Genomic DNA, 55,839 nt, shown 5'->3' with positions numbered 1-55,839 from the left:
AAAGTGGGCTGACACTTCGCCGCCTGACAGCTGCGGCGTCTTCATCGATGCAGCAGTTCGTCCAGGTTGGAGCCGTTCTGCGACTTTTGCTAACCAATTATTGTGAAAGCTGACGGACCGCACCTGCGGAGGGAAAATTGACTGCTCAACATCAACAATGGGTCGCACTCAGCGTCGAGATCTCGTTGTCGCCTGCGCTTTTTACGCTCTTCGCTAGCTGCTGGCGCAGCCAGGCCATTGCGGGATCGTGGTGGGTCCGTTCGTGCCAGACCAGAATCTTCGTAAAGCCGGCTACCGGCAAGGGGGGCTCCTGAAGATGCAGACCTTTCTGACCTTTTACCAAGCGGGCGGGAAGTAGTGCACAGGCGTTGGATGTGCGCACCAGATCGAGGACCAGACCAAAGTTGGGGGCCGTCATGATGACCCGCCTCGTGCGGTTTAGGGCCGCCAAGGCATGATCGGTCGCACCCTGGAACCGAGTGCCGTCGTGCGACATCAGGGCGTGGTCCAAGGCACAGAACGTATCGAGGTCCATAGCCTGCTCCGCTGCCGGATGATCACGGCGCAGGACGCAGGTATAGTGTTCCTCGAACAGGTGGCGCGCACGCAGGTTCTCGGGCGCCATCTGCGGGGTGACGAGCGCGAGGTCGGTCTTGCCCTGCTCCATGTCGAGCGCCAGCGTCTCCATCGCAACGTGCCGGATTGCAATCCGGATGCCTGGCGCGCTCGTGCGCAAGGCGCTCAGGAATGGGAGAAGTACGACCTGCTGTGCGTAATCGGTCGCGGCGATGCCGATGGTCCGCTCCGCCGTCGCGGGATCGAAGGCATCGGGTTGCAGCAAGGCCTCGATTTCGCCGAGCGCGCGCCGAAGCGGTTCCGCGAGAGCTTCGGCTCGAGGTGTGGGCAGAACCCCGCGCTGGGCGCGAACGAACAGCGGATCATCGAACGTCTCGCGAAGCCGGTTGAGCATGCCGCTTACGGCCGGTTGGGTCAGGCCAAGCCGCTCGCTCGCTCGCGTAACGGAGCGGGTGTCCAGAAGGGCATTGAAGGCCTTCAGGAGATTGAGGTCGGTGTTCTTGATATCAATCTTCATGATGCCAGGGATATTGAGATGTGATTTCAGCTATATCAAGCGCCCGCCTATATCCTGCGCTCAGGTTTTCCCACTCATGCAGGAGTACGATATGGGCGAAATCCAGTGGCCCGCGGGCTATGTCCCGGGTTTCAGCGACAATTTCTGTTCGAACGAGGTTATCGTCCGGGATCTTGCGGTTGCCGACATCTGGCCTTTCCTGGTCGAGGCCGCGCGTTGGCCTGGCTATTACGCCAACAGTTCGGACATCGCGATCCATGGGGACAAGGGGCCCGCACTCGAACTGGGCGACCGCTTCTTTTTCAAGACCTTCGGATTCCCGGTCGATGCCGAAGTGGTGGAATGCGTGCCGCCTGTTGAAGGCCAGGCTGCGCGCATCGCCTGGCACGGGTGGTCGGGTGATGACGAACATCGGCTCGACGTGCACCATGCCTGGCTAATCGAGGAGCTTTCCGGGCAACGCCTGCGTATTCTCACGCAGGAAACGCAGAACGGCGCACCGGCAAAGGAGCTTGCCCTTGCGCGCCCCAATCCGATGATCAACGGCCATCAGGATTGGCTTGATGGGCTGGTTGCCGCTGCGCGCGGCGCAGCGGCTTGAAAGTTCGACTGAGGCTGGGAGGTTGACCTGCCTGGCCTCAGTCGATCACCGGACCATTTTGGGGGCCGGGATAGCGGCGCAGCCAATAGGCGTATTGGTCGGGCAACACGCTTCCCGCTGCGGACAGCCCGAGTTCTCGGGCCACGCGGAACGGGTAATGCGGATTGGCGAGAAACGCGCGTGCGGCGAAGACGACGTCCATCTGCTGTTCGGCAATGGCCTTCTCCGCGTCCTGCGCAATGTCCATGCCCCAGGCCGTGCCAACGGCAAGCCCGGTCTCGTCGCGCACGCGCTTGGCGATCGGTGCCATGAAGGCCGGGGCCCAGGGCACGTTGGCCTCAATCGTCGAGAAGCCCATGCTGACGCTCAGGAAGTCGAGCCCTTCGTTCTTGAAGGTCTTCGCGAGGCCAATCGCCTCTGCAAGCGTCTCTTCGTCGCGTCCATCGAATTCGATGACGCCGAAACGTGCGGTGAGCGGCAGGTTCTCGGGCCAGACTTCGCGCACGGCCTGCAAGGTCTCGATCAGGAAGCGGCTGCGCGCCGCGACGTCGCCACCATAGGCATCGGTCCGCGTGTTTGCGTGGACCGAGAAGAAACTTTGCGCGAGGTACCCATGGGCAAAGTGCAGTTCGAGCCACTTGAAGCCGGCGTCGCGCGCGCGGATCGCAGCCGCAACGAAATCCCGCTTCACGCGCGCGATATCGTCCAGCGTCATTTCGGTCGGCACCTTTGGCAGCCCGCCGCCGAAGACCAGGGCCGAAGGCGAGATCGTCTGCCAGCCACCGGGCTGGTCGTTGGGGATGTGGTCGTCGCCTTCCCAGGGCTTGTTGGCACTGGCCTTGCGTCCGGCATGGCCGATCTGGATGCCGGGCACGGCTCCGCCCGCGGCAATGGCATGGGCGATACGGGCCATGCCCTCGACCTGGCCATCTTCCCACAGGCCCGTGCATCCCGGCGTGATACGCCCTTCGGGCGAGACGGCGGTTGCCTCCACGATGACGAGGCCCGCACCGCCGCGCGCGATGTCGGCGTAGTGGGGAAGGTGCCATTCGCTGACGTAGCCGTCGCGCGCGCTGTACTGGCACATCGGCGGCACGCCGATGCGGTTGCGAAGGGTCACGTCCTTGAGTGTGAAGGGGGTGAAAAGTGCGGGCATCGTATCCTCTTTCGTGGAACTTGGATCAGGCGAGCCCGATCACGGGCTTGCCGCTGAAATCGCGGTTGCGCAGCGCTTCGAGCAGGCGCGGCAGGTCCTCGAAGGTGCCGGGGACAAGGGGCTCGGGCGCAAGGGTCTTCGCTGCGACCTGCGCGAACAAATCTTCGCCCGCCGAGGTCTGGATCGACCAGTCGGCGGTATCGCCATGCTGGTGAAGGGCGCCGAGCGCGACTTCGTGTAGCGAAAGCGCACGGCCAAAGGCTGGACTGGGCCAGTCCGGCACGCGGCCCTGGATGCACACGAGATGGCCGTTGGCCTTCAGGCCAGGATGAAGCCGCGCGGCATGTTCAGGGCCGAGAGCATCGATAACCGCCGTGAAGCGCGGCGATCCGATTTCAGCTTCCTGCGTGAGTGGCCCGGCGATCCAGTCCACGGCACCAAGCCCGGCCAGTCGCTCGCGGTGGCGGATGTTGCACATGACGCTGACGCGCCACCCCGCCTGCACGGCCAGTTGGACGAGATAATTGCCCACCGCGCCGCCCGCTCCGCTGACCAGCATTCGCTGGTTGCCGCCGGGGGGCAGCTTCGCGAGCACGCGCCAGGCGGTCAGCGCCGGGCAGGGCATGCTGGCGGCAAGGGCTAGGTCGAGCGCGTCGGGGACACGCATGAGCGCGTATGCCCCGACGGGGGTGTACTGCGCGAAGCTACCGTGCGAGTGCAGGCTCTGGTGGTAGGCCACGCGGCTTCCCAGCCAGGCCGGATCGACATCCGGTCCGATCTTCACCACCGTCCCGGCGCCGTCGACACCGGGCACATGGCCAGGTTGCCATCCGAGGCCGCCGAGGACCTTCCAGTCTACCGGATTGAGGCCGATTGCCGCGTTGCGCACGATGACCTCGCCCGGGCCGGGCCGTGGCATGGGCCGTGTCGCCTGGACCAGGGCGAGCGGGTCCTCGCCCGCTACCCAGGTCCAGGCGCGGTAGGTTTCGGGAAGAGCCTCAGGCATAGGCTCCGGCCGAATAGGTCAGCTCGTAGCTGTGGCTGTAGACCTCGAGGATGTTGCCGAAGGGATCCTCGCAATAGACCATGCGGTAGGGCTTCTCGCCGGGGAAATATTCGCGCACGGGCATGCGCTGCTTGCCGCCGGCGGCCACGATCCTGGCGGCCATGCCCTCCACGTCCGGGTCCTGGATGCAGAAGTGGAACACGCTCGTCTTCCAGTACTCGAAATTGTTTTCCGGCCGCTCTGCATTGCGGAACTGGAAGATCTCGACGCCGACACGGTCGCCGGTCGAAAGGTGGGCGATGCGGAAGGAACCCCAGCCAGCGCCGAACACGTCGGTGCACATGACACCGATGGCGCTCTCGTCTTCCTCGATCGTGGTGGGCGGCATGATGAGGTACCAGCCCATGACTTCGGTGTAGAACTTCACGGCTTCGTCGAGGTCGGTGACCGACAGGCCGATATGCGAGAAGCTGCGGGGGTAGGGGGCCATTGGTGTTCTCCTGATCTGTTGTCAGGATCTTGAGGTGCTTACCTCATAATGAGAAGTGCCTTAAGCTTATCATTGTGATAAGAATTCATTATGATGAACCCGCAATGGATCACCAGCTTCGTCCGCGTCGTGGAGACCGGAAGCTTCACCCGGGCCGCCGATGCCCTGAACCTGACGCAAGCCGCCGTCAGCCAGCACATGGCGCGCCTGGAAGCGCAGGCGGGCCAGCTCGTGATACGTCGCCCTCGCGCTCTCGAACTGACGCCGGCCGGACATGCGATGCTCGCCTATGCGCGTGAGGTCGAGCAGGCGGACTTGCGCCTGCGATCGCGACTGTCGGACGGCGAGCGCATGGAAGGGGAGATCAGCCTGATTACGCCCGGCAGTGTCGGCCTGTTGCTCCATCCCCTGCTTCTCGACATCCAGGAACGGGAACCGGCGTTGAGCATCCGCCATCGCTTCGCACCCGATGCCGAGATCGTCCAGTCGGTGCTGGATGCCCGGTTCGAGGTTGGTCTGTCGACGACGCGCCCCGACGATGCGCGGCTGAGCGTTACGCCTTTCCTGCACGAACCCCTGGAACTGATTGTGCCCGCGGACAGCGAGGTGAACGCCTGGGGCGATCTCGAGCGCCTGGGCTTCATCGACCACCCCGATGGAATGGCCATGGCCAAGCGGCTTTTGTCGCTACGTTTTCCTGGTAATCCCGGTCTCTCTCGCCTGCCTATCCGAGGCTTCACGAACCAGATTGCCCTCATTCTGGAACCGGTTGCCCGTGGGCTCGGTTTCACGGTCCTGCCGCGTTACGCCCGGCAGGCGTTTCGCAATCCCGAGCAGATCCTGGTGGCGGGAAATGGTCCGCCCGTGGTCGATACCCTGTGGCTTCTCCATCGTAGCGAATGGCCCCTGACGGCCCGAATGCGCAAGGTTCTCTCGAACCTGCGCACTTCCCTTCAGGAACCTATGGCCCAATAAACTTTGGGGCCGCTTTCTGGACGATAGCTCGCGAACAGCGGACCGACCGCACTTGGGCATCGAAAATTGGCAGCTGAGTGTCTGAGGAGGGTCGTTATTGATGCGCACGCGCAGCGCTCAGCGTAACGATTACGTCGGCGAGGGTGCGGCGCAGGGCTTCTAGCTCTTCCAGATTTTGTCCGCGTGTCATAATCTCCGGCACTCCCAGAGCCTTTCCGCGCAGGGCTTTTCCGCTCGCTGTAAGGGAAACCCGCAAGCGGCGTTCATCTTCCTTGTCTCGCTGGCGTACCAGATGGCCCAGCGTTTCCATGCGCTTGAGCAGCGGCGTCAGTGTTCCCGTATCCAGATGCAGGCGCTTGCCAATGGCGCCCACGCTCTGCCCATCTGCTTCCCACAGGACAAGCATGACGAGGTATTGCGAGTAAGTGAGGTTCAATTTCGCAAGCACCGGGGCGTAAAGCCGCCCGATCAGGTTGCTGGCCGCGTAGAACTGAAAACACAGCTGGCGATCGAGGCGCAGCGGATCATCGTTCGGGGCAGGGTCTTGCACGGACGTTCGCATCGCCCGCGACGATAGCGCATGGGCTCGCACTGTCATAGCTTCGGCTATTTATATCGTGTACAATTTAATTTGACGCAATGGAACTCGATGGATGGCTGTCCCGTTTCCCCACCAAGAGCGAGGGTCGGCATCGGGTCGATCCTGCCGGCAAGGAGGCAATCCATGCGTCAGCTGTCCGACGGCTTCTGGAACTTTCGCGGGTCTTTCAAGATCGCGGGCGTTCTCGATGTCGGTACGCAGATGTCGCTTGTGCGCAGGGCCAATGGCCGTTTCCTTGTCCTCGACTCCTATGACCTAGCGCCTGAGGACCGTGCCGAGTTGCTGGGGCTCACCGACAATGGTGCAGCGATCGACGCAATTCTCAACGTCCATCCCTTCCACACCCTGCATTGCGAGGCGGTCCACAAGCTGTTTCCCGAGGCGCGGCTGGTGGGGACGCGGCGGCACCGCGAACAGGCCCCGCACCTGCGCTGGCAGGGCGGGGTCATCGAGGATGCCGCCACGCAGGCTGAGTTCGCCGATGACCTGGCCTTCTCGGTGCCCGAGGGGGTCGATCTGGTGACGCAGGACCCGTCGGTCCACGCTGGCTCGGTGCTGGTGCGCCACCTGCGCAGCGGCATCGTCCATGTCGACGACACGCTCAGCGTCCTCGAGGCGCCGGGCGTGCTGGGGAAGGTCCTGCCCCAGGGGCGGCTGCGCTTTCACCCGATGCTGGGCAAGGCCCTGCAGCCCCGGGCGGGCGCGGCGGATGTTTTCGCGCGCTGGGCGCGGCAGATCGCCGGGGAATGGTCGGGCACACCCTATGTGTGCGCGGCCCACTCGGCGGTGCGCGAACTCCCGGAGACAGGTTGGCACGAAGAGGTGCTGCACGCCCTCGAGGCCGCCGAAAAGACCCTCGCCAAGCATCGCGCCCGTCACGGCTGAACCCGCGGGCGCCCATCCCTCCAGACACGAGAGAAACGCCATGAGCGAACAACGCATCAAGACCGTCAATCCCCTCACCGAAGAGGTGCTGGATACCTACGCCTACATGAGCGACGCGCAGGCGACCAAGGTCGTCGAGGCGAGTCACGCGGCTTTCCTCGACTGGCGCCTGCAGAGCCTTGAAGCCCGCGCCGAGGTGATCCGCGCCATCGGCAAGGCCCTGCGCGAACGCAAGGAAGAGCTGGCCACGCTGATGACCCGCGAGACCGGCAAGCTGATCGGCGACAGCCGCGACGAGGTCGACTTGTGCGCGGCGATCTGCGACTACAGCGCGGACGAAGGCCCCAAGGCGCTGGCCGACGAGGAGCGCGAGGTCGACGGCGCAACGGCCATCGTCACCCATTCCCCCATCGGCGTCGTCTATGGGATCCAGCCCTGGAACTTCCCGGCCTACCAGGCGGTGCGCTATTCGATCGCCAGCCTGATGGCGGGCAACGGCGTTCTCCTCAAGCACGCCGAAAACTGCACCGGCAGCGGTCTTCTGCTGCGCGAAATCTACGAGCAGGCGGGCCTGCCCGAAGGGCTCTTCGGTGTCCTGTGCATCACGCATGAGCAGTCCGACGCGATCATCGAGAATGACCTGGTGCGCGGCGTGACGATGACCGGCAGCGACAAGGCCGGGCGCCACATCGCGGCCAAGGCGGGAGAGCAGGTCAAGAAGACCGTGCTCGAACTGGGCTCGAACGATGCCTATCTCGTGCTCGACGATGCCGACCTCGATCTCGCGGTCGACACCTGCGTCCAGGGCCGCCTCTACAACAACGGCCAGACCTGTGTGAATGCCAAGCGCTTTATCGTCACCGAGAAGAACTACGACGCCTTCGTGGAGCGGTACGCCGAGAATTTCGGCGCCATCGCGCTTGGCGATCCGACCGACGAGAATACGCAGCTTGGCCCCCTCGTCAGCCGCAGCCAGCGCGACCAGCTGCACGAACAGGTCACCGGGAGCGTGGAAAAGGGCGCGCGCCTCGTCGTCGGCGGCGAAGTGCCCGAGCGCAAGGGCTGGTTCTATCCCGCCACCGTGCTCGCCGACGTCGCCCCGGGCCAGCCCGCCTACGAGGACGAGCTGTTTGGCCCTGCCGCCGCGATCATCAAGGCCAAGGACGATGGCGAGGCCATGCGCATCGCCAATTCCAGCCGCTACGGCCTTGGCGGGGGTATCTTCAGCCGCGATGTCGAGCGCGCCCGCGAACTGGCGAGGACCCACTTCGACACCGGCATGGTGTTCATCAACACCTTCGACATCGCCACGCCCAACCTGCCCTTCGGCGGGGTGAAGAACTCGGGCTATGGCCGCGAGCACGGGCCCGAGGGTCTCAAGGAGTTCGTCAACATCAAGTCGATCAAGATCGCCCGCTGAGATGGGTGAGACGCTGCGCTGCGACGTCGCGGTGATCGGGGCCGGCACGGCCGGCCTCGCAGCCGAACGCGCCGCGCGCGCCAATGGCGCCTCGACCCTGCTGATCGATCCGGCCTTCAACGGCACGACCTGCGCCACTGTCGGCTGCATGCCCTCCAAACTCCTCATCGCTGCGGCCCATCGGGCCCGCGCGGTGAGGACGGCAGGCCCCTTCGGCATCGATGTCGGCGACATCTCGATCGACGGTCCCGCCGTCCTGCAACGGGTGCGTGACGAGCGCGACCGCTTCGCCCGCCTGACGCGCCAGTCCTTCGAGGACCTGCCCCCCGGCATTGCCATCAAGGCCCGTGCGCGATTTACCGCGCCGGGCCGCCTGGCGCTCGACGACGGGCGCGAGGTCGAGGCCGACCGGGTCGTCATTGCAACCGGCTCGAGCCCCGTCCTGCCTCCCGCCTTCGCAGGGCTGGGCGACAGCGTGCGGACCAGCGACACCATCTTCGAGATGAATGACCTGCCGCGCCGCCTCGCGGTGGTCGGATCGGGCGCCATCGGTCTCGAACTGGCCCAGGCCTTCGCGCACCTGGGCGTCGAAACCACGCTGTTCGACCGGGCGCAGCGCATGGGCGGCCTGCGCTGCGCCCGGGTGCACGAACGCCTGCACGCGATCATCGCAGCGGATCTTGACCTCAAGCTCGGAGTCGAGGTTACACCGCACGCCGAGGAGAACGGCGCGCGGATCGAATGGTCCGATGGTGAAGGCGACGTCGGCGAAGCGCATTTCGATCTCGTGCTCGCAGCGCTGGGCCGGTCCCCGCAGCTGGGCGACCTCGATCTCGATGCAGCGGGGATAGCCTGCGATGAAAAGGGCATTCCATTGCATGACCGGCGCACCATGCGCTGCGGCGACAGCGCGGTTTTCCTGGCAGGCGATGTCGCTGCCGACTTGCCCCTGCTGCACGAGGCCTCGCACGACGGTGCCATCGCCGGGCGCAACGCGGCGGCCTTCCCTGCACCGGTCGCGGCAGAGCGCCATGTCCCTTTCAGCATGATCTTCACAGAGCCCACCGTGGCGACGATCGGCGCGGCCCAAGGCGAGGGGGCTGTCACCGGCACCACCGACTTCGACGATCAGGGCCGCGCCCGTGTCGAGGGCCGCAACGCCGGACTGCTCACCCTCCACGCCGCTGCGCCCGACGGCCGCCTGATCGGGGCCGACATGGTTGCACCCGCAGGCGAGCACCTCGCACACATGCTGGCCTGGGCAATTCAGCAGGGCCGCACGGCGAGCGAACTGCTCTCGATGCCCTTCTACCACCCCACCATCGAGGAAGGCCTGAAGAACGCGCTGCGCACGATCTGCCAGGCCACCCCCATCGATCTTCCCCAAGACCAGGATGCCGGCACCCCGCCTGGCGCTTGATTGAAAAAGGACATTTCCGCAAATGACCCGTTCCGCTCTTTTCCAACCGCTCCGCCTGGGTGCGCTCGAATTGCCCAACCGCGTGCTGATGGCACCGCTCACCCGCAACCGCGCACATGCCGACGGCACTCCCGATGCCCTTGCCGCGACTTACTACCGTCAGCGTGCCTCGGCTGGCCTGATCGTCTCCGAAGCCACCCAGATTTCGGCCATGGGCAAGGGATACAAGGATACCCCGGGCATCTATACCCCGGCGCATGTCGAAGGCTGGAAACCGATCATCGAGGCGGTCCACGCCGCAGGTGGGCGCATCTTCTGCCAGCTGTGGCACGTGGGCCGCATCAGCCACGTGTCGCTGCTGCCCGGCGGTGTACAGCCCGTTTCCTCCAGCGCGGTGCGCGCGAAGGCGCAGACCTTCACCGAGAACGGCTTCGAGGACACCAGCGAGCCCGTTGCGCTCGACAAGGACGGGATCGCGCAAACGCTCGACGACTACGAACAGGCCGCAAGGTACGCGCGCGAGGCGGGTTTCGACGGCGTCGAGGTCCACTCGGCGAACGGCTACCTGCTCGACCAGTTCCTGCAGGACGGGGTCAACCGCCGCGAGGACGAATACGGCGGCTCCGTCGACAACCGCCTGCGCCTGCTTCGCGAGGTCCTCGCACGTGTCGGCGCGCATTTCCCGCGTGATCGCACGGGCGTGAGGCTCTCCCCGCTCGGTCAGGCAAACGATATGTCCGATGGTGATCCCGAGGCGACTTTCACCGCGGCCTACAAGCTGCTCGCGGGCTACGATCTCGCTTACCTCCACGTCATCGAGCAATTCTTCGGGCAGGACAGCAGTGAAGAAGACGCGGCTCTCCTCAAGCGCCTACGTGGCCTTTATCCGGGTACCTATATCGGCAACGGTGGCTATGACGGTTCACGCGCGGCGGATGCGATCGCGGACGGCGGCGCGGATGCCATCGCTTTCGGTCGTCCTTTCATCGCCAATCCCGATCTCCCCGAGAGGTTGCGCATTGAGGCCGGGCTCAACGAACCGGACCAGGATACCTTCTACGGGGGCGGCACCAAAGGATATACCGACTATCCTTTCCTAGCACCGGACCATTGAGCAAAGCGGAGTAGCGCCCGGTACTGAACAGGCAGCAAAGCATCAGGCTCAACGGCCTTAACGAGAGACGACTGCTCGAACGCGATCGCCAGCTTTGATGGCGCTGAGAGGGCCGAGGCGACCGTCAGCGCTACTCGTTCGCCCGGAAGGCACCAGGAAGTGTGCTATCGGTCTGCTCCTGTGGGCAGAACTCGAAATTTGAGAGACCGGAATGGGGCGGACATGGAAGAGGCGGCGGAGGATTTCTGACACGATAAGACGCGCGCGATCTTGCTCTCGGACGTCAATCAGCGCGCCATATCGAGTTCTGCGAGTCACAAATTCACGATATTCTCAGATATTCCACTTGAATTCACATCATTCCTACTTGTGAATACAGAGCTTCACAGCGGGAAGATCGGCCATGAAATTCGGCGACTATCTGAAGCAGAAGCGTGCTGAACGCGGGTGGACCCAACCCGAGGCGGCGTCGCATGTGAAGATCGAGCAGAGTTATCTCTCAAAACTGGAGAACGGTAAATCGATCCCATCGGGCGACATTTATCAACGACTGGCCCAAGTTTATGGCATCAATCCGACCGACATGGTCGGCGTACTATTTCCAGCTGAGCTCGACCGGCTGCGGGACATCGATACGCTGCGTGACTTGCTGCTTGAACGCTCCCGCCGCGACGTCGAAACGCCGCGCCGCCTGTTGATTGCCGGGCTGGCCGCTCTTGTGCTGGGTGGAGGTTTTGTCGGCTTTTCCATGACTGAGCCCGCGCGCTCGATGCTCGAATACACCTATAGATCGCAGGGCGTGATCGCTGCCGACGCGCCCCCGGATAGCGAAATCGCGCCCGGCACGCCTGAAGCTGATGAACAGACCAAGTTTCTGACCCAGATGCGAGGGCCAATGTTCACCGAAAAAGTGCCCGATGGCAAACGCGTCTGGTTGTTGGTCGGCAGCAATGAAATTCACCAACCGCCCCGCAATCGCTGGGCGCTGATCCCCGGCTTTGCACTGATTGTCGGCGGCCTGGGCTGCTTCTTCGTTGCCTGGCGATGGCGCTGACCATCTGACTTTTCACACCCTGAATATTCCGCGCGACGCACCTGTCGCCACCCTTTGACGTGCTCTGAAAACAGGGAGACCTTCAATGAAGACCCTACTCCTCGCTGCGGCGGCATGGATCGCGCATAGCCTGAGCGGATCAGCCGCAATGCCTGCCACACGCCTGCCGCTCACACCCGCCGTTTCCGGCTATGATGCGCTCGATACGCGTATAGAGGAATTGATGGCGCGAAACGACGTCAAGGGGATGGCTATCGCGATCATCGAGGGCAATGAAATCCCCCACATCCGCGCTTTCGGCTACGCCAATGTCGAAAATCAGCGCCCGCTGAAGACCGATACGATCATGTACGCCGCATCAATCACCAAGGCGGCCTTTGCCTATATGGTTCTGCAACTGGTGGATGAAGGCAGGATCGACCTGGATCGACCGATCCGCGAATATCTCGCCAGACCGCTGCCCGAGTACAGCGCCGGAGAGAGGGACTGGTCGTCATTGGAAGGCGACGATGCCTGGCGGCTGCTCACCCCGCGCATGCTGCTGACCCACAGCTCAGGCCTTGCCAACCTGCGCTGGTTCGAGCCTGACAATGACATGTCGTTCCATTTCACGCCAGGCACTGCCTATGCCTATTCTGGCGAGGGCTTCTATCTGCTCCAGTTTGTGCTCGAGGAAGGACTTGGCCTCGATGTGAAGGAGGAGATGCAACGGCGCATCTATGATCGCTTCGGCATGGCCAACACCAGCATGCAGTGGCGCGATGATTTCGCCGACCACCTCGCCGACGGCTACAAGTTCGACGGAAGCTTTGTGCCGCACGATCATCGTGACAACGTCAGCGCGTCAGGATCGATGGATTCCACCATCGCCGATCAGGCGCGAATGTGGCGCGGCATGATGATGGGCGAAGGCCTCTCGGCCGAACTGCGCGCCGAATGGACGCGGCCTGAAGTGCCGATTCACACAAAGTCCAAATTCCCGACCATCGAGGTGCTAGGCACCTACGATCCGCGTGGACCACAGGTGCATCTTGCCGGCGGTCTCGGGGTCGATACCTGGAAGGGACCGTCGGGTCGGTTCTTCGCCAAGGGCGGCCATAATGACTGGACTGGCAACATCGTCCAGTGCGACGAGCTCAACAAGCGCTGTGTTGTTCTGCTAGGCAATGATGTGCGTGCCGAACTCATCTACCCCGCAATCGTGACCATGGTGCTGGGCGACACGCGTTATCCTTGGTGGTGGACGTATCCGGAACTGTTCGGCGGGGGATGAGCTGCCCCTGACGTGACCTCCTCAAGGTGCTCCAAAGGAGCATTGAGACCTGGTTCAAAAGAGTGCGTTCGCCAGCCTAGCCGACCGTCCGCTCCTGAGAAGCTGAAATCGGCACCTGAATGGCCACAGTGGGTCGTTGTTGAAAAGGTGCTACATCCATGACTAGGATACGTGTGGATAGCGGGAAAACTGGAAGTCCGTCTGCAACCTTGAGGCCGTTCACTGTTCTGGCTGTTCGCTTTTTCCGTGAGTTGAAATTGACCAAGCCAATGCGACCATCAAGCCCAGTGCCAGAGTTTCGAGGAAAAACTGACCTGTGGCGAGAAAAGCCATGGGAAGCGGTTGGCGCACCCAAAAGCTATAGACAAATTCGTAAACGAACCGTCCTTTCATCGCCAGTAGCACAAGCGTGAAGGCGCCCACACGCTTGAACTCTCCTCTAGGCAGCCCAGTCCAGCACAAGGCGGCGAGCATCATGGCTGCATGGCGACGGCGCATGCGGCGAACGCAGGGGGAAACCGCTGCAACTGCAATGCCGACACACGGCAAAAAATTGCGACACCGAGAAGTTCTTCCACGTATGCGAGGACGCGCGCTCATTTCGGTAAATCCACAACTGAAGGATAGGGCACGCCGAGCCGATACAACATCCAAGTGTGGACGAAGATCGCGATGGGGGCGATGGCCAAGATCGAACAGCCAAGCACTATCAGGCGACTACGGGAAGCGCTTGAAATCGGCGCGACGGCAAGGTTCGAAGGCGTGGTTGGGTTTGGCAGGGATTTGGTCATTGTCTTATATTCTCGAGCGCGGGTATCTGGCCGAAGCCAACGTGCGCTATCAGGCCTGGAAAGCGATTTCCCGACCGGGCGCGACATGATCCTCGGCCCAGCGCAGGGCGTGATCGGCGATGGTTTCCCATCCATCCTGTCCGCAGGTGAAGTGCGAACGTCCGGGAAATTCCTGCACCTCGACGATCCCGGTCGTGTACATCGCGGCATTCCTGCGGTTCACGGTTGCCGGGACGATGTTGTCCGCCCCGCCCGCGATGAACAGGAGCGGCGCGCGGTCCGGCTTGGCGTAATCGATACGCGCATCCCCTGCGTTGCGCATCATGCCCAGTGCGGCCTGCCAAATCGGCCATGTCGGCGCGGGAATTTGCAGGCGTTGGCGCACGAGGTCGGATGCTTCACGCGTCATCGTGTTGGTGAATGCGAAATGGAATTGCCTCGGGCTGAGGAGGATGGTGCCGTGCGTATTCCAGGGCTTGCCGAAGATCGCCAATGTCGCGCGGGCAACACTGAGCGGCAGGGTGAAGAAGCCGGCGGACTGGCCGCCGTGGATCGCGACGCCGGCCTTGCCCAAGCCCCTATCCAGAAGCACTTGCAGCGCGAGTCCGCCCAGCGAGTGGCCCATGATGATCGGCTGTTCGCCCGTCTCTTCGACGATGCGTTCCACGAGCCTCGTGAGATGATCGAAGATCACGCCCATGCTCAGCCCGTTTAGTCCGGACGGATCCCGGCATAGCTGCGCGATGTCATCGCTCACGCCCGGGAACGCTGGGACGACGACGGTGTATCCGGCACGCTCGTAACGCGCCTTCCACGGCTCCCAACTCTTGGGCGTGAGCCATAGCCCGTGAATGAGCACGATCGTGCCTTTGGAGGTGTCGCAAGTTTCCATCGCCTGTTTCCGTGAGCCGTGAAGTGAGGGCGCGCGCCATTTGGTCTCCGACGCAGCGGGGAGCGACTAGATCAGGGCTGGGGACCAGGCGTCATAGATCAGGTTATAGCCGCCGGCGCTGCGCTCGACCCGGCCGGCTGTCGGCAGGTTGAAATGCATGCCGCTCACGGCGAGCCCGTCGGCGCTGGCGCGGTCGAGGATCGCGGCACGTGTGGCGCAGGCGGCCGCCGGATCGCTGTCGAAGGCGATCGTGACGTCCGGGCGCGTGATCTGGATATGCGGGAAGTGGACGATGTCACCCCAGACCAGTAGCGAGGCGCCCTTGTCGGTAATGAGGTAGCCGGTATGCCCGGGCGTATGACCTGGCAGAGGAACGGCCGAGATTCCGGGCAGAATGTCTTCGCCTGTGAAGGGCACGAGCTTGTCGGCGTAGGCGTCGAAGGCATTTCGCGCCAAATCAAAGAACGCACGGAAGCCGTCGGGAGCACCGGAGCGGATGGTGTCGTCGCGCCAGAACGCGAGTTCGTCGCGATGGACGTAAAGCTCCTGGACGTTGCGGAACAGCGGTGTTGCGAGCGGCCCGGCGATCCCACCGATATGATCGGGATGGGCATGGGTCAGGAGGATCGTATCGATCTGCAGGGGATCGATGCCGGCGGCGACAAGAGCGATCGGAAGACGGCCTCCCCAGCCATTGTAGCCGCCCGCACCGCTATCGATGAGGACCGTGCGTCCCGCCGTCTGCACGACATAGATATTGACGTTTATGCGCGGCAACGTGGAGGTATTGTGTGCGGCCAGCAGGCCTTCGGCAGAGGACGCGTCGATCCCCCTCAAAACATCGAAGGAGATGTCCAGATAGCCGTCACTCACCGTGGTGACGACGATATCTCCCACCATGCGGCGATTGACGCCTGGAGCTTGGAAAAGCAGGGCTGCGGACAATCTGGGCCTCCTCGAAATCGATGGGACACGCCGTCAGGACGCCGCATCGCGGCGCGGGGGCGCTCCATCGTATGGATGTCGTGGCCGGTGCGATCTGTCGAACCGGGCAAGAGGCGGTATAGCGGCCATCAAGTCATTGATCGCGCGCCCTTTTGGCGACGAATTGTAGCTCTGGGCGCTACAATCTTTGCGTTGTGACCGTGTTTTCCGGTTGCGCGGCCAGGGCCATGGCCGCTGGGAGATGGGCGGCGAGGTGGTCGATGGCAACCCGTGTGCGTAGCGGAACGATGTCGCTTTGCGGCCACAGCACCGCAATGTCGAACGAACGGGGCGCCAACACGGACAGCCTTTGCAAGGCGCCTGTCGCGACGTGAGGGGCCGCGAGCCACTGGGGAAGGCTTACTATACCCAAGCCTTGAACGGCCGTGTCGGCAAGAAGATCAAGGTCGTCGACTTGGAGTCTGGCGGTTCCTTCGGGACCGGCTTTGCCTTTCGTGTGCGGAGTTTGCCAATGCAGCGTGCGCCCTCGGGAATAGACGACCATGTGATGATGATCGAGATCGGCCGGGTTGCTCGGTGTCCCGAAGCGCTCGAGGTAGGAAGGCCCGGCATAGAGGCTCATGGCCTGGGTACCGATCTTGCGGCGCAGAATTCCGTCCGAATCCAGGCTCGCTCCAATGCGAACGGCCAGGTCGAATCCGCTTTCGAGCAAGTCGATCGGCTGATCGCTGAGGGAAAGTGCGACGTGCATTTCGGGATGGAGCCCCGGCAACTGGAGCAGAAGCGGTCCGATGAAATGGCGTCCGAGTGCGGCGGGAAGCGCTGCACGCAGGATCCCAGTGGGGCTGCGTCTTCCCGATGCGAACACCTCACGCACGGCTTCCAACTCGTTCTGCGCGCGCCGGGCGTGCTCCAGATAGATGTGTCCGTCTTCGGTCAGTCCTTGGTGACGGGTCGTTCGATGGAAAAGGCGCACGCCGAGATCGTCCTCGAGCTTCGCGATCGCCTTGCCCACCGCCGAGCGCGAAAGGTTGAGACGACGACCTGCGGCGGCAAAGCTTCCCGAGTCCGCACACATGAGAAAAATCGTCGATAAACTGTAGCTATCCAACACTGCTTTGCACTCTTTGCCACCTATCAACGTTCTGCAAGATGTGGCTTGTACCAGATACCGGCATGCCCCTATTCGCCGCAGAAATATATCAGGCTTGGGGTTCTCTTCACTGAATGGAAGGAGAGTCTTTATCGCGCGCAAAGTTTGTCAGATAAGGATTTTCGGGTGAACGCGGTAATCACCGACAACCTGACAGTCCGCAGCCAGGATACAAGAATCAACGGCGGAATGGCCGCCATGGGTCGAAGGAAGTCCCAGATCTATTTGACATTTCCAGGCATAACGTTGGCTTGATCCATGCGAAGGTAGGGATCTTTGAAGCTTTCGACCGTCCAAACCGGTTGCGAATTGCCAATTGCAAAGCGCGCCACGGCCCAGTCGATGAAAGCCCGCAGACGCGCATGGACCACCCGCCCGGGCGGATAGACGATGCAATAGTGCATTCTAGGGCGCGTCCATTCCTCGAGGATTGGCACAAGTTCACCGCTTTCGAGCTGGGGACGGATGATCTCGCGAAAGTTCTGACCGATGCCGAGCCCCGCCTTGATCATGTTGACGTAGCCCGTCGTCTCGTTGGTCGAGAGCGCGAAACGCTCGATCTCCCGGCGTCGGCCATCGCGGGCGAATAGAAGCGGCATCGGCTTGCCGGTAGCTGCGGAAAAATAGCCAATGAGATCGTGGTCCGCGAGCGCGTCCGGCGTTTCGGGAATACCCCGACGTTCGAGGTAGCTGCGCGAGGCAAAAGTGACATTCTCGAAGGAAAACAGATGATGCGCCACGAGCGGGGTCGTCTCTTCGTTGCTGGCCCGGATCGCGCAGTCCACCCCCTCGGCGACAAGATCGACATAACGGTCCGAAATGCCGACGGACAGAACGATATCGGGATAGCGCGCACGAAAATCGGCCAGAGACGGGATCAGGACAAGGTTCGCAAACGAGGATGTTGCCTCGATACGCAATGGCCCTTTGGGGCTATGCGGACGGTCGCGCAGGGCGTTATCCGCATCATCCACTTCGTGCACGATCCGGTGCGCCCGAACATAGTAGTCGCGCCCTTCCTGCGTGACGCGAACCTTGCGGGTGGTACGCTCGACGAGTTCTACGCCGAGGTGACGTTCCAGGTCGCTCACCAGCTTGCTCGCGGTGGAGCGCGGGATACCCAGCTGGTCCGACGCACGCGAAAACGAGCCGGTTTCGACCACGCGTGTAAACACGCGCATCGCCATGATTTGGTTCATTGCGCTTCTTCCAGGTTTTCTGTGACGGCTTATTATCCATTTTTATGGATTTAGATGTCGAAATATCGGCCTTCCCTGCGAGGAAAATACGCCTCATTTGCATGATTGAGGCATTGATGTGCCATGATCAGGAACAATAAGCCACGTCCTTCTGAACAAGGCTCCTCGTGGTTTCCGCAAAAGAGGTTTCTCGCATGACCAGCTTGTTCGACCCCATCCAGATTGGCGATCTGACGCTCGCCAACCGTATCTGGATGCCCCCGATGACGCGTGCCCGTGCCACGCAGGACGGCGTGCCGACCAGGATCATGATCGAGTACTATCGCCAGCGCGCCACGGCCGGGCTGATCATCAGCGAAGGCGTTTACGTGAATGGCGACAGCAGCGCATTCGACAGGGCGCCGGGGCTCTACACGCAAGAGCAGGTGGAGGCCTGGAAGTCCGTGACGGCCGCCGTCCACGCCGCGGGCGGCCACATCTTCGCCCAACTTTGGCACTGTGGCCGAGCCAGCAATGCGGCACTTACAGGAGGTGTTGCACCGCTCTCGCCTAGCGGCCGCAACGAAGACCTCGACAAGCTCGCGGTGCAGGGCCTGCTCGCCAACGGCGAATATGTGAAGATCGCGGCGTCACCTTCCAAGGCGATGAACAGCGAGGACATCGCGCGTACGATTGCCGACTATGGCAATGCCGCAGCGAACGCGAAGGCCGCCGGGTTCGACGGTGTCGAGATCCACGCCGCGAACGGCTACTTGCCGCATCAGTTCCTGTCGCCCGAGGTCAATGCCCGCAAGGACGCCTATGGCGGTTCGCGCGAGAACCGGGCCCGCTTCCTCATGGACGTTTTCGCGGCGGCCGCCGCACACTTCACGCCCACAAGGGTAGGCGTGCGCGTTTCGCCGCTCGCTACTTACAACAACGCGCTCGATCCCGATCCGGAAAGCACTTATGCGGACCTGGCGCAAAGGCTCGACGCCGTAGGGGCCGGGTACCTCCACGCAGCCGATCAGAACGCCATGGCCGGCGGACCTTCCTTCCTGCCCAGGGTGTTGGAGATGGTACGGCCTCATTTCAGGGGCGTCCTCGTGGCGAACGGGTCGCTGACGCCGGAGACCGGCGCGTCGCTCGTGGATGAAGGCATGGCTGATGCCGTCACCTACGGACGACCTTTCATCGCCAACCCGGATCTCGTCGGACGCATCCGGGCGGGCGCCAAGCTAGCTGAGCCGCGTTCGGTTGGCTGGTATGCAATGGGCGAAGACGGCTATACTGACTATCCCGCTCTCCAAGAGGCGTAATGGTCCACCGCCTTGGTGTCCTTTTGGTTTGATGAACGGAGTCGGGAAAGCAGACCGACAGCACGTGGGGCGTCGAAATTTGCTGATGAGCGACCGACAAGGGTCAGAATGTAAACGCGGACCGATTGACAACGATCAACGCCTACCGTTTCGCACAGGACGCCTTTAATATAGCGGTTCAGTGCCTCGTCGCGGATTGAGATTGGCGAGTTAGCAAGGGCACGCTCCGCCTCGTCGCTCTCTCGCCACATGCCGATTTCATCGACGCCAACCGGCTGATAAGCGCCCAAATAAGGGGGCGGGGGTGGAGCGACTTTGTCTTGTCCTATTGCCAACGTGGCTGCGAAGGCAGTCGCGGCTGCAAGCAGCCAAACAATCGGTCTCTTCACGGTTGAACTGCTGCTAGCTTCTGCGGCTCGCTACCGGGAAAATCCTCCAGAAGCTAGTCGATCCGCTTTTCTGCGCCATCGGGTTCACGCACGTCCCCCCCCCCCATGGCGCCATCGGCATTCAACCATAGGATATCGCCGGTCTTGAGATCGACGAGACCTGCATATCCGGCGTGTTCGCCCGACGTGACCCCCACCCCGCCAAACGCGGCTGCAATCTGCAGCAACTTACGACCAGTCGAGCCGTAAGCATCCTTGTTATAGATGAACAAGGCATAGTCCGCGTCAGCGGCGCCTGGGAGGGAGGATACGCCGTCACCAAGCGACCACTCGAACACATCTTCCTTGTTGTCGTGCTTCTTGGTCGGCAATCGGTTGCCAACAAAGAACTGATATTGGATTACCGACTGGGAAACGGCCGCAAAAAGGGCCGCATATTCCTCGACCCGCTGAGCCTCATCGCCGTACGACACCGGCGCGTAGACGATCTTGTTGCCCAATTTGCCTTGCCGCGAGGCCAAGGCGGCATCGATATTCTTGCGCGCCTGATCCGTCCAATCAGCGTTAGGTTCGAACATGCCCCCAGTCGACTGGGCGCCTACGCGCACGGTCGGCCGAAAAACAAGAATCGTCTTGCCGCTCTGCGGTGCGAGCGAGAAACCACGCTTAACCGCGGTTCGCTCTTGGCCAATGGCGGGTGTGATGACGCACGCTGCAAGCAACGCAGCCGCAATCGCGCGACAAATTCTATTCATGATGCCCCCTGCTAATACCCCTTGGCATTTAACTTAATAGTGAAATCAGGTTTTTCTAACAAGTCGGACAGCAACATGATTGGTTTAAATTAATGTCATGGATTGATGCCAAGGCACGATGAATCAGACTCATCGTGCCTTGGTCAAGCCCGCGCGGCGCCCGAGCGTTTCAGGCTGTTGATGCGTTAGCATCACTGCAGCTTGGTATGGGAGCGCGATCGACTGACCCCTGACGGGGGCAGCAGGCAACTGCGGCACGGGACAGAACATCCTAGGATGGCAAAGCGGACCTTCCGCACCTGGGAAAGGCAAATCAATGGCTGAGCGACGATAAAGGGTCGGGGGCGGAAGGGTGAGCGCGGCGTCAAGGCTCCGGGGAGGTCGTTGGTCCGGCAGGCGCCCAATTTGGTCGCGCGAAGGCCAATTTGGCGCGCTTGGCAGCGGACCGGCCGCTTTCCCCCGCCGTCCAGGTCGGTCAGCAGCCCAGATGGGTGGAACAAAGCCGTTCCACCGCGAGAACGGAAAGCCTGAAACCGGACGTGTCGGAACACACCCGATTTCCGTCATTCCTGCCGCTTTCCCGAAAACGATCAAGGAAATGGGAAGCTGTCAGACTGGTCGAACAGGCTGCCTAAGAATTGTCTTTAGCTTGGCGGGCGCGATTTTTCGTGGGTCGCTGAGATATACCTCATGATGAGGGCCGTTGAAGGTGACGCCAAGCTCGAGCATCACATCGTCGTGCAAATGCTTCAATGTCGGACCTTCGTCGTCATAGCTACCGATGTGCAGTATTTGCAGTGACCGGCCTTCCGAATATGGCTCAAACCGTAGTGACAACGGGCGATCGTTCCGCTTGGCCAGCGTCTTTGCGACCGCATCCTCGAACATCGTGTTTGTCACGAATTCAGGCGCCATGATCATGACTACCCATTGCCAGCGGTCCTTTTCGCGCCTTGCGAACGTACCGGGATCATCAGACCACCAAAGCGCTTCCAACGGCGGCACCACATAATCGCGGTTCAACTCGTTCTTCGCTGCAAATTTCATCGCATAGCTGACGCCATACAGCCATTCGACTGCCTGCCTGTAAACAGCGGAGGAATTGGGATCGCCGGCTCCATCGACCTTCACGAAGGGCATGGTGGGAACCACAATATCAGCAAATTCATGCTTCTGTGGATTGAACAGATGGCGAAGCTGCTTCTTGAGATCGAGCTTTTCCACTTTCGGTCCTGACGAGTGATTCACCGCCCCGAATGCTGTCTTCGATTTTTGACGGTTAGATGGCAAGTGGAGCTTTCCCGATTTGGAGAAACGAAAAACCCGTACGTTGGAAATCAGATGCTTTCCGGCAGGCGACACGTAGTTCCGCCGCCAACGTGCCTTGCGCGCCGCCTCGTGCCGCTCGTGGGGGGGCGAATGCGCGATAAACTCTGTCGGGTTGGACTATCGTTGCACCCACCTTCTGGCGAGGTTTTCTAACATGGCTTAGCGGCCGCAAGTCGCGACTCAGCGCTCCAAGCGCGACATTCGCCTGCCGGCCCCGGTCAGGCCCTCCGGTCCGCTTGGCGATGAAACCGCAAGAGTGGGCTGCACAAAACTGCGTGCGCAGGCTTTGCCTTGTGGCCGTTGCGTTCGGTTGAATGTTGCTGAAGGGTGCTTCGCCATCAAGTTGATGGCTGGCGAAGATTTGGCCCAAGGCTGCTTGCGGGCAGACTTCGTGTCGCTCCGGGCAAGGTTTGGTGTCAAGGGATATGCCGGGTTTGCGCTCCACAGACCATGCGCGCGGGCTTCAAAGACGTAAGGTCGTTCAGAACTGTCGCAGCTTTTGCCAAACGCGAGGCACCAATCAAACTGCGGGCTATGCACGGTCCGATTTTGGCGAACGCTTCAGGGCTGGGCACCGCGCAGATTATCTCGCAACCGCACCAAAGTTCGGTTCAGGTGCTTGATTTCGGCCCGCTCCAGTCCCGTGGCTTCCAGGATACGACCCGGAACGCAGGAGGCTGCCTTCGCCAAGTCACGGCCTTTGTTCGTCAATGACACTCGCACCACGCGCTCGTCGGCAGCGTCGTGTTGCCGAATAGCCAATCCCCCGGCCTCGAGGCGCTTAAGGAGCGGAGTGAAGGTGTTGGACTCCAGGGATAACTGGGTACCCAACTCGGAGACGGTCAGGCCATCGCCGTTCCCTACGCGACCATCGCCAGGTACTGAGGATAGGTCAGCCCGAGATCATCCAGAATGGGCTTGTCGGCTCGATGGAATGCCCGGCCGGTGGAATAGACCGTGAAGCATAGGAATGGGGCAAGCAGGGCGGATCCAGCGCTTGCGGGTCGATTTTTGCTCATAGGCGGAAAGTAAATCGCGCGTATGCAGGAGATGACCGATGATCAAAGTGGCGTATGAGGCACAGGCCACGTTCACCGGTGGATGTGATGGCAAGGCCCGTGTCCGGGACGGCAATCTCGACATCGGCTCGCCACCCTGAAAGCCTTGGATCGCGCAGCTGATGGCCATTGCCACCAACTGCGCGCGCCGATCGCAGGTCAGGCGAGTGGTGCCTGGAGGGAGGCCTCCATGCGCAGCACGGGCTTGATCACTTCGCCCGTCTCGCTGGCGTGGATCGCCTCGTTGATCCTCTCGAAAGGAAAGAAGCCGATCAGCCGGTCGAAGGGGAAGCGTCCTTCGCGGTAGTGCTCCATTAGCTCGGGCAGGAAGGTCTGCAGGTCGCTGTCGCCGCCCAGGATACCCATGACGCGCCGCCCGTTGCTCATGAAGCTGGCCTCGTTGAAGGCCAGCATGTCCTCGGGCGCGGAGGCGCCGACGAGGCCCAGCACGCCCATCGGGGCGAGCAACGTGAAGGCGCGTTCGATGAGCGTGTTCACGCCGGTAGTGTCGAAGGCGTAGCCCAGGCCCTGCGGGCAGATCGTGCGGATTTCGGCTTCGACGTCGTCGGAGCGGCCGTTGAGGACGTGCGTCGCGCCCAGTTCGCGCGCGAGCGCGAGGCGGCTGTCGTGGACGTCGATGGCAATGATCGGATCGGCGCCGGCGATCCTGGCGGCCATGATCGCGGCCATGCCCACGGTCCCGGCGCCCCACACGGCGATGGGCATGCCTTCTCGTACTTTCATCGCGTTGAGCACTGCGCCTGCGCCGGTCATGAGCCCGCAGCCGATCGGGGCGAGTACTTCGAGGGCCGTGTCGGCGAGGCTTTCGGGCACGCGCACGACATTGCGTTCGTGCGCGATGGCCTGCGTGGCGAAGGCGGACTGGCCGAAGAAGTTGCCGTTGAGCGGCGCGCCGTCCCGGTACAGCGTGGGCGAACCGTCGGGCCGTACACCCGACCAGTTGTTAGGGTAGAATTCGTAGCAGTAGGTTGGCGCCTCGATGCGGCAACTGGGGCACTGGCCGCAGGAGTTGAAGCTCATGACGACGCGGTCGCCCGGCTTCACCGCGGTGACCGCGGTGCCGACGTCCTCGACGATCCCGGCGCCCTCGTGGCCGAGCACGATGGGGAGCGGCACCGGCAATTGCGCGTCGCGCACCGCCATGTCGGTATGGCAGATGCCGCAGGCGAGGATGCGCACGCGCACTTCGTCGGTGCGCAGCGCGTCGAGCTCGACATCCTCGATGGCGAAGGGCCGGGTGTTGCCGTGGCAGATTGCGGCGCGCGCCGGGGTGCGGGTGGTCATGGGTCGGTTCCTCTGTGCGTGTCGGGTCGTTCGGGCAGGGGGGTCAGCCCCGGCCCACGAAGGGCATCTTGGTGGCCATGATCATCATCGAGGCGACATTGGCCTCGAGCGGCAGGCTGTCCATGTAGGCGATGGCCTCGCCCACCCGCGCGACGTCCATGACCGGTTCGGCGAGCACCTCGCCATTGGCCTGGGGGACGCCCGCGCCCATCGCCGAGCCCATGTCGCTTGCCGCATTGCCGATGTCGATCTGGCAGCAGGCGATGTCGTGCGCGCGGCCGTCGAGCGCGCAGGCGCGGGTGAGGCCGGTGATCGCGTGCTTGCTTGCGGTATAGGCGATCGCGTTCGGGCGCGGCGCGTGGGCCGAGATCGAACCGTTGTTGATGATGCGGCCACCCCTGGGGCTTTGCGCCTTCATCACCCGGAACGCGGCCTGCAGGCACAGGAAGGCGCCGGTGAGATTGGTGTCGATGGTGCGTTGCCAGTCGGCAAGGGCATAGTCCTCGATCGCGCCGCTCAGGCTTATCCCGGCGTTGTTGAAGAGCAGGTCGAGCCGGCCGAGGCCGTCCACGGCGCGCGCGAACAGGGCCTCGACGCTGGCGGGATCGGTGACGTCGGCGGGATGGACGATATGACCTTCGCCCGCCAGAAGGGCCCGGGTTTCCTCGAGCGCCTCGCGGCGGCGCCCGGCCAGCACGAGGCGATAGCCCTTTTGCGCGAGGGCCAGCGCCGCCGCGCGCCCGATGCCGCTGCCCGCCCCGGTGATGAGCGCCGTGCGCCGCGTCATGCCGGCAGCGCCGAACGGGGCCGGCGACCGGCGAGGAAGTCGTCGAGATTGGCGATGACCGTGTCGGCCATGGCCTGGCGCGTCTCGACGGTGGCGCTGGCGATGTGCGGCGTGAGCAACGTGCGCGCGCTCGCGATCAGTTCGCCGGGCACTTGTGGTTCGGCGGCGAAGACGTCGAGCGCGGCCCCGGCGATCGTGCCCTGTTCGACCGCGTGAACCAGTGCCGGCTCGTTGATCACCGCGCCGCGCGAGATGTTGACGAGGTAGCCCTCGGCGCCCAGCGCGCGCAGCACCGCGTCCCCCACCAGGCCCTGCGTCTGGGGCGTTGCCGCGCAGGCGACCACCAGCACGTCGCAGGCGGCGGCAAGGTCTTCGGCGTTCGCGCAGAAGGTGTAGTCGACCGGCTTGGGGGCGGCATCGCAATAGAGGATCGGTCCGAAGGGCTCGAGCCGGCGGGCGACCGCGTGGCCGATCTGGCCCAGGCCGAGGATGCCGAAGCGCCGTCCGCTGACCTTGCGCGCCAGCGGCAGGTCGCCCCCGAGCCAGCGCCCGGCGCGCACGAAGCTGTCCGCCGGGGCAAGCCCGCGCAGCAGCGCGATGACGAGCCCGACGCCGAGGTCCGCGACATCCTCGGTCAGCACCCCCGGGGTGGTGGTGACCGCAACGCCGCGCGCCGAGGCGAGGGGCACGTCGACCTTGTCGAAGCCGACCCCGTTGATCGCGATGATGCCGAGCGCGGGCAGCGCTTCCATCAGCGCGGAAGGGCAGCCGATGTGCCCCCCGGTGGCGACGGCGCGCACGTCCCGGGCATGTTCGGCGAGCCAGGATGCCTTGTCGGCCTCGGCACGCTCGAACCAGCGCTCAAGCGTGAAGCGCGCGGCAAGCGCGGCTTCCAGGGCGGGCGAGAACGGGCACAGTTGCAGCGCGACGGGTGCGGAAGTTTCCCCCATGGTCCGGGCTCCTCAGATGACCGAAAGAATGCCGCCATCCACGTAGAGTGTCTGGCCGTTGACGAAGTCGGATGCGCGCGAGGAGAGGAACACGGCGGCGCCGTGCAGATCTTCGAGGTTGCCCCAGCGGCCGGCGGGCGTGCGCTTGCGCAGCCAGGCGTCGAACTCGGGATCCTCGACCAGCGCTTGGTTGAGCGGGGTCGCGAAATAGCCCGGCCCGATCGCGTTGACCTGCAGCCCATGGCGCGCCCAGTCGGCGCACATGCCGCGCGTCAGGTTCTTCACCGCGCCCTTGCTGGCGGTGTAGGGGGCGATGCCCGGGCGCGCGAGTTCGCACTGGACCGAGCCGATGTTGATGATCTTGCCCGCGCCGCGCGCGATCATCGCCTGCGCCACGGCTTTCGAGACGAAATAGACGCTGTCGAGGTTGGTCGCCATCAGTTCGCGCCAGTCCCCATCGTCGAACTGGTCGAGCGGCGCGCGGCGCTGGATGCCCGCGTTGTTGACGAGGATGTCGATGGCCCCGACTTCGGTCTCGATGGCCGCGACCGCAGCGTTCACCTCAGCGGGATCGGTGACGTCGAAGGTGCGGGTCGCGACGTCGAAGCCTTCTGCGCGCAGGCGTTGTGCGGCCTCTTCGAGCGCGTCGGGCGCGCGGGCGTTGAGCACCAGCGAGGCCCCGGCCCGGCCGAGCGCCTGGGCTATCGAGAAGCCGATTCCGCGCGAGGAACCGGTGACGAGGGCGCGGCGCCCTGCAAGACTGAACAAGTTCACGGCATGCTCTCCTTTATGCCGCTTCCATATTCTGGGATCGGTCACATTGCAAGTGTCTGCGGTTCGTGTTGCGGTGCCCTAGAATGGCCCATATATCCGGACTTCAAATCAAATTGACCGATTTTGCATTGCCCGTATTGCCGCTTGGTGCATCATATGGTATCGGTCCCATCGAAAAGAGAGAGGATGCCATGCTTGCTGCGATCTGCCACGGGAAGAAGGATTTGCGCGTCGAGGAGCGCGAGGACCGCGTACTCGCGCCCGACGAGGTGCGCGTAGCGGTTGCCTATGGCGGCATCTGCGGTTCGGACATGCACTACTTCCATCGCGGTTCGGTGGGGGACAACGTCGTGCGCGAACCGATGGCGCTGGGCCACGAGATTTCGGGCGTGGTGCTCGAATGGGGCGCGAAGGTGGCCGGGCTGAAGGCGGGCATGCGCGCCGCGCTCGACCCCAGCCGGCCGTGCCTGATCTGCGCGCAGTGTCGCGCGGGCCGGATGAACTTGTGCGAGGACATGTTCTTCCTCGGCAGCGCGGGCCGCTTCCCGCACGTGCAGGGCGGCTTTGCCCAGCACCTCGTGCTGCGCGCCGATCAGATCATCCCGGTGCCCGACGATGCCGATCTCTTGCGTCTTTCGGTGGCCGAGCCCTTGTCGGTCGGCCTCCATGCGGTGGCGCGCGCGGGCGCGCTGATGGGCAAGCGGGTGCTCGTCACCGGCTCGGGGCCGATCGGCCTTCTGACCGCGCGCTGCGCCAAGTGGGCGGGGGCACTCGAGGTCGTCTCGACCGACATCGAGGACGCCGCGCTCGGCGTCGCGCGCACGATGGGGGCCGATCGCACCATCAACGTCGCCACGAACGGGGCCGATCTTGCCGCGCTCAAGGACCATTTCGACGTCGCCTTCGAGGCTTCGGGAACGGCCGCCGCGCTCGGTTCGCTGTTCGACGTCGTGCGGCGCGGCGGGCGGATCGTGCAGGTCGGCATGCTGCCGCCCGGCGATGCTCCGGTCGCGGTCAACAAACTGCAGGCGCGCGAGATCGAGTTCCTGGGCGCCTTTCGCGCCAACGGGGAGTTCCGCCTGGCCGTCGATCTCATCGTCTCGGGCGCGATCGACGTCGGCCCGATTCTCTCGGGCACTTACCCGCTGGCCGAGAGCGTGACCGCATTCGAGCGCGCCGGCGACCGTTCCAAGGTCGTCAAGCTGCACATCGCCATGAACCCGGAGCACTTCGCATGATCACTCGCACCGCCGTCTTCGAAGGCACCGTCAAGCCGGGCTGCGAGGCGGCCTTCAAGGAGGCCGTCGTCACGCGCCTGGGCCCGGCCTGGAAGGCTTTTCCCCACGCGCTCGACGTGCGACTGTTCTACATGGACGAGGCCGACGCGGGTGCTCCGTCGGTGGTCATGATGCAGCAGATCGACTACCCCGGTCACGCCGAGCTGGCCGAGGCGCTGGCTTCTCCGGCGCGCGATGCGGCGCGTGCGGCAACGCTCGAGGTGCTCGAGATGTTCGAGGGGCGCTTCTACCACTACGTCAGCGAGGGCAATCCGATCGCATCGCAGACCGCGGGCGTGGATACGGCGGTGGAGACCTCCGGGACCCGGTGATATGCCGGGGCTTTGTTCCCTCAAGGATCCAGCCACACCCATGTCCAGCTCGCCCTCCTCTTCCTCCCGATCGCGCGACGGCGCCGGTACGGATGCGAAGGCCTCGTCCGCGACGGGTCGCCCGACGATCCGCGATGTCTCGCGCCTTGCCGGGGTTTCGCGCATGACCGTCTCGCGCGTGATCAGCACCCCCGATCTGGTGCTGCCCGCCACGCGCGAGAAGGTGCAGCGCGCGATTGACAGCCTGGGCTACGTGCCCGACCGCGCGGCGGGCAGCCTTTCCAGCCGCAAGACCGGCTTCATCGCGCTCATGCTGCCCACGCTCACCAACGCCAACTTCGCCGCGGTCGCGCACGGCATCACCGAAGTGCTGCGCGAGCGCGACTACCACCTGCTGGTGGCCTATACCGATTACGACACCGCCGAGGAGGAGCGCCAGATGCGCGCGCTTCTGGCGCGGCGGCCCGAGGCCATCGTGATTACCGGCGCACTCCACCGGCGCAGCGCCAACCGCATGTTGCTGGCCGCCGACATCCCGGTGATCGAGGTGGCCAACCTGCCGAGCCAGCCGATCGAGCACGCCATCGGCTTCTCGAACTACGAGGTGGGGCGCACCGCCGCGCGCTACCTGATCGCCAAGGGCTTTACCCGCATCGGCGCGCTCGCTGCGACACCGGGCGAGACCGTCACCGACCATCGCGGCGAGGAACGCGTGCGCGGTTTCGAGGAGGAGCTGGCCGCCTCGGGGCTATCGAAGGACTACGTGCTGCGCCACGGGCAGGCCCCGGTCAGCTTCTCGCACGGTTCGGACGCGATGGCCGCCTTGCTCGCGGCGCACGGCGACGTCGAGGCGGTCTTCGCGGTCTCGGACATGTCGGCCGTCGGCGCGGTCATGGAATGCCAGCGGCGCGGCGTCGCGGTGCCCGAACAGGTCTCGATCATGGGTTTCGGCGACTTCGAGATCGGTCGCGAGATCAACCCGCCGCTCACCACCATCCACGTCGATTTTCGCGCGCTCGGCCAGCGCACCGGGCATCTCCTGCTCGATATCCTGGCGACCGGTGCACAGGAGCGCGCGCCGCAGCGCATCGACGTCGGGCTCAGCCTCGTCGAGCGCGCCTCGGTAAAGGGAACGAAGTCATCATGAAAGCAGCCGTCATCGGGGTCGGGGTCATGGGTTCGGCGATCGCCGGGCGCCTTCTGGCGAGCGGGGCCGAGGTCACGCTCTACGACCGCGATGCGGCCAAGTGCGCCGAGCTCGTCGGGCAGGGCGCAAAGCTCGCTGCCAGCGCGCGCGCGGCGAGCGCCGAGGCGGCGTTCGTCGTCACCAGCCTCAATTCCGCCGCCATCGTCGAGGCCGCCGTGTTCGGCCCCGGGGGCGTCGCCGAGGCGGCCGGTGCGGACAAGCTGCTGTTCGACATGTCGAGCATCGATGCAGGTCTTTCCGCCAGGATGGCCGCGCGCCTGCTTGACGAGACCGGCATGGAATGGGTCGATGCGCCGCTTTCGGGCGGGGCACCCGCCGCGTGCGAGGGCACGCTCACGCTGATGATCGGCGGGCACGACGCGGCGGTCGCCCGGGCGCGGCCGCTGATCGAGGTGCTTGCCCGCAACGCGACGCATCTGGGTGGTCCCGGTGCCGGGCAGACGGTCAAGCTTGTCAACCAGATGCTTTGCGCCAACACCTTTCTGGCGGTTGCCGAGGCGGTGCGTTTCGCCGAGGCGCAAGGGGTCGATGCGGCCCGTATTCCCGAGGCACTGGCGGGCGGGCGTGCGGATTCGCGCATTCTGCAGGAATTCATGGGCAAGATGGCCCGGCGCGACTTCACCCCGACCGGGCGGATCGACAACATGCTCAAGGACCTCGAGACGGCGCAGTTGGCCGCCATGTCGGCGCGCCTCGCCCTGCCGCTGACCTCGCTTGCGGCCGACCTCCACCGCATGCTGGTGGCTGGCGGTCTCGGCCCGGCGGACAGCGCCGAATACGTGCGCCTGTTCGATCTTGGCCGGGGCACGGGCGCATGAGCGAAGGCGCCTGGCGCGCGATCGTGGTCATGGGGCCCAGCGGCTGCGGCAAGACGACGCTGGCGAGCGCGCTGGCCGAGAGCCTGGGCTGGAAGTTCGTCGAGGGCGATACCTGTCATCCCGAGGCAAATCGCGCCAAGATGGCGGCGGGCATCGCGCTCGACGACCATGATCGCGAACCGTTCCTCGATGCGGTAGGCCAGGCGCTGGCGCAGCATCGGGAGGGCGCGGTGGCCTCGTGTTCCGCGCTCAAGCGCAGCTATCGCGACCGGCTGCGCGCCAGCGCGGGCCGCGTTCTTTTCGTGCTGCCCGTGCTTGGCCAAGATCAGCTTGCCGCGCGCATGTCCGCCCGGCCCGGGCACTTCATGCCGGTCTCACTGCTCGCCAGCCAGCTCGCGACGCTCGAGCGACCGGGCGATGACGAGGACCTTTGCGAGGTCGCCGGTAGCTTGGCGTGCCACGAGCAAGTGGCACAGGTGCGCCGGCACATTGCTGCATTGCAGGTGCGCGGCCCTTGATCCGCGCGCCGTCCGGCCGGCCTTGCGCCGGCTGGAACCAACCCCGGGACCTGACGCCAGGGCAGGCCCGCCAAGAAAAAGAGGAAGAGGATCGAAATGGCCAGTCCGGTGCCCATCGTGCACGCCGCCGCATCCGATGAAGACGCAAGGTCCGCCGCGGGAGGGCGCGCCGTCCCCTGGCCCGAGGCCCGCCGGGGCTGGATGATCGCCGCGCTTCTCGCGCTTGCCTCGATCGCCTCGCAGTTCGACCGGGTCGTGCTCAATCTCACGGTCGAGCCGGTCAAGTCGCATTTCGGCATGGACGACACCCAGTTCGCGATGCTGCAGGGTGTCGCGTTCGGCATCTTCTACACCTTGTGCAGCGTGCCGATCGGGCGCCTCGCGGACAAGCACCGCCGCACCGGCCTGCTGGGCATTTCGCTACTCTTGTTCTCGGGCTTCTCGATGTTTTCGGGGCTGGCGCGCAATTTCGGCCAGCTCTTCGCCTCGCGCGTGGGCGTGGCGGTGGGCGAGGCGAGTGTGACCCCGACCGGGCTCTCGCTGCTCGCCGACCTGTTCCCGCCCCAGCGCCTGGGCCGTGCGGTGGGCGTGTTCTTCCTCAGCGCGCCGTTCGGCATCGGGCTCGCCTATCTGGTCGGCGGGCAGTTGCTCGACGGGCTCTCCGCCCTTCACCTGGCGGGCGAGGGGCTGCCACTCGGGCTGTTGCCCTGGCAGGCCTGCTTTCTGTTGGTGAGCCTTCCGGGCCTCATTCTCGCGCCGGTGTTCTGGTTGCTGCGCGAGCCGCTGCGCCGGGGCGGCGGCCATGATCGTGCGATGTCGGTCGGCGAGGTCGTCGCGATCGTCAAGGAGCGCCGCCTCGCGCTCACGCTGATGTTCGCCGGCTTCTCGATGGTGACGGTGGTCAACTTCGCCTACAACGTGTGGATGCCCGCGCTGTTCGGGCGCGTCTACGGTTGGGATCCGGCCGAAGTGGGGCTTGGCTTCGGGCTGGTCATGATCGTGTGCGGCACATCGGGCACCTTCTTCGCGGGCGTCCTTGCCGACCGGGTGGCGGCGAGCGGCAAGGTCGATGCACCGTTGCGCGTGGCGGCCTGGAGCTTCCTCTTGTGCGGGGTGTTCGGGTGCCTAGCCCCGCTCATGCCCAATGCCTGGGCATCGCTTGCGCTGATCGCGCCGGCCATGTTCCTCTCGTGCATGCCGGTCCCTTGCGCGGGAACCGCGCTGCAGCTGATCGTGCCCAACCGCGCACGGGCGCAAGTGACGGCGTTCTACATCATGGTCATCTCGCTGGTCGGCATCGGCATCGGGCCGATGATCATCGGCTTCATGAACGACCATGTCTTCACCGCGCCGACCGACATCCGTTACTCGATGGCGATCGTGGTGGGCATTGCCAGCCCGCTGATGTGGGTTCTTCTGCTCGCAGCCTTCAAGCCCTACCGCAAGCTGCGCGAGGCGGCCGAGACTTGAGCCGCCACACATCTTGAGCGTGCACGAGAAGAGGGGCGCCGGATGGGAATGGTCCGGCGCCCCTTGCTGCTTTTGGTGGGGGAGGTGCGAGCGCGCTGGCACATTTGCCCCCCTCCAGAGACCAAAAAAAGACCCCGGCCGCACACGGAGGGATCGGTGTGCGGCCGGGGGTCCAGGGAGGTATCGGCTGGGTTAGCGGTCAGAGGCGGTCCTCGATCGGGGTGCGCGTGAAGCCCTCGGGGAAGTCCTCGACCGCGTTGCCCACGATCGTGTATTCCTTGCCGCCGCCGGTGAAGCGGTTTTCCAGCTCCATGTAGCTTTGCGGATCGAACAGCGGGGTCGCGCTCATGCCCATGATGCCGGTCGCGTCGACCTTCTGGCAGGTGTAGTGGCAGCCCTGCTGCGCGGCGTTCTTGAGGCCGTGCTCGAGCATGCCGTCCATCGCCGCCTTGAGCGTGTAGTGCATGGTCATGAAGTTGAAGCCGAGCGGATAGATCTGGTCGGCGGTGACGGCGGGTTTGCCGTCGATGTCGCGCACGTCGGGGAACATCTTCCAGCCCGGCACCTTCTCGGCGACGTGTTGGGCATGCGCGTAAGTGCCGATCTTGACCACCGTGGTCATCTTGGCGCCCAGTTCGTGCGCCATCGCCATGCGGATGCAGCCTTCCTCCATCTCGGTCTCGGGATCGGCATTGGTGCGCGCGATCAGGAAGCAGTCGGTGCCCTCGAGCGCGGCAAGCGCGGCCTTGACCTTCTCCATGTACTTCTCGCGCGCGATCAGTCCGGTCGATTCCTCCATGTCCGAGGCGTCCTCGAGCTGGAGCGCCTTGGCGCCGGCCATCGCCATGCGCCGCGCCGAACGGTAGACCGCGAGCGGGCCGCCGAAGCCGTCCTCGATGTCGGCCGCGAGCGGGATGGCCGAGGTCTGCGAGATGCGGCTCGTGATCCATTCGACGTCGGTCAGGTTCGAGAAGCCGTAGTCGATCACCCCGTTCATCGCGATCGAGACCTCGCCGCCCGAAAGCATCATCGCCTCGAAGCCGACAAGCTCGACCGCGCGCGCCGAGGCGCAGTCATAGACGCACGGGGCGACGATGCATTTCCCGCTCGTCTCGAGCAGTTCCTGGAGGGACTTCTTTGCCATGCGCATTCCTCTGTTCCGGCCGCCCGTGCGGCCTCTTGCTTTTAAGGTCGGGCCCGCGCCGGTTGCCCCGGCGCGGGGTGTCGTGAACTTACATCGTCACCCGCGCGCCGATCTTGAAGTAGCGGCCGTAGGGGTCGAAATAGACCTGGTTGGTGCCACCCTGCGCGCTCGCGGCGGCCGGCGGGTCGGTGTCGAAGACATTGTTGACGAGGCCGTAGAATTCGAAACGGTCGCTCGCGTGGAAGGTGAAGCCGAGATCGAAGGTGAAGTAGCTGTCGACCCGGTTGTCGTTGATGCTGTTGGACAGCGAAGGATCGTAGCCGGCGTCCTGCGGACCCACCATGGTGGTGTCGAAGATGCCCTCGGGGATGTAGCGCGCGTGCGCGTTGAACGAGACGCGGTTGATGTTCCAGGTCAGCGAGCCGTCGACCAGGTAGTCGGGCACGCCGGTGGTGGTGCCGGGGCGATAGCCGGTCTGGCCGAGGCGATCGACGCCCGCGATCGAGTACTTGAGGTACTTGGTCGCCAGCACGCGCATGTCGAGGTCGCCCGCGCCGCCCATGTCGAGACCGTAGTTCAGCTCGAAGTCGAGGCCGCGGTTGCGGATCTGGCTGACGTTCTGGAGCACGTCCGAAACGCTGGTGATCGTCCCTGAACTGTCGCGCGAGACGTAGTTGCACAGCGCCGTGTCGCCCGCGTAGCAGCGGTCGACGAGCACTTGCGCACCCAGTGTCGAGATCGCGCCCTTGAGGTTGATGTCGTAATAGTCGACCGAGAAGCGCAGGCGGTGCAGCGCGCCGCCCGGCGTCAGCACCGCGCCCAGCGTCCAGGTGTCGGCCTTCTCGGGATCGAGCGCGCCATTGGCGCCCGAATAAGCGTTGACCTGGATCTGCGCGCCGTCGTTGGCCGGATCGACGACAGTGGTGCGGCCCAGCGAGACGGGGCCGAACAGTTCGGTCAGGTTGGGCGCGCGGATATCGCGCGAGCGCGTCACGCGAAAGCGCAGGAAGTCGGTCGGGGCGTAGACCAGGCCCGCCTTCCAGGTCGTTGCATCGACGCTGCTCGAAGCGGTGTCGGGGCTGGAGCGGTTGTAATGGGTCTGGCGCACCGCGCCGTTCAGCTCCAGCGTTTCGGCGAAGGGCACGCCCGACAGGATCGGGGCATTGGCCTCGAGGTAGCCCTCGACGACTTCGATCGTGCCGGTCAGCGCCTGGCCGTTGAACGACCAGAAGGCGTTCGAGGTGGAGAGATCGTCGGCCGATCCCGAGGCGTGGTCGCTGCGGAATTCGGCGCCTGCCGCGATCGCGAAGTCTCCGCCCGGCAGCGCGAAGAGCGCGCCGTTGAGGTTGGCCGCGACGGCGTGTTCGGTGAGCGTGGTCGCCTGGTAGCCCGAAGGGGCGATATAGGCGGCGCCCGCATCGGAGATGTTGCCCGAACCGAACACGTTGATCGGCACGCACGCTGGATCGTCGTTCGAGGGATCGGCGTCGGCATTGACGCGGCACACGATCGAGCCGTTCGATTCCACCGCATCGGCCGCCTTGGCAACGCGCGAGGCGACGACGTTGCCCGAATAGTCCTGGCGGAACTTGTTGCGGCCGAACTCGTAGGACGCATCCCACTTCCAACTCTCGGAAAGGTCGCCCTCGAGCGAGAAGACCGCGCGGTAGGTCTCGTTCTTCGAATGGTCGATTGCACCGCCAAGGTCCGTGAAGGCGCGCCCCAGCGTGAAGCTGGAGATGGCGTTGGCGTCCATGATCGCGGCGACCGAACCGGGCAGATAGGCGTTGTCGCGCTGGATGGTGAGCGTCGAGCGGGCGTCCGAGCCGATCACCATGCCCTTGACCCGGCCGTAGGAAAGGTCGAGCCCGGCCTTGATATGGTCGGTCAGCTCGTAGTCGCCATGGGCATAGGCGACGATGCGCTCCACTGGCGGAGACAGCAGGATACCGTCGAGGAAGCCGTTACGCCCCGATTCCGAGCCGCCCGCGGTGAACAGCGGCGAGGGGTTGGTGCCGTAGATCGTGCCGTAGTCGTAGTTGTAGGTGCTGCCGTCGGGATTGAAGGCGAGGCCGCGCAAGGGACCCGAACTGGCGACGATGAGGCCGCCCGAGGACAGCGTGCCGGTTCCCGCCGGTCCGCCGCGAATGCTTGCGGGGAGACCATCGTAGCCGGCGGGCGAGTTGCCGATCAGCTGTTCCTTGGGGCACCAGTCGCGCGTGTAGCAATCGCCCAGGCCCTCGGACTTGTTGTACTCGCCCGCGATCTGGAAGTGGCCCCGGCCGTCCGCGAACTGGGTGCCCCAGGCGGCCTGGATCGAATGCTCGGCACCGTCGCCCTCGTCCGAGATACCGGTCTGGATGGAGCCCTTGAAGCCCTCGAGATCCTTGTCGAGGATGAAGTTGACGACGCCCGCGACGGCGTCCGAACCGTAGGCGGCCGAAGCGCCGCCGGTGACGATCTCGACGCGCTTGACGAGCAGGCTGGGGATCAGGTTGACGTCGATCGTGCCTTGCGTGGTGGAGGGCACGAAGCGCTTGCCGTCGACCAGCACCAGCGTGCGGGTGGCACCGAGGCCGCGCAAGTCGAGGACCCGCGCGCCGATGTTGCCGCCGACCGCCTGCTGCGTGTTGGGCGTGGTCAGCGCGCGGAAGGACGGAAGCTCATTGAGCGCGTCGCCGACGTTGGTCTCGGCGCGGGCAAGGAGGCGGTCCTCACCCACGACGGTGACCGGGGTGGGCGCGGACATGCCGGTCTGCGCGATCCGCGAGCCGGTGACGATGATTTCCGCAGGGGCCGGCTCGCTGGCGGCGCTCGCCGGCGCGGACTGTTCCTGAGTTGCGCTTTCGGCCGTGGCTTGCGTGTCCTGGGCGTGGACTCCGACCGCGGCCAGCATCGCGATCGAGGCGCAACCCCCGGCCAGCGAACGGCGCACCCGCTGTGCCCTGCAAAAACTGCTCATCCAATCCTCCTCTCCGCGCGGTCGGCTCGTGCTGACCATCTTCGTGATATCGGTCCCATTAAAGAAACATGGATCGCGGCGCAACGGAAAATCAACAAACCGCTAATTTTCAGCCAATTTGTTGGAGTAAATCGGATTTGCCGAAAGCTTGCTGGAGCACATTTGTGATCGGTCCCATTTGGTGATGGGGCAGGTATCCCCCGATCCACGAGCAGACACGCGCAGCGGGCGCGAGCCGGTCTCGGCCCGCGCCCGCAGAGGGTTCGCGAAAGTGGGAAAGGCGCCTGGCGCGTCAGATGGGAGGCGCGGCGCCGAATTGGGGGAGGGCCACATCGCGCAGCGGGATGCTGGTGGTCTTGAGCTCGGTGAAGAAATCGGCGCTGCTGGTCGCGCCGTCGCGTCCCGTGCCGCTGTCCTTGTAGCCACCGAAGGGCGCGCGCAGCTCGCGCATCATGGGCGTGTTGATCCAGATCGTTCCGGCGCGGATCTCGCGGCTGCAGCGCATGGCCGTCGCCAGGTTCGAGGTCCAGGCATAGGCGACGAGGCCGAAATCGGACGCGTTGGCGATCGCGATCGCCTCGTCGATGGTGTCGAAGACGAGGAAGCTGGCGAAAGGCCCGAAGATTTCCTCCTGGCACACGCGCGATGCGTTGTCCTTGGCGAGCACCGCGATCGGCTCGACGTAGTAGCCCTTGTCGAACCCGGCCGGTCGCTCGCCCCCGCACAGCACTTCGGCGCCTTGGGCGCGGGCGATGTCCAGATAGGAAAGCACCCGGTCGCGGTGTCCGGCATAGGCGAGCGGGCCCATCTCGGTGGCGGGATCGAGCGGGTCGCCGATGCGGATGGCCCTGGTGCGCGCCACGAAGTCGGCGATGAAGCGATCGGCGATCGTGCGCTGGACGAGGATGCGCGAACCGCCCAGGCACTGCTGGCCGTTGCTGGCGTAGATACCCGCCAGCGTCCCGTCGAGCGCGCGCTCGAGATCGGCGTCGGCGCAGACGATCGCGGCCGACTTGCCGCCCAGTTCCATGATCGAAGGCTTCAGGCGCCGGCCCGCGGCCGCCATGATCGCGCGCCCGGTGGAGGTGCCCCCGGTAAAGCCGACCATGTCCACTTCGGGATGGTCGACGAGCGCCGCGCCGGTCACTTGCCCGCGTCCGTTGACGACATTGACCACGCCTTCGGGCAGGCCCGCCTCGTGCATCAGCTCGACCATGCGCAGCACCGACTGGGGGGTGTATTCCGAAGGTTTGAGCACGCAGGTGTTGCCAAAGGCGATGCAGGTCGCGATCCGCATCGAGGAGAGCGCGAGCGGCGCGTTCCAGGGTGAGATCAGCCCGGCCACGCCCTTGGCTTCGCGCGTCACGTAGGTCAGGTAATCGGGATTCTGGACGTAGGTCTCGCCCGAAAGCGTGCTCGCCACTTCGGCAAAGCTGCGGAAATTGATGGCCGCGCGGCGCACCAGCCCGGCCAGGTTGCGCACCGGCAGGCCGGTGGTGCGCGCCTCGAGCGCGGCGAGCGGTTCGGCCTCGGCGATCAGGCGATCGTGGATCGCAAAGAGGATGTCGTTGCGCTGGTCGGTGCCCATTGCGCTCCACGCGGCAAAGGCGCGCCGCGCCGAGCGGGCGGCCCGGTCGACCGCGGCTTCGTCGGCTTCCTCGAGCGCGCACAGGGCCTCTTCGCGCGCCGGGTCGATGACCTCCAGCGTGTGTCCGCTCAGGCTGCGGTCAGGCTTGCCGTCGATCAGGCTTGTGGCGAGGGGAAGGCTCATGGGGGCTCCGTTGCGGGGGGAGGGATGTCGGGCGCCGGTGACTTGCGCAGGCAACGTGCCCGCGAGCTGCGATGCAAGCCAGCGCCTTCGTCGCATCCGCGATGCGGATGATTGGGCGGGGCGCCGGGGCATCGGAGCGCCTTTGTGCGCCTGATTTCGAGAAATTTAAGCAACTATATGAAAATTATCCATAAAAATATCCATCCTCCGCGATGCGGAGGTTTTGCCAACCGAAAATTGTCGAAATGCCGCACCGCGACATAGGTTCTGCACATAACAAACCAACAGGGGGGTCAGATCATGACCGGCAAACTACGTATAACGTGTTCGCAGATGGCGCTTGTGAGCGCCGCGTTTCTGGCCAGTCCGGTGCTTGCGCAGGAAACCGGGGGTACCGACCAGAGCGCGCAGGCACCCAACGCCATCGTCGTGACCGCGCGGCGCCGCGAGGAAACGCTGCAGGACATTCCGGTCGCGATCAACGTCGTTTCGCAGGAGACCATCGAGCGCAAGGGCGTGCGCGACATGGCGAGCGTGGCGGCGATGACCCCGGGCCTCCAGTTCGACACCGGCGCCTCGCCCGCCGACGTGCGCCCGAGCCTGCGCGGTGTGGCGCTGATCGAGGGCCGCTCGAACGTCGCGATGATCGTCGATGGCATCGACAGCACCGGCGTCTCGCTCAACACCGTGGTTGGCGGGGGCGGCAACCAGAACGCCACCGCGCTCATGGACATTGCCCGCATCGAGGTGGTGAAGGGCCCGCAGACGGTCTATTTCGGCCGCAGCGCGTTCGCCGGTGCGATCAGTTTCGTGAGCAAGGACCCCGAGTTCAAGCTTGGCGGCTCGGTCAACCTGGCGATGGGCGCCTATGGCCAGCAGGAAGCGACCGCGCACATCACCGGGCCGCTGATCGGTGACACCGTCGCGGCCAAAATCTCGGCGACCTACCGCGACTTCGGCGGGTTCTACACCAATCCCGGCAATGGCCTCGGGCTCGACGCCAGTCGTACGTACGGCGTGGGCGGCACGGTGCTGATCAAGAGCGGCGCCTTCACCGGCAAGATCCGTGCGAGCTACCTCAACAACAACGCCGGGCCCGGTGCGGGCTATGTCATGCCGCGCAAGGACACCTCGCTCTACGGCGTCAACACCATCACCGAGGCCGACTTCGACAAGAGCCAGGTCGCGATCTCGTCCGACCACCGCTACGCCGGCAACGATTCCGATACCTACCGCGGCGTGCTCGACCTCGAATACGATCTGGGCAACGGTTTCGTGCTCAACTCGCTTTCGGGCTACAACCGGACCAAGGGCCGGCTCGAGTTCGACTTCGACAAGGAGCCGCAGAGCGTGCCCTCGGGCGTCTCGCTGGGCAATGGCCTCGTCAATTGCCTCTCGATGGTCTGCGTTGGCATCTTCGACTTCGACAACGACCTCCAGCAGATCAGCTCGGACTTGCGTCTGAGCTACGACGCCGGGCCCTTGCGCGCGATGGTGGGGGGCTACGTCTTCGACGAGAACTACACCGAGGTCGACTATTCGCGCTTCGTGGGCGCCAACACCTTCATCACCAGCACGCGCGAGAACATCCCAGGCCGCGTCAACAAGCTGGACACCAACACCTATTCGGGCTTCGGCTCGCTCGAGTACGATCTCACCGATGCGGTCACCGTGACCGGCGAACTGCGCTACAACCACGAGGTCATCTCGGCCGCGGCGACGACCGGGGTCAATCTCCTGTTCCTGACGGGCACCAACGCGATCGACTTTCGCGGCACGGCCACGTTCGACGCCTGGCTGCCGCGCGTGAGCGCGGCGTGGAAGCTCTCGCCCGACCTCAATGTCTATGCGAGCCTTGCCAAGGGGTCGAAGCCGGGCGGTTTCAACACCGGGCAGGTGCGCGACGACTTGCGCCCCTTCGGGCAGGAAACGATCTGGACGTACGAGCTGGGCACCAAGGGGTCGCTCCTCAACGGCGATCTCAGCTTCGAGGCCGACGTCTACTATTCGGATTGGCGCAACCTGCAGGTCACCACGGTGTGCTACGGCACGCTCAGCGCCTATGGGCCCGAGGCGGAGTGCCCGACTTCGAGCGCGGTCAGCATCAACTACATCATCAACGCCAGGAAGGCCGAAGTGAAGGGCTTCGAATTCGGCGCCAGCGCGCGGCCGTTCGAATGGCTGACGCTCAATGGCAACTACGCCTACACCGATTCCACGTTCAAGGACTTCGAGGCGCGCGACGTCTACCCCGCGCCGTCGGGCACCGACCGCCAATTCGGCGGCAACCGCGTGCCGCTGGTACCCCGGCACTCGGCCACCTTCACCGCGCACGTCGAGGCGCCGCTCACCGACAGCCTCGACGGCTTCGTGGAAGGCACCGGCAACTACCGCAGCTCGCGCTATTCGCGCTTCGACAACCGCGTGAAGCTCGACCAGAAGTTCACCGCCGACGCGCAGATCGGCCTCAAGGGTGGAAGCTGGACCGCGCTGGCCTTCGTCAACAACATCTTCAACGACCTGACGCCCGATTTCAGCCGCTTCTGGGGCTCGTTCAACCCCTCGGGCTCGAACGGTGAATACATCACCGCGCCCGCCAAGCGCACTGGCGGCGTGCGTTTCATCAAGAACTTCTGAGCCACGCGCAAAACGGACCCAACAAAAAAGGGGGGAGCGGCCAAACGGTCACTCCCCCCTTTTTCGCGCGCCGTTCACGCCGCTCAGGGATGGACGAGTTCGAGCCCGCCCGAAACAGGGATCGCCTGGCCCGAGATGCCGCGTGCGGCATCGCTCAGCAGATAGGCGACGAAGCGGCCGATCTCGTCGGGCGCGCCGACGCGCCCGATCGGGGTCTTGCCCTCGATCATGTCGCGAAACGCGCGCGCACCCTCTTCGCCGAGCGCATCGATCACGCTGTCGCTCCAGATGAGCCCGGGCTGGATCGCGTTGACGCGCACCCCGCGCGGCGCGGCAACCGCGCGCGCGTAGCTTTGGCTCAGCCCGATCATCGCGGCCTTGGAGCCACCATAGGCGGAACCCGCGAAGCCTGCGCGCATGCCCGCCACGCTCGCCACGTTGACGACCGCGCCCTCGCCCGCGGCGAGCACGTCGAGCAGGCTGTCCATGCCCAGGCGACAGGCGCCGTAGTTCAGGTGGTTGAGGAAGCGTGGCACGTCCTCGTGCAGCTCGCCGATGGGCTGGTTGCGCGCCTCGCCTGCGTTGTTGACGAGACCGTGGAGCGCGCCGCCGCGTCGCGCGATCCGTTCGGCCACCGCGGCCCAGGCGCTGGCATCGGTGACGTCGAGCGCGAGGAATTCACCATCGCCGCCCACCTCACGCACGAGGTCGAGCGTCTCGCGCGCGAGGTCGGGCTTGCGCCCGCCGACGAGCACATGGCCACCCAGGCGCCCGATCTCGATGGCGCTGGCCCGTCCGATGCCCGAGGTCGCGCCGGTGACCAGCACGGTCTTGCCCGCGAGCGAGAGTTCGGCCCCCGTTTGCGCGGTGGGGGCAAGGGATACGTCCGCGCCCGCAAGGAAACTCGCGCGCCGGTCGGTAAGCGCGCGGATCGCGGCGATCGCCGGTTCGCTCGCGGCCTCGGGCGACAGCGCGAGACGGTTCGAGCGCAAGCGGATGCCCGCCTTTGAGGCGTCGAGCATCGCCGCGCAGGTCGCGATGCGGATTGCGTTGCCAGCCGCGTCGGCGTCAATTGCAACGGGCCCGAAGCCTTCGCGCGTGACCGTCAGCAGCGCGGGTTCGCCGGGGGCTGCAAGGCGCAGCGCGAATTTCGCGGTGAGCCAGGCGGACAGAATCTCGCGCTCGACCCCTTCGGGGCCCGGCGCTTCGATCGGGCAATGGACGATGGTGTCGAAGAGCAGGCCCTGTTCGGCGCAGCGGCTGCAAAAGGCTTCCCATCCCGCCTCGTCGGTCCCCGCTGCGTCGAGCGTCATGAGGGCATGGTCGCACAGCGCCTCGCGCGCGAGGGCGCCGACAGGGCCGGTGGCGTTGACGATGAGGCCGCGAAGCACGTTCACAGGCCCAGCGCCCCGCCGAAATTGACGTAGGCGAGCGTGTCTTGCGCCGCTTCGAGCGCGTTCACGCTCTCGCCGGGCGGGTAGAAGAAATAGGCGCGGCCTGCGGGCGGGGCCTTGCCGTCGACCTTAAGGCCGCCCTCGATCACGAAGATCTCGAGATATTCGGGAACGTTGCGAAGTCGGTTGCTCCAGCCCTTGGGCAGGCGCACGAGCGCGGAGCCTTCGCCGCTCACCGGATCGACGCTGAGACGCCGGACTTCGACCGCGCTGCCGAGCAGTTCGCCGGCGACGAAGTCGCGCAGCGTCTCTTCGGGATCGAGCGCGACCGGCGCGCGGGGCGGGGCCTTGCCCTCGACGACGTAGAGATCGTCGGCCTCGGGCTCGGGCACGAAGTTGAAATCGAGATCGCGGCCCACGCGCGAGAGGAAGGTCGATTCCGCGCGGATCGCGCTGGCGAAGCCGTGGACCGTGCGGGGCGGGTGGAACACATAGGTGCAGGGCTTTACCCAGCGCCGCGAATCGAAGCTGAAGTCGCCCGAAATTCCGATGATTTCCTCGTAGGTATGGTGGAAGTGCGCGGTGTCGGGCGGGGTGTAGCCGTCCTCGGGGGTCAGGCGTTGCAGCGCGGTGCGCGCGCCCGTCTCGGGGTCGCGGCTGAGCAGGCGCGAATAGAGCCCGGGCGGGCCAAGCGGCACCCAGTCCAGTTCATCCACGTGCAAATCGACTATGCGGGGGCGCATTGCGTATCTCCTGTCCCGGTCCTCGGGCAAGCGTTCCAAAACCCGGCGTTCAGCGCCAGTTGGCGGCGCATGGACCTCCGGATCGCGGATAATGGGGCTCTGCCTGTTTGGCGATCGCAGGAAATGCCCGCAAGGTCCTGCCCTATGGTTCAGGCAGCAAGGATGGATCGGTGACCCGGGAACTGGCGTGCGACATTTCGACTTGCGTGCACCGCGACGAGCTCGCCGTCGAGAACCTCGCGCCCTGGGACGGGGCGGCCTGCCCGGGAAAAGCGCTGCGGCGGCTTGCCGATGGTGCCTTGCGCAGCGCGATCCTGCTGCTCGAGCGCGGCTGGACGGCGCCGAGCGCGCGCGCGGACGGGGCGCTGGTGCAGGTCTTCGTGCTGGCCGGGCGCCTGCGCGTCGATCAGACGGTGCTGGGCGAAAACGGCTTCGCGGTGCTGCCCGGCGATCGCCCGCTCGAACTCGAGGCGCTGGCCGATAGCGAGATCATCGTGATCGTCGACAGCGCCGATGTCGAAGGGCCCTCGCCCGAGCCGGTGATCCTGGCCGATTGCCTCGGCATCGCGCCCTTCGTCCCGGTCATCGCGGGCAAGCGGCTCGAGGGTTTCGAGCGTCGCGTGCTGTGGCAGGACGCGCGCAGCGGCGCCGATACCCGCCTGCTCAAGGTGCCTGCCGGGTTCGGCGGGGTGGGCGGGGCAAACTGGCACCCAGTCGAGGAGGAAATCTTCTGCATCGCCGGCGACATCCAGCCCGACGACACCCGGCCGATGCGCGCGGGCTCGTTTCTCTGGAATCCCGCCTACTCGATCCACGGCTTCGACGAGCGCACGCGCGGCGGCTGCGTGCTCCTCGAATGGCACGACGGGCTGTGGGACCTCGTCCGTGCGCCCGAGGCGGATCGCCGCCATGGCGGGTAATCCCGCAGCGGCGCTCGAGCTGGGCGGATCACCAAGGCCCGATCGCTCCGCCTGGGCGATGATCGGCGGGCTGCTGCTGGTGATGACCGCCTGCCACGGCATCATCTCGGCCGGGCTCCCCGCGCTCGATACGGCGATCCTGGCGGACCTTCACATCGCGCGCGCCGCGCTCAAGCTGCGCGAGACGATCTTCCTGCTTTCGGCGGGCGTCTGCGGGCTGCTCGTCGGGCTGCTCACCACGCGCGTGCGCCCCGCGCACATCGTGCTGGGCGGGCTCCTCCTGCTTTCGGCCACGCTGACGGCCTATGGCCATGCGCGGAGCATCGGGGTGATCTATGCGCTCTACGCGGTGCTCGGCCTGTGCTTTGCCTCCTCGCACGTGGTGATCGTCGTGCTCATGGTGCGCGCGCGCTTCGCCGCCTTGCGCACATTGGCGACTGCGATCGCGCTGTCGGGGACAAGTATTGGCGCGGCGATCTTTCCGGGCCTCACGGTCCTTGCGCTCGAGCACGCCGATTGGCGCAGCGTGCTGCGCTTCGCCGCGCTGGTGCCGCTCGCCTTGGTGCCGCTCGCCGCGTTGCTGCTGCGTGCACCCCGAGAGGCGGCGCGCGAGGAACCGCTTTGCGAACCGTCCAGACCGCCGCGCACGGGCGCGCTCACCGGCGCATTGGGCCACCTTTCACGCCCACGCCTCGCGCTGGGCCTCCTGTTGCTGGCGACTTTCGGGACCTTCTTCGCCTCGACCGCCTTCCTGCTCAACTTGTTCCTCTACCTCCAGGACATCGGGCTCGACGCAATGAAGGCGGCGCTGGGGATGAGCCTCGTCTTCGTGACGGGTCTGGTGGGCAAGGTCCTTGTCGGTGCGGCGGCCGAGCGCTGGGGCGTCAACCGGGTGTGGAACTCGCAACAGATGCTGTTGCTCGCGGGCGCGCTTCTGCTGAGCCTCGGCGGCGCGCCGCTTGCGCTGGTCGGGCTGGTGCTGCTGGGGGCAGGCTGGGCGGGCTGCTACGTGCTCACCCAAGTGGTCATCGCCAATAGCTTCGCGGGTCCGAGTCTGGGCGAGATGACCGGCGCCTTCATCGTCTTCGAGGCGATTTCCTCGGGCTTGGGCGTGTGGTTCGCGGGCAAGGGCTACGACCTATTCGGCAGCTACCGTCCGGGCTTCCTGGTGTGCTGCGCGCTCATCGCGCTCGCGGCGCTGGCGGCCTGGCTATTCCGCCGCCTCGTCGAAGCGGGTCATCCCGACCGGTGAAGCCTCGAGCCCGCGGCCGATCTGCCGTGCGACCTCGAGCATCGGATCGAGGTAACGTTCGATCGCCTCGCTGAGCGGCATCGAATTGGCGAAGTAGACCAGCGCCAGCGAGCCGAGCAGCTGCTGGTTCTCGAACAGTGGCACCGCGATCGAGGAGGTCTTGCCCGGGTTCGCCGAATAGGGCGTGCGCGCGACGGCGGCATAGCCGAGCTCGCGGATGCGTTGCTGCGCCTGCCCGCTCTCGAAATCCCTGAGGATCACCGCGTCGAGCTTTTTCTGCTTGATATAGGCCTGGTTGATGAGTTCCTGCTGTTCGGCCCTGGAGGTGAACGAGCAGTAGACCTGGCCCGAGGCCGAGGCGAGCAGCGGCACCTGCCAGCCCGGATAGTAGTTGTTGAAGGTCAGCGTGGTCTGCGTGCTGGTGGAATCGCGCACGACCATCTTGTTGCCCACGCGCGTGACGATGCTGAGCGGCCAGTGGAATTCCTGGGTGAACGCCGAAATCAGCGGGCGGCCGATGCCCACCAGCCGGTCGTGGTTCTGGAAGCCGCACGAAAGGGTCTGGATAAGGGCGGTCGGGCGATAGCGCTTTCGCGTCGGCTCGCGCTCGATCAGCCCCTCGTCCATGAGGGTGTTCACGATGCGATAGGCCGTGGGATAGGGTATGTCGACCGCGCGCGAGATCTCCGTCAGGCCCAGCGAGCCGTGGCGGTTGATGGCCTGGATGACCTGTATCGAGCGCGAGAGCGAACGGATCATGTCCCGCTCGCTCTTTTCTTCCGTCCGGTTGGCTTCTCTGTCGTGTGTCACTGGTTTCTCGCGACCTAGCATGGCCACAAGACAGCGGTACGCGGCCCCTCCTGTCAAGGCCTTGTCTCACCGGTGCAGGTTCGCCCTCCGCGATGCGGATGGTTTTTGGCCGCAACGTTCCTTCGCCCCCGGGCCGATGCAACACTTCGGCAAAGCACTGATCAAGCCATGCTTGAAGTGGGTTACTAGGGAGCATGCGGCGATCATGAAGAAATGTGAGGTCCTGGTTGTCGGCGCGGGGCCGGTGGGGACGACGTGCGCGTCGCGCCTTGCGGCGCTGGGTCTGGACGTGATGATCGTGGAGTGCGAGGCGACGAGCACGCACGACTTGCGCGCGACGACGATCCACGCCTCGACGCTGGAAATGCTCGACGAGATCGACGCGGCGCAGCCACTGATCGAGATCGGCCTGAAGGCGCCGGTCTACCAGATGCGCGACCGCCGCAGCGGCGAGATCCTCGCCTTTGACCTCGGCGAACTGGCGGACATGACGAAGTTCCCCTTCCGCCTGCAGTGCGAGCAGTACAACATGGCGCGCCTGCTGAGCGACCGGCTGGCCGCGCTGCCCAATGTCGACTTGCGCTTCAACTGCCGGTTCGTGTCCTCGCGCGAAAGCGCGGACGGGGTGATCGCGACGCTCGAGGACAACGGCACCCTGATCGAGGTGGAAGCGAAGTTCGTGGTCGGCGCGGACGGCGCGCGCTCGGCAGTGCGCAAGCAACTGGGCACCGAGTTCGACGGCTTCACTTACGAGGAGAAGTTCGTCTCGATGTCGACCGCCTATCCGATCGAGAAGGTGATCACCGACCTCAGCTACGTCAACTACATCTCCGATCCCGAGGAATGGCTGGTGCTCCTGAAGGTGCCCAGCGTCTGGCGCGTGCTGGTGCCCGCCGACGGGGCGCTGAGCGACGAGGAGCTGATCAGCGATGCCAACCGCGACGCGGTGTTCCGCCGGATCGTGGGCCACGGCGACGTCGAGACCACGCACCGCACGATCTACAAGGTGCACCAGCGCGTCGCGCGCGAGTTCGTGAGCGGGCGCCACGCGATCATCGGCGATGCCGCGCATCTCAACAACCCGCTCGGCGGCTTCGGCATGAATTCGGGCATCCACGATGGCTGGAACCTGGCCGACAAGCTCTGGCAGATCCTGCGCAAGGATGCCGGGCGCGCGGCGCTCGACCTGTTCGAACGCCAGCGCCAGGCCGTTACCCGCAGCGTCATCCAGGCGCAGACGATCGAGAACATGGAGAGCATGGGCATGGCCGAGGGCGCCAAGCTCGAGGCCAAGCGCGCGAAGATGCGCGCGATCCACGAGGACCCCGCCGCGCGCCGCCAGTTCCTCCTTCGCCAGGCTCTGTTCGCCAGTCTCCAGCAGGAAAGGGAAATCGCATGACCACCAGCGTGATGCCGCCGCGGCGCAATCGGGATGTTCAGGGCTACCGCTACAAGTTCGGCGTGCTCGGGCCCTCGACAAACACCATCGTCCAGCCCGACTTCGACGATCTGCGCCCCCACGGGGTGACCAACCACTACAGCCGCATCGTCGTCGACAACGCCAAGGCGGTCTCGAACGAGACCTTCATGGCGGGGGCCTGGGAGATCAGCCATAACACGCTCGACGCGGTGCGCGGCGTGCTGACTTGTGCGCCCGATTACCTCGTCATGGGCATGTCGGCGGTGACCTTCTTCGGCGGCGCCGAGGGCGCGGTCAAATGGCGCGAAAACATCGAGGAAGTCTCCGGGCTCAAGGTCTCGACCGGCTCGGAAGCGCTGGCCGCCGCGCTTGGCGCCTATGGCGGGATCAGGAAGGTCGCGTTCTTCTCGCCCTACTACCCGACCGCGAATGCCGAGGTGGCGAAATTCCTCAGTGACCACGGCTACGAGACGGTGCGCGACGTGCCGCTTCAGGCGCCGAGCTGGACCGCGATCGCCGAGATCGACGAGGCGAAGATCCGCGAGACCTTCCGCCACCTCGACGGCGACGACGTCGACTGCCTGATCCAGGTCGGCACCAACGTCTCGGCGATCCGCTTCTGTGCGGCGGCCGAGATGGTGCTGGGCAAGCCGGTCATCGCCATCAACACCGCCACCTACTGGCACGCCCTGCGCGCCTGCGGGATTTCCGATCACGTTCCCCACTTCGGCCGCCTGATGGCGGAGCTGTGATGGCGGGCTCGCTGAAACTCGCCCGCCCGCTCGAGCACGTGCGGGGCAATGACCTGCCCTGGGAGATGCTGGGCACGCATGGCCTGAAACGCCGCAAGCTGGGCGAGGATGTACAAACCGGCCACGTCACCAACCTCGTCTACATCCCCAAGGGCTGGCGCGGCGGCGGAGTGGCGCACTTCCACGCTGCGTTCGAGGAAGTCTACATGCTCGAAGGTTCGGTGACGCTCGACGGGAACCACTACTTCCGCGAGGGGGTCTATTTCTACCGCCCTGCCGACGTCGTTCATGGCCATGACGAGCGCTCCGAGGAAGGCGCGCTCGCGCTCGTGCGCAGCGATGGCCTGCTCGTGCTCAACCTCGTCCACGAACCCGAGCAGCCGGTCGAGTACCCGCTGCCCGGTTCCGCCGACCCGCGCGGGCATGTCTTCGAGACACGCGTGGCCGACGTCGCGCCTGTGGCGGACCCTGCGCTTCCGGCCGAATGGCGCATCCGGCCCTTCAGCCAGGACCCCGTGAGCGGCGCGCGCACCTTCGAGGCGCTCGTTCCGGCGGGCTGGCAGGGCAAAGCGCCCGTGCTCGCCAGTGCCTGGGAAGCCTATGTCCTCGAAGGGACGTTGGAGGGCGCGGGCGAGATCTGGCAGCCGGGGGATTACACCGTGGGCCTGGCCGACACGCCCTTGCTTGCCGCCAATGCCAGCGCGCAAGGCGCGCGCCTGCTTGTCTGGACCTTCGGGACCGGCGCATGAAGGCTGCGCGTCTCTTCGCGCCGGGCGACTTGCGGCTGGTCGAGGCCGAAGTGCCCGTGCCCGGCCCCGGCGAGGCGCTCGTCGCGATCATGGCTTACGCCCCTTACGGCACCGACGTTTCGACCTACCTCAACAAGGGCGGGCGCTACGTCTCGGCCTATCCGGTCGGGATCGGCGCCGACTTTTCCGGTATCGTGCGCGGGCTAGGCCCCGGTGTCGAGGGGATCGCGGAGGGCGACCGGGTCAGCGCGCTCGCGCTCGACCATTGCGGTACCTGCGCCCATTGCACCTCGGGGCGCCAGAACCTGTGCCTCGATCCCGCCTTCAAGACGCTGGTGCGCCAGACCTGCTGCGAGGAACTGGTGCTGGTACGCGCGCGCAAGCTGGCGGTCTTGCCCGATGCGGTCGCGTTCGAGGACGCGGCGATGCTGGCGGGCCCGGTCGACGCGCTCAACGCCTTCGGCAAGATGGGGCTTGGCGCGGGGGATCGGGTGGCGATCGTCGGTGTCGGTGCGATGGGCCATGGCGCGATTGCGCTCGCCCGCGCGCTCGGCATCGAGGCCGTCGCGATCGGCGGCAGCGGACGGCGCGCGCAAATCGCGCACGACCTGGGCGCAGCTCAGGTCTTCCCCATTGCCGCGCATGGCGAGGACGTGCGCGAGCGGGTGCTGGCGGCCTTTCCGGGCGGTTTTGCGGCCATCATGGAGACGACCGCAAGCGCGTGGGGCGTCACGCAGGCCTTCGCGCTTGCCGCGCCCGGCGGGCGGATCGCGCTCACCGGGGGCGGTGCCTTGCCGGTGGGCAACTGGGACATCGTCGATCGCGAATTGGCGATCTTCGGCGTGCGTGCGGGCAGCGGCCAGGCCGAGGTCCTCGATCTCATCGCGCAGGGCAAGCTCTCGCTCCAGCCCTCGATCAGCCGGCGCTTCACGCTGGAGGAGGCGCCGGAAGCGTTCGCGCTGCTGGCAGGAGCCGGTGCGCGCGACATCGGCCGCGTGATCATCTCTATCGGCGCGCGCTGATCCTCCGGGCGCGTCAGCGCCCTATCCCGAATACGCGAAGTTTCACGCGCGGCGCAGCCTTGACTGCGCCGCGCGTCGTGCATGGCGACTGCGCCTGTGGATCTGCGCCCAAGTCCTACACGTCAGTCGTGACAGTTTGCCTTGAGGGCCATGGGGCGACGGGAACAGCCAAACCTGAGGCCAAGCTGCTGGAAATTTCGATCAGAACGGGAGTTTCAATCGCTCCAGGCGATTACGTCGCGCTCTAGGCAAACTGTCACGAACGGCGTTTCCGAATCGCCATGAGCGGGGCGAAGTCCGGCTTAAAACGGGCTTGTCAAGTAATTCGCGCTTGGCTAATCCGGTGGGAACGGAGGCAGAACGATGGCGCAGACATCCCTCAATATCGGCCGAATTCTCGACACTCTCTCGGAAAAGTCGAAGCGGCCGCGCTATGCCTTCATGGTCCTCAACCTGCTGGCCGAACAGGCCGGGCCGGGCAACCGCGCGGGCCCCTTCGTGACCGGCGACAATGGCGAGACGATGCCGCTGCGCGAATGGATCGGCGACCGCCTCTCGCGCATGTCGGGGCGCGACAAGCGCCGCCAGGCGCTTGAGAAGCGCATCCGCGCGTCGCTCAAGGACAAGCTGCCCGACGACCTCATCGAGGCGCAGCAGCTTGTCGACAGCGCGGTGGCCGATCACGTGCGCGCGACCGGGGCCGACAACGCCAGCCGGGTCTTCGCCGAACTCGAACGCTGCGGCTATCTGACGCGCTTCTATCAGGGGCGCTTCACCAACCATGAGAACCGCGGGGGCCTGCGCAATCTCGTCTGTGTGCTCGATGGCGACGCTATTGCCGCGCTGCGCCGCCGCGACATGCTGATCTAGCAAACATCGCTTCGCTCTCGACGCGGATCGGAGCGGTTCTTCGCGTCCGATGTCCTCGTCGGCCTTGTACAACCGCGCTTTGCCACGAGGATAGGCGGAAGGGATGTGGCTGCGCGCGCCTAGCGCTCCCAGGACGCCCATCCGGCGAGGAAGAAGGCGACACCGACGCGCGCGCGGTCCTGCGTGCGGAGCGAGACGCCGGGTGGCTCGATGCCCTGGGCCGCGCGGTCGAGCGCCTCGCCCGCAACGAGCCGCACGAACATGTCCGCGCCCATACGGATGACTTCGGCCGGGCGCTCGTCGCCTTCGGCGAGGATCGCGGCAAGCGCTTCGCTGGCGCGCTGGAACGGGCCGTCGACGCTGCGTGCAAGGCTTGGATGCGTGGTCGCGTCGGCGACGATCAGGCGATAGAGCGCGATGGCCTCGGGCGCGAGCATCCAGCCGAGCAGGATCTCGCTCGCAGCCTCCAGCCTTTGTCGCAGCGGTCCGGCCTTGATGTGCGCGAGTTCGGGCACCCCCGAGCGGAGCGCAAGCCGCTCGACGACATCGACGAAAAGCGCGGACTTGGTGCGTGCGCGGCGGTAGAGCGTGCGCTTGGTGACGCCGGCCGCGCGCGCGATGGCTTCCATGCTCGCGCCGCGAAAGCCTTGTGCGACGAACACTTCGAGCGCGGCGTCGAGCATGGTTTCCTCGATCCGCTGCGCCGCCTCGAGCGAGGGGCGCCCGGCGAGCCGGACCGGTTCCGCATCGGGCCGGCTGTCTTGCGTCATGTGCACTTCCCCTTGCGAACGGCGTAGCATAAAAGATACGCAACCGGATACTTTGATGCGCGTTATACCCGGCACATGCAGCGCCGCTTCGCACTGGGTGCGCGGCGGCCAAGACCAAGGAGCAGTTTCAATGGCACTCTTCAAGGACCGGGTCGCGATCGTCACCGGCGGGGCTTCGGGTATCGGCGAAGCGGTGGCGAAGGATCTCCTTGCCGAAGGCGCGAAAGTTGTCATCGCGGACTTCGACGAGGCCGGAGCCCGGCGGCTTGCCGAGGCCTATGGCCCCGAGCGCGCGCGCGCGTTCAAGGCCGACGTCAGCGACGCCGCGGCGGTGAAGGCGAGTGTCGACTTTGCCGTGGAAAGCTTCGGCGGCCTGCATCTGGCGGTCAACAACGCAGGCATCGGCGCTCCCTCGACCCCGCTCGCCGACATCGCGCTCGACGACTGGCACCGGGTCCTTGGCGTCGACCTGCACAGCGTGTTCTATGGGCTTAAATACCAGATCCCGGCGATGATCGCTTCGGGTGGCGGGGCGATCGTCAACATGGCCTCGATCCTGGGCGCGGTCGGATGGGCGGGTTCGGCCGCCTACGTGACTTCCAAGCACGCGATCGTGGGCATGACCAAGACCGCCGCACTCGATTATGCGGGGCAGGGCATCCGGGTCAACGCGGTGGGCCCGGCCTTCGTCGAGACACCGGCGCTCGGCAAGACGATGACCGACGAGGAGCGCTCGGTGCTCGCGGGACTGCACGCCTTCGACCGCCTCGCCCGGCCCGAAGAAATCGCTGGCATGACGAGTTTCCTCCTGTCCGAGCGCGCCTCGTTCATGACCGGGACCTACTATCCGGTCGACGGCGGCTTCCTCGCGCGCTGAGACCGACGTCGGGGGCGCCGGCCGATGGCGCCCCCGATCCATCCTGTCGGTCGCGAACCCGACATTGTCGTATCCGCGACCGCCTGGTTCCTCGGGTAATCTCCTGAATTAGCCTCATTTGCGCGCACATCGAGGCTGGCGCGCTTCTTGCTTTGCAAGGCGCGCCAAGGAGAAGCCCGATGTTGTCTGACGCCCCGTTCGAGTCCATCGATTTCGGAGAGCTGCCCGAGGAGGTCGAGCAGCTCCTCCAGGCCGGAGTGCGGGCCCACCGGCAGGACAAGGACCGCGCCGACGCGCTGTTCCGCGAGGCACTTGCGCGCGATCCGCGAGCGCTTCCCACCTATTTTTGCCTCTACAAGATCCACACTTACGCCGGGCGCCTTGGCGAAGCTCGGGCGATGGCCGAGGCGGGACTGGCCGAGGCCGCGCATCAGGCGGGTTGGAACCCCGACTGGCGTCTCTGGTTGCCGACGCGGACGGCGCCGGCCGATCCGGGGCGTTTCGCGCTCTATACCCTCAAGGCGCTCGCCTTCATCGCGCTGCGCGACGCGCGCCCGCGCGACGCCGAGACGATCCTGGCCGCGCTGCGCCGGCTCGACCCGCAGGGCGAGGTGGGCTGGCCGGTCGTTGCCGAGCTGGCGCAAGGGTGCGCGGCATGAAGCTGGCGCTCGAGCGTGCGCACCTCGAGGCGCTGGTCGCGCGCTTTCCCGAGCTTGCGGGGCTCACCGCGCAGTTGCGGCTGGCCGAGCGGGCCGAAGTGGCGGTGGGTGACCTTTCGGATACGCAGGTTGCGTTTCTGGGTGGCCTGCTGCGCGAGGCGGGACCCGACCAGCGCGTGCGCGCCGCGCAGCTCGTCACCTTGCGCGGGGCGCTGGGCAAGCCGGGCAGGCGCTATGCGGGCGAACAGCTTGAGGATTTCCTTGTCGATCTCGTGCGTTATCTTGTCGCCGATGGCTTGCGGGGCTGGCTGTTCAGCGCCGACATTTCGCGCCGCCCGCTGCCTTACGTGGTGACCCGGCTGGACTACACGCCCAGCAACAACGAGGAGAGCGGCAAGCTTTTCGTCGAATTGAAGGCCAACGCCAAGGGCACGCTGGTCACCAACCTGTTCCGCGTGACCGCAGCCGACATCGAGGGGCACACGCTGGGCGAGGTGCTCGTGGCCAAGGGTTTCCTCAAGGAAACCGCCGATCTTCTGGCCGCATACGACGCCACGGCGAGCCGCTATTACGCCTGGCGGGGCCGCTATGGCGAGCAGTTTGCGGCCGAGGGGCGCGCCTTCTACGCAGAGGACCCGAGCGCGCCGCGGCGTGACACCGACTGGGCGCGCAAGGACGTGGTGGTGCTCAGCGCCTCGGGCGGCAAGGCGCGGCTCGTCAACGACGAGGGCATCCTTGCCGATCGCGCGCTGACGCTCGACGCACCGGGCGAAATCCTCGCCTCGTACTTGCGCCGTGCGGGCAAGAGCAACCAGTACGACAACGACGAGGAACTGCGCCTGCTCGCCTCGGCAATCCCGCCCGACATGTTCCGCGAGGTGCCGGTCCACGCCTTCGTGCTGATGTTCCACCTCGATCTGCATCACTACGTGTGGGTCCACGTCGACGACATGGAACCCTACGCCTATCAGCCCGCGCTCAAGGGCAAGCTGGTCCTTCCCCCCGAGCAGACCGACCTCATCGACATCCTGACGGCGGAGATGGACGTGCTGATGGACGACATCGTCGAGGGCAAGTCGGGCGGTACCACGGTGCTGTGCGCGGGGCCTCCGGGGGTGGGCAAGACGCTGACCGCCGAAGTCTATTCGGAGATCATCCGCCGCCCGCTCTACCGCGTTCATTCGGGCCAGCTCGGCCTCAACGTCACGCAGATGGAAGCCGCGCTCAAGGACGTGCTGACGCGCGCGCAGCGCTGGGGCGCGGTGATGCTGATCGACGAGGCCGACGTCTACATCAAGCGGCGCGACAACGACATGGCGATGAACGCGGTGGTGGGCGTGTTCCTGCGCGTGCTCGAGTACTTCAATGGGCTCCTGTTCCTCACCACCAACCGGGTCGACGACATCGACGAGGCGATCGTCTCGCGCTGCATCGCGTTGATCCGCTACCATTCGCCGGACCGGGCAGGGCGGGTGCGGATCTGGCAGGTCATGGGCGAACAGTTCGGCCTCGCGCTTGCGCCCGGCCTCGTCGAGGAGCTGGCCGACCGGTTTCCCGCCGCCAGCGGACGCGACATCAAGGGCCTTGCCAAGCTCACCGCCAAGTACTGCAGCCAGAAGCGGCTCGCGCCCGACCTCGCGGCCTTCCTGCGCTGTTCGATCTTTCGCGGCATGGACATTGCCGAGCGCGTCCAGCCCGAACCGGTACCCTGAACGAGGAGCAATCGCATGGCCACCTACATCAAGACGACACGGGACGGACGGCGCGTCGAGGTAATCGGCCTCGCCGTGACGCTCGACGGCAAGCCCGAGGCGATGGACGTGAGCGACGTCCTCAGCCATCCGCGCAAGCTCCAGATCCAGCATGCGGCGCCCGAGGCGACCCACGTCGCGGGCCGCATCACGCTGACCGCCGAGGAAGCGCAAGTGGCGCGCGCGGCGCTTTACGCCAACCAGGCCGAAGTCGCCTCGGACCCGCGCTATGCGGCCGCGCGCTTCCAGGCGGCAATCAATTCCAAGGCTTGGCAGGAGGGCATCGAGTGAGACGCCTGTTGCGCAGGTGGGTGCGGCGGCATCAGGCGTTGCCGTGTCCGGTCCGGTGGCGTGTCGAGGGGTTCTCGATGCCCCTCGTCAGCTGCGGGTGGTGGGTGGAGGTGTCCGGCTTGGGCGATTAGGCGGGCGCGGGCATCGCGTCGAACAGCGCCGCGAGCGCGGCCAGGTCGGCTTCGTCGACGGCCGCGGGCGCAAGGCTGTCCTCGCCCGCCAGCCAGGCTTCGCGGCGCGTAGTGTCCTCGAGCGCGAGCGCCAGCGCGTGGTTGAGTTCGTAGAGCCCCCAGGCGAGGCCCTTGTCGCGCAGTGCGGCCTGCAGCGCGTTCTGGACGAGCGCACGCAAGGTGTGGTGCGGCTCGGACAGTTCGACCGTGACATCCTCGCCGCGCGCGGCCCCCTGGCATTGCGCCGCAACGTAGGCCGCATGGCCCCGGCAGGCGAGCGTGCGCACCGGGTGCAGCACGCAGACGCCTTCGAACAGGATCGGACAGGCGATCCCGGAGGCGAGGCGGTCCTCCGGCGCCATCCCCCGGGTTCGCGCGTCGGTCGCCAGGATCCGCTTCGCGAGCGCGAGCCGCGCGCCTTGCGGTGTTGCCGAGACCTTGCGGACGTAGTCGGCGATCGTGAAGATCTCGGGCGCCGTGGCGGTCACGCGCAAGGCACAGCAGGTCGGGCACCCCCTGGCGCAGGCAAGCGGTTCCAGC

The 55,839-nt window shown here is 65.5% G+C and carries 53 protein-coding genes and 1 pseudogene (2 of these 54 only partly in view); 28 read left to right on the top strand and 26 right to left on the bottom strand.

Annotation, left to right across the window (positions count from 1 at the left end; genetic code table 11):
* Positions 1-12 carry the 3' portion of an aminotransferase-like domain-containing protein gene (locus HT136_RS17810; RefSeq protein WP_214201174.1) on the top strand. The gene continues 1,368 nt to the left of window position 1, outside the view, so 12 of the gene's 1,380 nt are visible here — the last part of the coding sequence; the start codon falls outside the window, past its left edge; it ends in the stop codon at positions 10-12.
* Between the two features lie 139 nt (positions 13-151).
* On the opposite strand, the gene HT136_RS17805 is transcribed toward HT136_RS17810, so the two are convergent.
* Together HT136_RS17805 and HT136_RS26340 are read right to left on the bottom strand one after the other, a co-directional pair.
* The gene (locus HT136_RS17805) at positions 152-841 is read right to left on the bottom strand and encodes a LysR substrate-binding domain-containing protein (RefSeq protein ID WP_246543877.1); all 690 of its coding nucleotides are present in this window, start codon (positions 839-841) and stop codon (positions 152-154) included.
* A gap of 105 nt (positions 842-946) precedes the next feature.
* Positions 947-1,093 (bottom strand): annotated as a pseudogene (locus tag HT136_RS26340) (LysR family transcriptional regulator); the annotation flags it as partial.
* A 76-nt stretch (positions 1,094-1,169) separates the two neighbouring features.
* Here HT136_RS26340 and HT136_RS17800 point away from each other — a divergent pair.
* A complete protein-coding gene (locus HT136_RS17800) occupies positions 1,170-1,694 on the top strand; it encodes an SRPBCC family protein (RefSeq protein ID WP_246543862.1) in 525 nt (174 codons plus the stop codon).
* Between the two features lie 37 nt (positions 1,695-1,731).
* Here HT136_RS17800 and HT136_RS17795 read toward each other — a convergent pair whose 3' ends face one another.
* Genes HT136_RS17795 through HT136_RS17785 form a run of 3 tightly spaced genes read right to left on the bottom strand, consistent with a single transcriptional unit; the run spans position 1,732 to position 4,346 of the window.
* A complete protein-coding gene (locus HT136_RS17795) occupies positions 1,732-2,850 on the bottom strand; it encodes an NADH:flavin oxidoreductase/NADH oxidase (protein WP_214201172.1) in 1,119 nt (372 codons plus the stop codon).
* 25 nt (positions 2,851-2,875) lie between these two features.
* Positions 2,876-3,856 carry a zinc-binding dehydrogenase gene (locus HT136_RS17790; RefSeq protein WP_214201171.1) on the bottom strand — a complete coding sequence of 327 codons (981 nt, stop codon included), beginning with the start codon at positions 3,854-3,856 and terminating at the stop codon, positions 2,876-2,878.
* Positions 3,849-4,346: a lactoylglutathione lyase family protein gene (locus HT136_RS17785; RefSeq protein WP_214201170.1), complete on the bottom strand. Its 498-nt coding sequence runs from the start codon at positions 4,344-4,346 to the stop codon at positions 3,849-3,851. Before HT136_RS17785 ends, HT136_RS17790 begins: the two co-directional genes overlap by 8 nt.
* Positions 4,347-4,436: 90 nt before the next feature.
* On the opposite strand from HT136_RS17785, the gene HT136_RS17780 reads away from it, so the two are divergent.
* Entirely contained in the window at positions 4,437-5,321 is an 885-nt protein-coding gene (locus HT136_RS17780; RefSeq protein WP_214201169.1) for a LysR family transcriptional regulator, read from the top strand.
* A gap of 94 nt (positions 5,322-5,415) precedes the next feature.
* On the opposite strand, the gene HT136_RS17775 is transcribed toward HT136_RS17780, so the two are convergent.
* Positions 5,416-5,871: a MarR family winged helix-turn-helix transcriptional regulator gene (locus HT136_RS17775; RefSeq protein ID WP_343222231.1), complete on the bottom strand. Its 456-nt coding sequence runs from the start codon at positions 5,869-5,871 to the stop codon at positions 5,416-5,418.
* Between the two features lie 174 nt (positions 5,872-6,045).
* Here HT136_RS17775 and HT136_RS17770 point away from each other — a divergent pair, with 174 nt between their 5' ends.
* The 6 genes from HT136_RS17770 (at position 6,046) to HT136_RS17745 (ending at position 13,088) form a co-directional block, all read left to right on the top strand.
* Positions 6,046-6,807, top strand: a complete 762-nt coding sequence (locus tag HT136_RS17770) for a hypothetical protein (RefSeq protein WP_214201168.1) — start codon at positions 6,046-6,048, stop codon at positions 6,805-6,807.
* A 40-nt stretch (positions 6,808-6,847) separates the two neighbouring features.
* Positions 6,848-8,227 (top strand): NAD-dependent succinate-semialdehyde dehydrogenase, encoded by a 1,380-nt coding sequence (locus tag HT136_RS17765; protein WP_214201167.1) that lies wholly within the window; start codon positions 6,848-6,850, stop codon positions 8,225-8,227.
* A gap of 1 nt (position 8,228) precedes the next feature.
* Positions 8,229-9,647, top strand: coding sequence for a dihydrolipoyl dehydrogenase (locus HT136_RS17760; RefSeq protein ID WP_214201166.1), 1,419 nt, complete (start codon positions 8,229-8,231; stop codon positions 9,645-9,647).
* Positions 9,648-9,669: 22 nt separating this feature from the next.
* Entirely contained in the window at positions 9,670-10,761 is a 1,092-nt protein-coding gene (locus HT136_RS17755) for an alkene reductase (protein WP_214201165.1), read from the top strand.
* A 403-nt stretch (positions 10,762-11,164) separates the two neighbouring features.
* Positions 11,165-11,815 (top strand): helix-turn-helix domain-containing protein, encoded by a 651-nt coding sequence (locus tag HT136_RS17750; RefSeq protein ID WP_214201164.1) that lies wholly within the window; start codon positions 11,165-11,167, stop codon positions 11,813-11,815.
* A gap of 85 nt (positions 11,816-11,900) precedes the next feature.
* The gene (locus HT136_RS17745; protein ID WP_214201163.1) at positions 11,901-13,088 is read left to right on the top strand and encodes a serine hydrolase domain-containing protein; all 1,188 of its coding nucleotides are present in this window, start codon (positions 11,901-11,903) and stop codon (positions 13,086-13,088) included.
* A 219-nt stretch (positions 13,089-13,307) separates the two neighbouring features.
* On the opposite strand, the gene HT136_RS17740 is transcribed toward HT136_RS17745, so the two are convergent.
* The 5 genes from HT136_RS17740 to HT136_RS17720 all read right to left on the bottom strand — a co-directional run bounded on the left by HT136_RS17740 (position 13,308) and on the right by HT136_RS17720 (position 18,056).
* Positions 13,308-13,586 (bottom strand): hypothetical protein, encoded by a 279-nt coding sequence (locus tag HT136_RS17740; protein ID WP_214201162.1) that lies wholly within the window; start codon positions 13,584-13,586, stop codon positions 13,308-13,310.
* A gap of 342 nt (positions 13,587-13,928) precedes the next feature.
* Positions 13,929-14,771, bottom strand: a complete 843-nt coding sequence (locus HT136_RS17735; RefSeq protein ID WP_214201161.1) for an alpha/beta hydrolase — start codon at positions 14,769-14,771, stop codon at positions 13,929-13,931.
* Between the two features lie 66 nt (positions 14,772-14,837).
* The gene (locus HT136_RS17730) at positions 14,838-15,716 is read right to left on the bottom strand and encodes an MBL fold metallo-hydrolase (protein WP_214201160.1); all 879 of its coding nucleotides are present in this window, start codon (positions 15,714-15,716) and stop codon (positions 14,838-14,840) included.
* A 178-nt stretch (positions 15,717-15,894) separates the two neighbouring features.
* The gene (locus HT136_RS17725; RefSeq protein WP_214201159.1) at positions 15,895-16,827 is read right to left on the bottom strand and encodes a LysR family transcriptional regulator; all 933 of its coding nucleotides are present in this window, start codon (positions 16,825-16,827) and stop codon (positions 15,895-15,897) included.
* Positions 16,828-17,090: 263 nt separating this feature from the next.
* Entirely contained in the window at positions 17,091-18,056 is a 966-nt protein-coding gene (locus tag HT136_RS17720; protein WP_214201158.1) for a LysR family transcriptional regulator, read from the bottom strand.
* 206 nt (positions 18,057-18,262) lie between these two features.
* Here HT136_RS17720 and HT136_RS17715 point away from each other — a divergent pair, with 206 nt between their 5' ends.
* Positions 18,263-19,366, top strand: coding sequence for an alkene reductase (locus HT136_RS17715; protein WP_214201157.1), 1,104 nt, complete (start codon positions 18,263-18,265; stop codon positions 19,364-19,366).
* 442 nt (positions 19,367-19,808) lie between these two features.
* Here HT136_RS17715 and HT136_RS17710 read toward each other — a convergent pair whose 3' ends face one another.
* The 7 genes from HT136_RS17710 to HT136_RS17680 form a co-directional block, all read right to left on the bottom strand.
* Positions 19,809-20,510: a hypothetical protein gene (locus HT136_RS17710; protein WP_214201156.1), complete on the bottom strand. Its 702-nt coding sequence runs from the start codon at positions 20,508-20,510 to the stop codon at positions 19,809-19,811.
* Between the two features lie 609 nt (positions 20,511-21,119).
* Positions 21,120-21,734 (bottom strand): GyrI-like domain-containing protein, encoded by a 615-nt coding sequence (locus tag HT136_RS17705; protein ID WP_214201155.1) that lies wholly within the window; start codon positions 21,732-21,734, stop codon positions 21,120-21,122.
* A gap of 666 nt (positions 21,735-22,400) precedes the next feature.
* Positions 22,401-22,670, bottom strand: a complete 270-nt coding sequence (locus HT136_RS26625; RefSeq protein ID WP_343222230.1) for a MarR family winged helix-turn-helix transcriptional regulator — start codon at positions 22,668-22,670, stop codon at positions 22,401-22,403.
* 386 nt (positions 22,671-23,056) lie between these two features.
* Positions 23,057-24,202 carry an NAD(P)-dependent alcohol dehydrogenase gene (locus HT136_RS17695; protein WP_214201154.1) on the bottom strand — a complete coding sequence of 382 codons (1,146 nt, stop codon included), beginning with the start codon at positions 24,200-24,202 and terminating at the stop codon, positions 23,057-23,059.
* Between the two features lie 43 nt (positions 24,203-24,245).
* A complete protein-coding gene (locus HT136_RS17690; protein WP_214201153.1) occupies positions 24,246-24,989 on the bottom strand; it encodes an SDR family oxidoreductase in 744 nt (247 codons plus the stop codon).
* On the bottom strand, positions 24,986-25,939 hold the full coding sequence (locus tag HT136_RS17685; RefSeq protein ID WP_214201152.1) for a 2-hydroxyacid dehydrogenase: 954 nt from the start codon (positions 25,937-25,939) through the stop codon (positions 24,986-24,988). The genes HT136_RS17690 and HT136_RS17685 overlap by 4 nt, the downstream gene beginning before the upstream one ends.
* 12 nt (positions 25,940-25,951) lie before the next feature.
* The gene (locus HT136_RS17680; protein WP_214201151.1) at positions 25,952-26,713 is read right to left on the bottom strand and encodes an SDR family oxidoreductase; all 762 of its coding nucleotides are present in this window, start codon (positions 26,711-26,713) and stop codon (positions 25,952-25,954) included.
* A 191-nt stretch (positions 26,714-26,904) separates the two neighbouring features.
* Here HT136_RS17680 and HT136_RS17675 point away from each other — a divergent pair, with 191 nt between their 5' ends.
* From HT136_RS17675 to HT136_RS17650, 6 genes are all read left to right on the top strand, one after another.
* Positions 26,905-27,951, top strand: coding sequence for an L-idonate 5-dehydrogenase (locus tag HT136_RS17675; RefSeq protein ID WP_214201150.1), 1,047 nt, complete (start codon positions 26,905-26,907; stop codon positions 27,949-27,951).
* Entirely contained in the window at positions 27,948-28,322 is a 375-nt protein-coding gene (locus HT136_RS17670) for a hypothetical protein (RefSeq protein ID WP_214201149.1), read from the top strand. Before HT136_RS17675 ends, HT136_RS17670 begins: the two co-directional genes overlap by 4 nt.
* Positions 28,323-28,362: 40 nt before the next feature.
* Positions 28,363-29,469 carry a LacI family DNA-binding transcriptional regulator gene (locus HT136_RS17665; RefSeq protein WP_214201148.1) on the top strand — a complete coding sequence of 369 codons (1,107 nt, stop codon included), beginning with the start codon at positions 28,363-28,365 and terminating at the stop codon, positions 29,467-29,469.
* The gene (locus HT136_RS17660) at positions 29,466-30,347 is read left to right on the top strand and encodes an NAD(P)-dependent oxidoreductase (RefSeq protein ID WP_214201147.1); all 882 of its coding nucleotides are present in this window, start codon (positions 29,466-29,468) and stop codon (positions 30,345-30,347) included. Before HT136_RS17665 ends, HT136_RS17660 begins: the two co-directional genes overlap by 4 nt.
* A complete protein-coding gene (locus HT136_RS17655; RefSeq protein WP_214201146.1) occupies positions 30,344-30,865 on the top strand; it encodes a gluconokinase in 522 nt (173 codons plus the stop codon). Before HT136_RS17660 ends, HT136_RS17655 begins: the two co-directional genes overlap by 4 nt.
* A 96-nt stretch (positions 30,866-30,961) precedes the next feature.
* Entirely contained in the window at positions 30,962-32,335 is a 1,374-nt protein-coding gene (locus tag HT136_RS17650) for an MFS transporter (RefSeq protein ID WP_214201145.1), read from the top strand.
* 199 nt (positions 32,336-32,534) lie between these two features.
* Here HT136_RS17650 and HT136_RS17645 read toward each other — a convergent pair whose 3' ends face one another.
* The 3 genes from HT136_RS17645 to HT136_RS17635 all read right to left on the bottom strand — a co-directional run bounded on the left by HT136_RS17645 (position 32,535) and on the right by HT136_RS17635 (position 38,212).
* Positions 32,535-33,479, bottom strand: a complete 945-nt coding sequence (locus HT136_RS17645; RefSeq protein ID WP_214201144.1) for an isocitrate lyase/PEP mutase family protein — start codon at positions 33,477-33,479, stop codon at positions 32,535-32,537.
* A gap of 88 nt (positions 33,480-33,567) precedes the next feature.
* Entirely contained in the window at positions 33,568-36,441 is a 2,874-nt protein-coding gene (locus HT136_RS17640) for a TonB-dependent receptor domain-containing protein (RefSeq protein WP_214201143.1), read from the bottom strand.
* Positions 36,442-36,733: 292 nt separating this feature from the next.
* Entirely contained in the window at positions 36,734-38,212 is a 1,479-nt protein-coding gene (locus tag HT136_RS17635) for an aldehyde dehydrogenase (protein WP_214201142.1), read from the bottom strand.
* Between the two features lie 333 nt (positions 38,213-38,545).
* Here HT136_RS17635 and HT136_RS17630 point away from each other — a divergent pair, with 333 nt between their 5' ends.
* Positions 38,546-40,849 (top strand): TonB-dependent receptor, encoded by a 2,304-nt coding sequence (locus HT136_RS17630; protein WP_214201141.1) that lies wholly within the window; start codon positions 38,546-38,548, stop codon positions 40,847-40,849.
* Between the two features lie 83 nt (positions 40,850-40,932).
* Here HT136_RS17630 and HT136_RS17625 read toward each other — a convergent pair whose 3' ends face one another.
* Together HT136_RS17625 and HT136_RS17620 are read right to left on the bottom strand one after the other, a co-directional pair.
* Positions 40,933-42,246, bottom strand: coding sequence for an SDR family NAD(P)-dependent oxidoreductase (locus tag HT136_RS17625; RefSeq protein WP_214201140.1), 1,314 nt, complete (start codon positions 42,244-42,246; stop codon positions 40,933-40,935).
* Positions 42,243-42,986: a cupin domain-containing protein gene (locus HT136_RS17620; RefSeq protein WP_214201139.1), complete on the bottom strand. Its 744-nt coding sequence runs from the start codon at positions 42,984-42,986 to the stop codon at positions 42,243-42,245. Before HT136_RS17620 ends, HT136_RS17625 begins: the two co-directional genes overlap by 4 nt.
* A gap of 170 nt (positions 42,987-43,156) precedes the next feature.
* On the opposite strand from HT136_RS17620, the gene HT136_RS17615 reads away from it, so the two are divergent.
* Both HT136_RS17615 and HT136_RS17610 read left to right on the top strand, forming a co-directional pair.
* Positions 43,157-43,906 carry a cupin domain-containing protein gene (locus tag HT136_RS17615; protein ID WP_214201138.1) on the top strand — a complete coding sequence of 250 codons (750 nt, stop codon included), beginning with the start codon at positions 43,157-43,159 and terminating at the stop codon, positions 43,904-43,906.
* A complete protein-coding gene (locus tag HT136_RS17610) occupies positions 43,896-45,158 on the top strand; it encodes an MFS transporter (RefSeq protein ID WP_214201137.1) in 1,263 nt (420 codons plus the stop codon). Before HT136_RS17615 ends, HT136_RS17610 begins: the two co-directional genes overlap by 11 nt.
* On the opposite strand, the gene HT136_RS17605 is transcribed toward HT136_RS17610, so the two are convergent.
* Positions 45,117-45,917 (bottom strand): helix-turn-helix domain-containing protein, encoded by an 801-nt coding sequence (locus HT136_RS17605; RefSeq protein WP_214201136.1) that lies wholly within the window; start codon positions 45,915-45,917, stop codon positions 45,117-45,119. The genes HT136_RS17610 and HT136_RS17605 overlap by 42 nt on opposite strands.
* A gap of 256 nt (positions 45,918-46,173) precedes the next feature.
* On the opposite strand from HT136_RS17605, the gene HT136_RS17600 reads away from it, so the two are divergent.
* The 5 genes from HT136_RS17600 (at position 46,174) to HT136_RS17580 (ending at position 50,781) form a co-directional block, all read left to right on the top strand.
* The gene (locus HT136_RS17600; RefSeq protein WP_246543861.1) at positions 46,174-47,367 is read left to right on the top strand and encodes an FAD-dependent oxidoreductase; all 1,194 of its coding nucleotides are present in this window, start codon (positions 46,174-46,176) and stop codon (positions 47,365-47,367) included.
* A complete protein-coding gene (locus HT136_RS17595; protein WP_246543860.1) occupies positions 47,364-48,140 on the top strand; it encodes a maleate cis-trans isomerase family protein in 777 nt (258 codons plus the stop codon). The genes HT136_RS17600 and HT136_RS17595 overlap by 4 nt, the downstream gene beginning before the upstream one ends.
* Positions 48,140-48,889, top strand: a complete 750-nt coding sequence (locus HT136_RS17590) for a cupin domain-containing protein (protein ID WP_214201134.1) — start codon at positions 48,140-48,142, stop codon at positions 48,887-48,889. The genes HT136_RS17595 and HT136_RS17590 overlap by 1 nt, the downstream gene beginning before the upstream one ends.
* Positions 48,886-49,911 carry a zinc-dependent alcohol dehydrogenase gene (locus HT136_RS17585; protein WP_214201133.1) on the top strand — a complete coding sequence of 342 codons (1,026 nt, stop codon included), beginning with the start codon at positions 48,886-48,888 and terminating at the stop codon, positions 49,909-49,911. The genes HT136_RS17590 and HT136_RS17585 overlap by 4 nt, the downstream gene beginning before the upstream one ends.
* 363 nt (positions 49,912-50,274) lie before the next feature.
* Positions 50,275-50,781, top strand: coding sequence for a hypothetical protein (locus tag HT136_RS17580; RefSeq protein WP_214201132.1), 507 nt, complete (start codon positions 50,275-50,277; stop codon positions 50,779-50,781).
* A gap of 119 nt (positions 50,782-50,900) precedes the next feature.
* On the opposite strand, the gene HT136_RS17575 is transcribed toward HT136_RS17580, so the two are convergent.
* Positions 50,901-51,551 carry a TetR/AcrR family transcriptional regulator gene (locus tag HT136_RS17575; RefSeq protein WP_214201131.1) on the bottom strand — a complete coding sequence of 217 codons (651 nt, stop codon included), beginning with the start codon at positions 51,549-51,551 and terminating at the stop codon, positions 50,901-50,903.
* 130 nt (positions 51,552-51,681) lie between these two features.
* On the opposite strand from HT136_RS17575, the gene HT136_RS17570 reads away from it, so the two are divergent.
* The 4 genes from HT136_RS17570 (at position 51,682) to HT136_RS17555 (ending at position 55,129) form a co-directional block, all read left to right on the top strand.
* Positions 51,682-52,428, top strand: a complete 747-nt coding sequence (locus HT136_RS17570) for an SDR family NAD(P)-dependent oxidoreductase (RefSeq protein ID WP_214201130.1) — start codon at positions 51,682-51,684, stop codon at positions 52,426-52,428.
* Positions 52,429-52,607: 179 nt separating this feature from the next.
* The gene (locus tag HT136_RS17565; protein ID WP_214201129.1) at positions 52,608-53,087 is read left to right on the top strand and encodes a hypothetical protein; all 480 of its coding nucleotides are present in this window, start codon (positions 52,608-52,610) and stop codon (positions 53,085-53,087) included.
* Positions 53,084-54,799 (top strand): AAA family ATPase, encoded by a 1,716-nt coding sequence (locus HT136_RS17560; protein WP_214201128.1) that lies wholly within the window; start codon positions 53,084-53,086, stop codon positions 54,797-54,799. Before HT136_RS17565 ends, HT136_RS17560 begins: the two co-directional genes overlap by 4 nt.
* Positions 54,800-54,814: 15 nt before the next feature.
* A complete protein-coding gene (locus HT136_RS17555; protein ID WP_214201127.1) occupies positions 54,815-55,129 on the top strand; it encodes a hypothetical protein in 315 nt (104 codons plus the stop codon).
* Positions 55,130-55,256: 127 nt separating this feature from the next.
* Here the strand turns inward: HT136_RS17555 and HT136_RS17550 are convergent, their stop codons facing one another.
* Positions 55,257-55,839, bottom strand: the 3' portion of a protein-coding gene (locus HT136_RS17550) for a hypothetical protein (protein ID WP_214201126.1). The gene runs 155 nt beyond the window's last position; only the last 583 of its 738 coding nucleotides appear in the window; its start codon lies beyond the right edge, outside the window; it ends in the stop codon at positions 55,257-55,259.

The organism is Novosphingobium profundi (genome assembly GCF_018491765.1).
Lineage (GTDB): Bacteria > Pseudomonadota > Alphaproteobacteria > Sphingomonadales > Sphingomonadaceae > Novosphingobium > Novosphingobium profundi.
Note: the sequence above shows the minus strand (reverse complement) of the source record. Positions and strands in the feature narration are given on the sequence as shown.

What these genes read in the sequence shown, in the direction of transcription:
- HT136_RS17585 (WP_214201133.1), top strand. Translation starts at nt 48,886, where the DNA reads ATGAAGGCTGCGCGTCTCTTCGCGCCGGGCGACTTGCGGCTGGTCGAG.
- HT136_RS17630 (WP_214201141.1), top strand. Translation starts at nt 38,546, where the DNA reads ATGGCGCTTGTGAGCGCCGCGTTTCTGGCCAGTCCGGTGCTTGCGCAG.
- HT136_RS17620 (WP_214201139.1), bottom strand. Translation starts at nt 42,986, where the DNA reads ATGCGCCCCCGCATAGTCGATTTGCACGTGGATGAACTGGACTGGGTG.
- HT136_RS17780 (WP_214201169.1), top strand. Translation starts at nt 4,437, where the DNA reads ATGATGAACCCGCAATGGATCACCAGCTTCGTCCGCGTCGTGGAGACC.
- HT136_RS17590 (WP_214201134.1), top strand. Translation starts at nt 48,140, where the DNA reads ATGGCGGGCTCGCTGAAACTCGCCCGCCCGCTCGAGCACGTGCGGGGC.
- HT136_RS17770 (WP_214201168.1), top strand. Translation starts at nt 6,046, where the DNA reads ATGCGTCAGCTGTCCGACGGCTTCTGGAACTTTCGCGGGTCTTTCAAG.
- HT136_RS17790 (WP_214201171.1), bottom strand. Translation starts at nt 3,856, where the DNA reads ATGCCTGAGGCTCTTCCCGAAACCTACCGCGCCTGGACCTGGGTAGCG.
- HT136_RS17645 (WP_214201144.1), bottom strand. Translation starts at nt 33,479, where the DNA reads ATGGCAAAGAAGTCCCTCCAGGAACTGCTCGAGACGAGCGGGAAATGC.
- HT136_RS17745 (WP_214201163.1), top strand. Translation starts at nt 11,901, where the DNA reads ATGAAGACCCTACTCCTCGCTGCGGCGGCATGGATCGCGCATAGCCTG.
- HT136_RS17675 (WP_214201150.1), top strand. Translation starts at nt 26,905, where the DNA reads ATGCTTGCTGCGATCTGCCACGGGAAGAAGGATTTGCGCGTCGAGGAG.
- HT136_RS17650 (WP_214201145.1), top strand. Translation starts at nt 30,962, where the DNA reads ATGGCCAGTCCGGTGCCCATCGTGCACGCCGCCGCATCCGATGAAGAC.
- HT136_RS17740 (WP_214201162.1), bottom strand. Translation starts at nt 13,586, where the DNA reads ATGCGCCGTCGCCATGCAGCCATGATGCTCGCCGCCTTGTGCTGGACT.
- HT136_RS17750 (WP_214201164.1), top strand. Translation starts at nt 11,165, where the DNA reads ATGAAATTCGGCGACTATCTGAAGCAGAAGCGTGCTGAACGCGGGTGG.
- HT136_RS17690 (WP_214201153.1), bottom strand. Translation starts at nt 24,989, where the DNA reads ATGACGCGGCGCACGGCGCTCATCACCGGGGCGGGCAGCGGCATCGGG.
- HT136_RS17600 (WP_246543861.1), top strand. Translation starts at nt 46,174, where the DNA reads ATGAAGAAATGTGAGGTCCTGGTTGTCGGCGCGGGGCCGGTGGGGACG.
- HT136_RS17795 (WP_214201172.1), bottom strand. Translation starts at nt 2,850, where the DNA reads ATGCCCGCACTTTTCACCCCCTTCACACTCAAGGACGTGACCCTTCGC.
- HT136_RS17635 (WP_214201142.1), bottom strand. Translation starts at nt 38,212, where the DNA reads ATGAGCCTTCCCCTCGCCACAAGCCTGATCGACGGCAAGCCTGACCGC.
- HT136_RS17655 (WP_214201146.1), top strand. Translation starts at nt 30,344, where the DNA reads ATGAGCGAAGGCGCCTGGCGCGCGATCGTGGTCATGGGGCCCAGCGGC.
- HT136_RS17710 (WP_214201156.1), bottom strand. Translation starts at nt 20,510, where the DNA reads ATGAATAGAATTTGTCGCGCGATTGCGGCTGCGTTGCTTGCAGCGTGC.
- HT136_RS17715 (WP_214201157.1), top strand. Translation starts at nt 18,263, where the DNA reads ATGACCAGCTTGTTCGACCCCATCCAGATTGGCGATCTGACGCTCGCC.
- HT136_RS17765 (WP_214201167.1), top strand. Translation starts at nt 6,848, where the DNA reads ATGAGCGAACAACGCATCAAGACCGTCAATCCCCTCACCGAAGAGGTG.
- HT136_RS17665 (WP_214201148.1), top strand. Translation starts at nt 28,363, where the DNA reads ATGTCCAGCTCGCCCTCCTCTTCCTCCCGATCGCGCGACGGCGCCGGT.
- HT136_RS17640 (WP_214201143.1), bottom strand. Translation starts at nt 36,441, where the DNA reads ATGAGCAGTTTTTGCAGGGCACAGCGGGTGCGCCGTTCGCTGGCCGGG.
- HT136_RS17605 (WP_214201136.1), bottom strand. Translation starts at nt 45,917, where the DNA reads ATGATCCGTTCGCTCTCGCGCTCGATACAGGTCATCCAGGCCATCAAC.
- HT136_RS17755 (WP_214201165.1), top strand. Translation starts at nt 9,670, where the DNA reads ATGACCCGTTCCGCTCTTTTCCAACCGCTCCGCCTGGGTGCGCTCGAA.
- HT136_RS17595 (WP_246543860.1), top strand. Translation starts at nt 47,364, where the DNA reads ATGACCACCAGCGTGATGCCGCCGCGGCGCAATCGGGATGTTCAGGGC.
- HT136_RS17735 (WP_214201161.1), bottom strand. Translation starts at nt 14,771, where the DNA reads ATGGAAACTTGCGACACCTCCAAAGGCACGATCGTGCTCATTCACGGG.
- HT136_RS17800 (WP_246543862.1), top strand. Translation starts at nt 1,170, where the DNA reads ATGCAGGAGTACGATATGGGCGAAATCCAGTGGCCCGCGGGCTATGTC.
- HT136_RS17565 (WP_214201129.1), top strand. Translation starts at nt 52,608, where the DNA reads ATGTTGTCTGACGCCCCGTTCGAGTCCATCGATTTCGGAGAGCTGCCC.
- HT136_RS17570 (WP_214201130.1), top strand. Translation starts at nt 51,682, where the DNA reads ATGGCACTCTTCAAGGACCGGGTCGCGATCGTCACCGGCGGGGCTTCG.
- HT136_RS17685 (WP_214201152.1), bottom strand. Translation starts at nt 25,939, where the DNA reads ATGGGGGAAACTTCCGCACCCGTCGCGCTGCAACTGTGCCCGTTCTCG.
- HT136_RS17610 (WP_214201137.1), top strand. Translation starts at nt 43,896, where the DNA reads ATGGCGGGTAATCCCGCAGCGGCGCTCGAGCTGGGCGGATCACCAAGG.
- HT136_RS17580 (WP_214201132.1), top strand. Translation starts at nt 50,275, where the DNA reads ATGGCGCAGACATCCCTCAATATCGGCCGAATTCTCGACACTCTCTCG.
- HT136_RS17560 (WP_214201128.1), top strand. Translation starts at nt 53,084, where the DNA reads ATGAAGCTGGCGCTCGAGCGTGCGCACCTCGAGGCGCTGGTCGCGCGC.
- HT136_RS17575 (WP_214201131.1), bottom strand. Translation starts at nt 51,551, where the DNA reads ATGACGCAAGACAGCCGGCCCGATGCGGAACCGGTCCGGCTCGCCGGG.
- HT136_RS17785 (WP_214201170.1), bottom strand. Translation starts at nt 4,346, where the DNA reads ATGGCCCCCTACCCCCGCAGCTTCTCGCATATCGGCCTGTCGGTCACC.
- HT136_RS17695 (WP_214201154.1), bottom strand. Translation starts at nt 24,202, where the DNA reads ATGACCACCCGCACCCCGGCGCGCGCCGCAATCTGCCACGGCAACACC.
- HT136_RS17670 (WP_214201149.1), top strand. Translation starts at nt 27,948, where the DNA reads ATGATCACTCGCACCGCCGTCTTCGAAGGCACCGTCAAGCCGGGCTGC.
- HT136_RS17720 (WP_214201158.1), bottom strand. Translation starts at nt 18,056, where the DNA reads ATGGCGATGCGCGTGTTTACACGCGTGGTCGAAACCGGCTCGTTTTCG.
- HT136_RS17660 (WP_214201147.1), top strand. Translation starts at nt 29,466, where the DNA reads ATGAAAGCAGCCGTCATCGGGGTCGGGGTCATGGGTTCGGCGATCGCC.
- HT136_RS17555 (WP_214201127.1), top strand. Translation starts at nt 54,815, where the DNA reads ATGGCCACCTACATCAAGACGACACGGGACGGACGGCGCGTCGAGGTA.
- HT136_RS17760 (WP_214201166.1), top strand. Translation starts at nt 8,229, where the DNA reads ATGGGTGAGACGCTGCGCTGCGACGTCGCGGTGATCGGGGCCGGCACG.